General features: G+C 40.0%; 48 protein-coding genes (2 of these 48 running past the window's edge). 28 read left to right on the top strand and 20 right to left on the bottom strand.

Annotation, left to right across the window (positions count from 1 at the left end; translation table 11 throughout):
• From BP74_RS08660 to BP74_RS08615, 10 genes are all read left to right on the top strand, one after another.
• Window positions 1-943, top strand: partial view of a glutamate-1-semialdehyde 2,1-aminomutase gene (locus tag BP74_RS08660; RefSeq protein WP_496373109.1) — the 3' portion only. Its footprint begins 356 nt before the window's first position; only the last 943 of its 1,299 coding nucleotides appear in the window; the start codon falls outside the window, past its left edge; it ends in the stop codon at window positions 941-943.
• A 1-nt stretch (window position 944) separates the two neighbouring features.
• Window positions 945-1,682, top strand: coding sequence for an oxidoreductase (locus BP74_RS08655; RefSeq protein ID WP_496373107.1), 738 nt, complete (start codon window positions 945-947; stop codon window positions 1,680-1,682).
• A gap of 24 nt (window positions 1,683-1,706) precedes the next feature.
• Window positions 1,707-2,432, top strand: coding sequence for a class I SAM-dependent methyltransferase (locus tag BP74_RS08650; protein WP_496373105.1), 726 nt, complete (start codon window positions 1,707-1,709; stop codon window positions 2,430-2,432).
• A gap of 369 nt (window positions 2,433-2,801) precedes the next feature.
• Entirely contained in the window at window positions 2,802-3,626 is an 825-nt protein-coding gene (locus BP74_RS08645) for a hypothetical protein (RefSeq protein ID WP_496373103.1), read from the top strand.
• Between the two features lies 1 nt (window position 3,627).
• The gene (locus BP74_RS08640) at window positions 3,628-4,911 is read left to right on the top strand and encodes a lipopolysaccharide biosynthesis protein (protein ID WP_496373101.1); all 1,284 of its coding nucleotides are present in this window, start codon (window positions 3,628-3,630) and stop codon (window positions 4,909-4,911) included.
• Between the two features lie 138 nt (window positions 4,912-5,049).
• Window positions 5,050-6,204, top strand: coding sequence for a glycosyltransferase (locus tag BP74_RS08635; protein ID WP_496373099.1), 1,155 nt, complete (start codon window positions 5,050-5,052; stop codon window positions 6,202-6,204).
• A gap of 28 nt (window positions 6,205-6,232) precedes the next feature.
• The gene (locus tag BP74_RS08630) at window positions 6,233-7,108 is read left to right on the top strand and encodes an FkbM family methyltransferase (protein WP_496373097.1); all 876 of its coding nucleotides are present in this window, start codon (window positions 6,233-6,235) and stop codon (window positions 7,106-7,108) included.
• 8 nt (window positions 7,109-7,116) lie between these two features.
• A complete protein-coding gene (gene asnB, locus BP74_RS08625) occupies window positions 7,117-9,018 on the top strand; it encodes an asparagine synthase (glutamine-hydrolyzing) (protein WP_496373095.1) in 1,902 nt (633 codons plus the stop codon).
• Window positions 9,009-10,238 (top strand): glycosyltransferase, encoded by a 1,230-nt coding sequence (locus BP74_RS08620; protein ID WP_496373093.1) that lies wholly within the window; start codon window positions 9,009-9,011, stop codon window positions 10,236-10,238. Before asnB ends, BP74_RS08620 begins: the two co-directional genes overlap by 10 nt.
• Window positions 10,235-11,311 carry a glycosyltransferase family 4 protein gene (locus BP74_RS08615; RefSeq protein ID WP_496373091.1) on the top strand — a complete coding sequence of 359 codons (1,077 nt, stop codon included), beginning with the start codon at window positions 10,235-10,237 and terminating at the stop codon, window positions 11,309-11,311. Before BP74_RS08620 ends, BP74_RS08615 begins: the two co-directional genes overlap by 4 nt.
• On the opposite strand, the gene BP74_RS08610 is transcribed toward BP74_RS08615, so the two are convergent.
• Both BP74_RS08610 and BP74_RS08605 read right to left on the bottom strand, forming a co-directional pair.
• Window positions 11,272-12,645 carry a hypothetical protein gene (locus BP74_RS08610; RefSeq protein WP_496373089.1) on the bottom strand — a complete coding sequence of 458 codons (1,374 nt, stop codon included), beginning with the start codon at window positions 12,643-12,645 and terminating at the stop codon, window positions 11,272-11,274. The genes BP74_RS08615 and BP74_RS08610 overlap by 40 nt on opposite strands.
• Before the next feature lie 52 nt (window positions 12,646-12,697).
• Window positions 12,698-13,414: a hypothetical protein gene (locus BP74_RS08605; protein WP_496373087.1), complete on the bottom strand. Its 717-nt coding sequence runs from the start codon at window positions 13,412-13,414 to the stop codon at window positions 12,698-12,700.
• Between the two features lie 315 nt (window positions 13,415-13,729).
• On the opposite strand from BP74_RS08605, the gene BP74_RS08600 reads away from it, so the two are divergent.
• From BP74_RS08600 to BP74_RS08560, 9 genes are all read left to right on the top strand, one after another.
• Window positions 13,730-14,926: a glycosyltransferase gene (locus BP74_RS08600; RefSeq protein ID WP_496373085.1), complete on the top strand. Its 1,197-nt coding sequence runs from the start codon at window positions 13,730-13,732 to the stop codon at window positions 14,924-14,926.
• A 2-nt stretch (window positions 14,927-14,928) separates the two neighbouring features.
• Window positions 14,929-15,663: a tyrosine-protein phosphatase gene (locus BP74_RS08595; RefSeq protein ID WP_496373083.1), complete on the top strand. Its 735-nt coding sequence runs from the start codon at window positions 14,929-14,931 to the stop codon at window positions 15,661-15,663.
• Between the two features lie 103 nt (window positions 15,664-15,766).
• Complete coding sequence (locus BP74_RS08590) at window positions 15,767-16,645, top strand: MerR family transcriptional regulator (protein WP_496373081.1); 879 nt, start codon at window positions 15,767-15,769, stop codon at window positions 16,643-16,645.
• A 75-nt stretch (window positions 16,646-16,720) separates the two neighbouring features.
• The gene (locus tag BP74_RS08585; protein ID WP_496373079.1) at window positions 16,721-17,200 is read left to right on the top strand and encodes an RNA polymerase sigma factor; all 480 of its coding nucleotides are present in this window, start codon (window positions 16,721-16,723) and stop codon (window positions 17,198-17,200) included.
• Window positions 17,197-18,672: a bifunctional phytoene desaturase/3,4-desaturase gene (gene crtID / locus BP74_RS08580; RefSeq protein ID WP_496373077.1), complete on the top strand. Its 1,476-nt coding sequence runs from the start codon at window positions 17,197-17,199 to the stop codon at window positions 18,670-18,672. Before BP74_RS08585 ends, crtID begins: the two co-directional genes overlap by 4 nt.
• A gap of 3 nt (window positions 18,673-18,675) precedes the next feature.
• Window positions 18,676-19,518, top strand: a complete 843-nt coding sequence (locus BP74_RS08575; protein WP_496373075.1) for a phytoene/squalene synthase family protein — start codon at window positions 18,676-18,678, stop codon at window positions 19,516-19,518.
• A complete protein-coding gene (gene idi, locus BP74_RS08570; RefSeq protein ID WP_496373073.1) occupies window positions 19,515-20,069 on the top strand; it encodes an isopentenyl-diphosphate Delta-isomerase in 555 nt (184 codons plus the stop codon). Before BP74_RS08575 ends, idi begins: the two co-directional genes overlap by 4 nt.
• The gene (locus tag BP74_RS08565) at window positions 20,066-20,569 is read left to right on the top strand and encodes a sterol desaturase family protein (protein WP_496373071.1); all 504 of its coding nucleotides are present in this window, start codon (window positions 20,066-20,068) and stop codon (window positions 20,567-20,569) included. The genes idi and BP74_RS08565 overlap by 4 nt, the downstream gene beginning before the upstream one ends.
• A gap of 73 nt (window positions 20,570-20,642) precedes the next feature.
• A complete protein-coding gene (locus BP74_RS08560; protein WP_496373069.1) occupies window positions 20,643-21,773 on the top strand; it encodes a lycopene cyclase family protein in 1,131 nt (376 codons plus the stop codon).
• On the opposite strand, the gene trxA is transcribed toward BP74_RS08560, so the two are convergent.
• Together trxA and ligD are read right to left on the bottom strand one after the other, a co-directional pair.
• Window positions 21,770-22,069 (bottom strand): thioredoxin, encoded by a 300-nt coding sequence (trxA, locus tag BP74_RS08555; protein WP_496373067.1) that lies wholly within the window; start codon window positions 22,067-22,069, stop codon window positions 21,770-21,772. The genes BP74_RS08560 and trxA overlap by 4 nt on opposite strands.
• A 110-nt stretch (window positions 22,070-22,179) precedes the next feature.
• Window positions 22,180-24,282 (bottom strand): DNA ligase D, encoded by a 2,103-nt coding sequence (gene ligD, locus BP74_RS08550; protein WP_496373065.1) that lies wholly within the window; start codon window positions 24,280-24,282, stop codon window positions 22,180-22,182.
• Between the two features lie 679 nt (window positions 24,283-24,961).
• On the opposite strand from ligD, the gene BP74_RS08545 reads away from it, so the two are divergent.
• Window positions 24,962-26,161 (top strand): acyloxyacyl hydrolase, encoded by a 1,200-nt coding sequence (locus BP74_RS08545; protein WP_496373063.1) that lies wholly within the window; start codon window positions 24,962-24,964, stop codon window positions 26,159-26,161.
• A 15-nt stretch (window positions 26,162-26,176) separates the two neighbouring features.
• Here the strand turns inward: BP74_RS08545 and BP74_RS08540 are convergent, their stop codons facing one another.
• Window positions 26,177-27,367: a glycosyltransferase family 2 protein gene (locus tag BP74_RS08540; RefSeq protein WP_496373061.1), complete on the bottom strand. Its 1,191-nt coding sequence runs from the start codon at window positions 27,365-27,367 to the stop codon at window positions 26,177-26,179.
• Between the two features lie 130 nt (window positions 27,368-27,497).
• Here BP74_RS08540 and BP74_RS08535 point away from each other — a divergent pair, with 130 nt between their 5' ends.
• Together BP74_RS08535 and BP74_RS08530 are read left to right on the top strand one after the other, a co-directional pair.
• Complete coding sequence (locus BP74_RS08535) at window positions 27,498-28,451, top strand: polysaccharide biosynthesis protein (RefSeq protein ID WP_496373059.1); 954 nt, start codon at window positions 27,498-27,500, stop codon at window positions 28,449-28,451.
• Entirely contained in the window at window positions 28,448-29,113 is a 666-nt protein-coding gene (locus BP74_RS08530) for a nucleotidyltransferase family protein (protein WP_496373057.1), read from the top strand. The genes BP74_RS08535 and BP74_RS08530 overlap by 4 nt, the downstream gene beginning before the upstream one ends.
• A gap of 20 nt (window positions 29,114-29,133) precedes the next feature.
• Here the strand turns inward: BP74_RS08530 and BP74_RS08525 are convergent, their stop codons facing one another.
• The 10 genes from BP74_RS08525 to BP74_RS08480 all read right to left on the bottom strand — a co-directional run bounded on the left by BP74_RS08525 (window position 29,134) and on the right by BP74_RS08480 (window position 41,401).
• On the bottom strand, window positions 29,134-30,375 hold the full coding sequence (locus tag BP74_RS08525) for a glycosyltransferase family 2 protein (RefSeq protein WP_496373055.1): 1,242 nt from the start codon (window positions 30,373-30,375) through the stop codon (window positions 29,134-29,136).
• Complete coding sequence (locus BP74_RS08520) at window positions 30,365-31,558, bottom strand: glycosyltransferase family 2 protein (RefSeq protein WP_496373053.1); 1,194 nt, start codon at window positions 31,556-31,558, stop codon at window positions 30,365-30,367. Before BP74_RS08520 ends, BP74_RS08525 begins: the two co-directional genes overlap by 11 nt.
• A gap of 29 nt (window positions 31,559-31,587) precedes the next feature.
• Complete coding sequence (locus BP74_RS08515) at window positions 31,588-32,859, bottom strand: ABC transporter ATP-binding protein (RefSeq protein ID WP_496373051.1); 1,272 nt, start codon at window positions 32,857-32,859, stop codon at window positions 31,588-31,590.
• Window positions 32,860-32,865: 6 nt separating this feature from the next.
• Entirely contained in the window at window positions 32,866-33,717 is an 852-nt protein-coding gene (locus BP74_RS08510) for an ABC transporter permease (protein WP_496373049.1), read from the bottom strand.
• Between the two features lie 112 nt (window positions 33,718-33,829).
• Window positions 33,830-35,611, bottom strand: a complete 1,782-nt coding sequence (locus BP74_RS08505; protein ID WP_496373047.1) for an AMP-dependent synthetase/ligase — start codon at window positions 35,609-35,611, stop codon at window positions 33,830-33,832.
• Window positions 35,612-36,140: 529 nt separating this feature from the next.
• On the bottom strand, window positions 36,141-37,145 hold the full coding sequence (locus tag BP74_RS08500; RefSeq protein ID WP_496373045.1) for a tetratricopeptide repeat protein: 1,005 nt from the start codon (window positions 37,143-37,145) through the stop codon (window positions 36,141-36,143).
• 90 nt (window positions 37,146-37,235) lie between these two features.
• Window positions 37,236-38,456: a DUF1015 domain-containing protein gene (locus tag BP74_RS08495; protein WP_496373043.1), complete on the bottom strand. Its 1,221-nt coding sequence runs from the start codon at window positions 38,454-38,456 to the stop codon at window positions 37,236-37,238.
• Between the two features lie 2 nt (window positions 38,457-38,458).
• On the bottom strand, window positions 38,459-39,592 hold the full coding sequence (serC, locus tag BP74_RS08490; protein ID WP_496373041.1) for a 3-phosphoserine/phosphohydroxythreonine transaminase: 1,134 nt from the start codon (window positions 39,590-39,592) through the stop codon (window positions 38,459-38,461).
• Window positions 39,593-39,722: 130 nt separating this feature from the next.
• Window positions 39,723-40,715: a zinc dependent phospholipase C family protein gene (locus BP74_RS08485; RefSeq protein ID WP_496373039.1), complete on the bottom strand. Its 993-nt coding sequence runs from the start codon at window positions 40,713-40,715 to the stop codon at window positions 39,723-39,725.
• A gap of 38 nt (window positions 40,716-40,753) precedes the next feature.
• A complete protein-coding gene (locus tag BP74_RS08480; protein WP_496373037.1) occupies window positions 40,754-41,401 on the bottom strand; it encodes a DUF502 domain-containing protein in 648 nt (215 codons plus the stop codon).
• Between the two features lie 107 nt (window positions 41,402-41,508).
• Between BP74_RS08480 and BP74_RS08475 the strand changes: the two genes are divergently transcribed.
• The 4 genes from BP74_RS08475 to BP74_RS08460 all read left to right on the top strand — a co-directional run bounded on the left by BP74_RS08475 (window position 41,509) and on the right by BP74_RS08460 (window position 48,363).
• Complete coding sequence (locus BP74_RS08475; RefSeq protein ID WP_496373035.1) at window positions 41,509-42,123, top strand: TetR/AcrR family transcriptional regulator; 615 nt, start codon at window positions 41,509-41,511, stop codon at window positions 42,121-42,123.
• A gap of 3 nt (window positions 42,124-42,126) precedes the next feature.
• Window positions 42,127-43,515, top strand: coding sequence for a TolC family protein (locus BP74_RS08470; RefSeq protein ID WP_496373033.1), 1,389 nt, complete (start codon window positions 42,127-42,129; stop codon window positions 43,513-43,515).
• Between the two features lie 32 nt (window positions 43,516-43,547).
• Entirely contained in the window at window positions 43,548-44,726 is a 1,179-nt protein-coding gene (locus BP74_RS08465; RefSeq protein ID WP_496373031.1) for an efflux RND transporter periplasmic adaptor subunit, read from the top strand.
• A 70-nt stretch (window positions 44,727-44,796) separates the two neighbouring features.
• Window positions 44,797-48,363 carry an efflux RND transporter permease subunit gene (locus BP74_RS08460; RefSeq protein ID WP_496373029.1) on the top strand — a complete coding sequence of 1,189 codons (3,567 nt, stop codon included), beginning with the start codon at window positions 44,797-44,799 and terminating at the stop codon, window positions 48,361-48,363.
• Window positions 48,364-48,465: 102 nt separating this feature from the next.
• On the opposite strand, the gene BP74_RS08455 is transcribed toward BP74_RS08460, so the two are convergent.
• A complete protein-coding gene (locus BP74_RS08455) occupies window positions 48,466-49,836 on the bottom strand; it encodes a DUF418 domain-containing protein (RefSeq protein WP_496373027.1) in 1,371 nt (456 codons plus the stop codon).
• A gap of 160 nt (window positions 49,837-49,996) precedes the next feature.
• Entirely contained in the window at window positions 49,997-52,855 is a 2,859-nt protein-coding gene (locus BP74_RS08450; RefSeq protein ID WP_496373026.1) for a M16 family metallopeptidase, read from the bottom strand.
• A 241-nt stretch (window positions 52,856-53,096) separates the two neighbouring features.
• Here BP74_RS08450 and BP74_RS08445 point away from each other — a divergent pair, with 241 nt between their 5' ends.
• Window positions 53,097-53,900, top strand: coding sequence for a TIGR00266 family protein (locus BP74_RS08445; RefSeq protein WP_496373024.1), 804 nt, complete (start codon window positions 53,097-53,099; stop codon window positions 53,898-53,900).
• A gap of 183 nt (window positions 53,901-54,083) precedes the next feature.
• Complete coding sequence (locus BP74_RS08440; protein WP_496373022.1) at window positions 54,084-54,683, top strand: LURP-one-related/scramblase family protein; 600 nt, start codon at window positions 54,084-54,086, stop codon at window positions 54,681-54,683.
• A 30-nt stretch (window positions 54,684-54,713) separates the two neighbouring features.
• Here BP74_RS08440 and BP74_RS08435 read toward each other — a convergent pair whose 3' ends face one another.
• The 3 genes from BP74_RS08435 to BP74_RS08425 form a co-directional block, all read right to left on the bottom strand.
• Entirely contained in the window at window positions 54,714-55,604 is an 891-nt protein-coding gene (locus BP74_RS08435; RefSeq protein ID WP_496373021.1) for a polysaccharide deacetylase family protein, read from the bottom strand.
• 421 nt (window positions 55,605-56,025) lie between these two features.
• On the bottom strand, window positions 56,026-57,105 hold the full coding sequence (locus BP74_RS08430) for a carboxypeptidase-like regulatory domain-containing protein (protein WP_496373019.1): 1,080 nt from the start codon (window positions 57,103-57,105) through the stop codon (window positions 56,026-56,028).
• 21 nt (window positions 57,106-57,126) lie between these two features.
• Window positions 57,127-57,671, bottom strand: the 3' portion of a protein-coding gene (locus tag BP74_RS08425; RefSeq protein ID WP_496373017.1) for an SDR family NAD(P)-dependent oxidoreductase. The gene runs 478 nt beyond the window's last position; only the last 545 of its 1,023 coding nucleotides appear in the window; its start codon lies off the right edge, out of view; its stop codon occupies window positions 57,127-57,129.

Genomic DNA, 57,671 nt, shown 5'->3' with positions numbered 1-57,671 from the left:
TGCGGCTGTAAAATTGGCCAGGGCTTTTACTGGCAGAACATACATTGCAGTGCCCTCAGAACAGCCCTTTTTTTCATTTGATGATTGGTTCATTGGAGCCACCGTCATGAACAAAGGTGTCCCTAAAGAAATAAGCCAGTTTACTGTAAAATTCAATTACAATAGCATAGAATCATTGGAGGAGGTTTTTAATACTCATCCTGGACAAATTGCTGCTGTAATGCTCGAGGCAGCCACAACCATAGGGCCCACTAACAATTTTTTACAACAGGTTAAAGACTTGTGTCATAAGAACGGGGCTGTCTTTATTCTGGATGAAATGATCACGGGATTTAGATGGCATTTGCAGGGAGCACAAACCTATTTTAATATTGAGCCTGATCTATGCACCTTTGGTAAAGCCATGGCAAACGGCTTTGCTGTAGCAGCGCTTTGTGGCAAAAGGGAGATTATGAAACTGGGAAGCATTGAGGAAGAAGGACAAGAAAGAGTTTTTCTGACATCTACAACGCATGGTGCTGAAATGAGTGCATTAGGAGCTTTCATGAAAACAATTGAAATTACTAAACGGGATAATGTTATTAACCATTTCTGGAACTATGGCCAACAATTGATCGATGGATTGAATGGCTTGGCAAAGGATGCAGGTATACTGGAACAGTTTTATGCAGAAGGCTTTGCCTGTTCGCCTAACTATGTTACAAAGGATGCATCAGGCAGATCCTCACTTGCTTTCAGGACACTTTTTTCGCAGGAAATGATCAAAAATGGTGTATTAATGCCTTATATCGCCATTTCGTATGCCCATCAGCAAGCCCAATTAGAAACAACCTTAATTGCCGCCAGGCAGGCTCTGGCCGTGTACAAAAATGCTTTGGAAAATGGTGTTGAAAAATATTTGCAATCTCATATAATCAAGCCTGTATTCAGGCAATACAATTAAGATGTTTTCTCTCATCAATAAGATTATTATAGTAACAGGGGGCAATGGACTATTAGGGCGCCAGATTGTGAACAGGCTAAAAGCTGCAGGGGCTACTGTATTTTCAGGTGACGTACAAATTGATGAAGCCAATGAATTCGAACAGTATTTGGACATTACCAGCGAAGAATCAGTTAAGCAGCTTATTAAAGATATAGTCGGTCGTTATGGAAAGATTGATGGATGGGTGAACAATGCCTATCCACGTACCAAAGATTGGGGGAACAAGGTGGAAGATGTTCCCTTTGAATCATGGCGTGCCAACATAGATATGCATTTGAATGGCTATTTTCTTTGTTCGAAATTAGCCCTTGAGCAAATGAAAACGCAGGGTTTTGGTTGCCTGCTCAATATGTCCTCGATCTATGGCGTGGTGGCGCCTGATTTTACAGTTTACGATCAGACTTCAATGACCATGCCTGTAGCTTATGCTGCAATCAAGGGTGCATTGGTAAACCTTACAAGATATTTTGCAGCATACTATGGTCCGCATAACATTAGAGTCAATTCTATTTCACCAGGTGGCATCTTTGATAATCAGAATGAAATCTTTGTTAGCAATTATAATAAAAAAGTGCCTTTAAGAAAAATGGGTGAACCACATGATATAGCTGCTGCTGTACATTTTTTATTGGCTGAAGATGCTGCTTATATAACCGGGCATAATTTAATGGTTGATGGTGGTTGGAGTATTGTATAAATATAGAATGATTAATTTTCCCTTATGAGTAATAGCTATATTAAAAGCCTCTTAACCAATCCGGAAATTACAAATCAGTATTACAAAAAATCAATAATCAAAACCGAACAACAGAAATATTTGGAAAGCATTTTAAATGTAAGAGCAATTAAACCTACCACCGTTGCTGACATAGCATGCGGTGGTGGTACACTCTCTTATCATTTAAGTCATCTATATCCTGATGCGGATTTTCATTTGACAGATTTAAATCCTGATGGGCTGGAAATAGCTAAAGATTTATGTAGAGGTGATAAGTTTCATTTTTTTGTTGAAGACTTATATGCGATCCAAAATTTACCAGCGAAGAGTTTTGATCTCGTTTTTTGTTGGCAAACATTGTCATGGATTAACGATCCTGAAATTGCATTAAAGCAACTATTAAATTTGTTAAAGTCCGGTGGAAGACTTTATGTAAGTGCATTGTTCAACTTAAATCATGATGTTGACATTTATGCGAGCGTTAAAGACAATACAAGGATGGGTGCTGAACATTATAGCTATAACACTTATTCTAAAAGGTCCGTTGAAAAGTGGATTGGTGACAAGGTGAAGCACATGGCATTTCATTCCTTTGATCCTGAAATAGATTTTGAATATGAAGGATTAGGGTTGGGGACATATACAGTTAAAACCGAAAACAAACGATTACAAATTTCAGGAGGCATTTTATTAAATTGGGCAATCCTGGAAGCTGTGACAACAGCCTGAAATAAAATGAAAAAATATTTGGTTTACTGGGACTATAGAAGGTCTGATCTTTTACTTCCTTTTTATAAACTTTCCGATCAATTTGAATGGCATTTTATTTATTTCAGAAATAGAGAAGCAGATAATGTACAATTAACATATCCCCGTTTTTATTGGGGAGATTTTAAATCTCCTTATAAGTTGATAAGCAAAGTGAAACCTGATGGAATTATTTTTTCCGATCTCAGCAGTTTGTATGCAGTAAGCCTCAACATGGCGGCAAAAAATATAAGTATCCCCTCTTATATACTGGATCATGGGATAAAACTGGACTATGATTATTATATAGACCTTGAAGAAAAGACCCAGTTAAAAAACCAGGCTTTGCAAATGAAAGATGAAGGTCCAATTTTTTCTACTCATAAAGGAAGGATGCATACATTGCTTTTTTATTTATCTGCCCTCAAACTTAAAAATGGTTGGGCGGGGTACAAGGCATTGAAACTATTTTATTCCGTCTTTCGTTTAAAATCAGAAAAAGCTTTTGCCAAAGTTCAATTTGCGTTGCGTTGTCCGGATCAATATCTACTTTTTTCTAAGCAAAATTTGGCATATTACCAGCAGAGGGATGGAATAAGCAGTACCCAAACCATTTACTTTGGTAACCCTCACCAGGATGATTATATACTTCAATGGGGTGAAGCAAGCGAAAATATAAACGATCCTTACTATTTGCTCTTAGATGATGGCCAGATCGAGGGTTTCGGAATTACACTTGCGCAAAAAAATGATTTCATCTGCAAATTGAATGATTTTGCTTTATCTCAAAGAAGTCAACTTATAGTTAAGTTACATCCCTTTGATTATGGTCGAACAGATTTGTATCTGCATGAAAATATTGTGTATAAAATGTCGGCAGATATAAGTGCTTTGATCAACGGTGCAAAAGGTTGTTTTGCCATTTCTTCTACCTTAATGCTACCTTTGATCATCTCTGGTAAACTCATTGCTTTTAAAGTTAAACATTCTAAAATCCAGGAAGTGATTGAAGGTTTTGGTGTGAAATTTTTAGACTACATAAACTTTTCTTCTGAAGATATTGATTTTACAAAATTCATTCTTCACGAGCAAAAATCAGCAACATTCATTGAGCATTTTTTGTACAAAAGGGATGGAAAGGCAACAGAACGTTTAAAGCAAATACTGCTGTCATGATATGAGGTTATTGAAATCGTTTTCGCTTTACACCATTGTCGGATTTTTAGGAGCGGGTATCAATTTTCTTTTGATGCCGCTACTTTCGCATCACCTCACACCGGAAGATTATGGCCTTTCATCTATAATCAATACTTATGTTTCATTACTGTCACCCTTAGTAAGTTTAGTAGCATATGGTATCATTTCTGTTGACTATTATAAGATCACCGATAAAATAGAGTTTGCTTCCCTTTTTTCTTCTGTTCAGATAATTCCTGTTTTACCTACTTTATTTTTATTATTGGCTAGTGTGAGTTTCTACCATCAGTTGGCTCCTTTACTGGAATTGCCTCCTGGTGAAATTTGGGTTGGAGTGGTTATCTTTTTACTTTCACTCTTTATCATTTATATTGAAACAGCCAATGCTTACCTGGTTATTGCAAAAAAAACCAAATGGTATGCTTTGTTCACCATTGCTCGGGTATTATGCGAAGCGGCACTAACTGTATGGTTGGTAGTTTTTTTAAAAAAGGGTTGGCAGGGTCGTATATTGTCCTGGGCCATTACCAGTTTGTTATTTGCCATAGTTTCCTTTGGTATTTTTTATAAAGAAAAATTACTGACCCTCAATATTAAAAAGCAATACATATATGCTGGGCTAGCTTATGGTGCTCCACTGATCTCTCACACAATCGGCAAGTTCATCATCAACCAGTCCGACAGAATATTCATTGCCAAAATGGTATCATTGGGCGAAGCCGGTATTTATAATATAGGCTACACCATAGGCATGGTGTTGATGCTTTTGGTCACAGCCTTTAACAATGTGTTTTTGCCCTATTTAATGGAATGTCTGGTAAATATTAATGAAGAAAAGAAATTGCAGATCGTTAGGCTCAGTTATATTTTTATCCTGGCCATGCTGGGTGCCCTGTTATGTATCAATCTTTTTTCACCCTTTTTATTTTCCATTTTGATTGATAAAAGATATGCCCAAGGGGCTTCCTATGTTTTTTGGGTAAGCCTGGGTTATGTTTTTTGGGGGGGGTATTTATTATTTAGTGGCTACATCTATTTTTATAAGCAAACAAAAATTTTGTTTTGGCTATCCCTGGTTAATATTATTTCCAATCTTGTTTTCAATTATGTTTTTATAAAACATTACGGGGGTATTGGTGCCGCCTATGCTACGGCACTTTCTTTTTTCATAGTGTTTATATCCGTTGTTTATAAATCAGGGCAATTAATAAAACTTCCATGGAGTCGTGGTCTTAAATCATTATTAAGATTTGCAAAACAGTAAATCATAATAATATTTATGATTTTGTATATTTTTTAATATTGGTTAAGAAATGAGTATGCTAAAAATTGTTTATATAACCCAATGCGATTAATATATTTTGTACTGCTTCCTCTACAGCTTTGTTGAAACTTCCTACGCATGACTGACAAACCATCATTAGCAATTCCAACAATCGTTCATGTTATCGATAGTCTTTCGCTGGGCGGTGCGGAAACCTTGCTGAAAAATACCATTGCCTTATTGCCTCAATTCAGGCATACTATTATTTGTCTTGAAAAACGGAACAAAGCTAATAATATTATTATAAACTACGCCGACATCATCAGCCTTGGGTTCAGCGGATGGAAGTCATTACCTGCCTCAGTTATCAAACTTCGGAAGATCATCAATAAAATAAAGCCTTTACTGGTACATTCTCATTTATTTTATGCAACCATCTGTGCGAGGCTAGCAACAGGTTCCGGCGTGCCGTTGGTATCAACCATTCATAGCCTATATAGTAAAGATGCTTTTGAGAAAAATAAAAAAAGTATTTGGGCAGAACGCTTGTTATTTAAAAAAGAGCATTCACTAATAGCGGTATCAAAATATGTTTTGGATGATTATTTGAAATACATTCCATTCAAAGGCAAACAATATGTTTTATATAATTTTTTGCCGGATGAAATGTATCTATCAAACAAAACCTTAATTAAAAAGGATGGAGTCAAGTTCATTGCTTTAGGTAATTTAAAAGAAGCTAAAAATTACAGGTACTTACTAGAAGTTTTTAAATATTTGAAGCCCTTCAATATAAGCCTTGATATCTATGGGAAAGGCCCAGAGCAAAAGCAGCTAGCAAAAATTATTAAAACAAACCATTTAAAAGTAAGGCTTTGCGGGACTGCTGATAATATTCCAAAAATGATGCAGGCTTATGATTATTTTATCCAGTCCTCTTCGCATGAAGGCTTTGGTTTGTCGGTCATAGAGGCTATGGCAGCAGGGGTACCGGTTATATTGTCCGACATTCCTGTGTTCAGGGAAATAACAAATGGACTGGCTAGCTTCTTTCCTTTAAATGATCCTTTGCATGCTGCGCAATTGATTCGACAAAATATTGAAAATGTAATGGATACTATAAAACTTTCGTTAGAAGCAGCTCGGTTTGTGAAAGAGCGATATTCTGCAGAACGATATCGCAATGAATTATTGAGCATCTATTCTGAAATTACAGGTAATACAATTTCCACCTTTGATATGAATAACACAAATAAGCATTCATATTTTTTTCATTCGAATAATAACTTGTAAATATAAATTTATAAAGCACTTTAATCCTATGTCAGAAAATTATCATTATAAAATTCCATTTAAAACCAAGCTGCTTAATATTCCAAGACGAATATTCAAATGGAAGATGTTGGAACATCTTCTTTCAAAACAGATTCAGAATGGAAATATTTTTCTAAAGAAGATTATTCCCCCTGAATATTTGTATGCAAAAGGAAGTTGGCGTATTTGCAAACGCAAAGGACTGAATATGAAACTTGATATTTCAAATGTAGTAGATCATGAAATATATTTTAACCTCTGTGACCGTTCATTTGAACAATATTTGGATGGTCTTAAAGATATAAAAACATTTTTTGACATTGGTGCAAACATTGGATGGACAGCGCTCCAAGTAAAGAAAAAATTTCCCAATGCCAAAATCTTTGCTTTCGAGCCATCTTCAAAAAATCGGAATAGACTCGAAGAAAATATCTCTTTGAATGGAACCAATATACAAATTGTTCCATATGGTTTGGGAAATGAGCTTGCCACATTTAATTTATATTCTGTCCTTGAAAGCAACCCTGGAATGAATAGAATTTTGCAAGTAGAAAAAGACCTACCCTTTGAGGTAATTAATGTCGTTACTGCAGATTCAATTTGGAAGCAAGTGGGTATGCCTATCATCAATGCATTAAAAATTGATGTAGAAGGATTTGAAATGTTTGTTCTGAAAGGTATGAATGAATTATTGACTGTATGGAAACCAGCCATTTTTATGGAAGTTGATGATATCAATCTTTCGGCACATGGATTTAGTGCAAAAATATTATTGACTTGGCTTCATGAAAAAGGTTATTCTGTTATAAATGCGCAATCAAAAACGCAATTGAAGCCCCCTTTCAATAACTTGCCTCCCCATTTTGATATAATTGCTAAATAGAACTATTTATGTGCGGCATAGCAGGATTTATAGATTTTAAAAATCGCAGCACGGAAGATGCGCTTTCAGAAATGGCTGCAGCGCTGTCTCACCGAGGCCCTGATGGACAGGGTACCTATTTTCAACAGCTGCAATATGCACAACTTGGCCTCGGCCACCGCCGCCTTTCTATTATTGACCTGAGTCATGCTGCTGATCAGCCCATGCATTATGATGGCCTTCACATCATTTTTAATGGTGAAATATACAATTACAATGAGATAAGGGATCAGCTTATACTGAAGGGCCACCAGTTTCTAACCCATTCTGATACGGAAGTGATCTTGCACGCATGGAGGGCATGGGGAGAGAAGGCTATCGAGCAATGGCATGGAATGTTTGCCATTGCTTTGTTTGACGAAAGAAGTAACGAGCTGATTTGTATACGGGACAGGGCTGGTGTAAAGCCCTTTTATTACTATTGGAAAGATGATACTTTCTTGTTTGGATCAGAACTGAAATCCCTGATAGCCCATCCTGCTTTTATAAAGCAAATTGACAGGGATGCCGTTGCCTCGTACTTACAGTATGGATATATAGCACACCCGAATTGTATTTACAGTAATACCTATAAACTACCAGCTGGCCATTTATTAAGGCTTGAATTGGATTTAAAACTGGTTAATACTGTTCAGTACTGGAACGTGTATGACCATTATAATAAGCCTAAACTCCAGATAGATCTACCAGAAGCTATTGAAGAGACGGAAAAGATCCTGGAAAAAGCCTTTCAATTTCGTATGGTGGCTGACGTGCCTGTTGGTGTATTTTTAAGCGGTGGTTATGATAGCACCTGTGTTACAGCATTATTGCAAAAGAACAGTACGGAAAGGATCAAAACATTTACCATAGGTACTACAGATAATAAGCTGGATGAAGCACCTTTTGCCAAACAGATAGCGGATCAATTGGGCACTGACCATACTGAATATTACTGCACCCCCAAAGAAGCATTGGATATCATTCCGGGACTTCCTTATTATTATGATGAGCCATTTGCAGATAGCAGCGCCATCCCTACAATGCTGGTCAGCAGGATGGCCAGGCAAAATGTAACGGTTGCTTTATCTGCCGATGCAGGTGATGAAATTTTCGCCGGGTATAATCGGTACGATTATATATACAGGTATGGGCGAAAAATAAATGCACTTCCCAGGCCGGTACGTCAATTAGCGGTTGCTGCTATGTCCGGCATTTCATCTAAACGAATTCCTTATTGGCGGAATCAACCCAATTTTCATAGCCGCTATGATAAATTGAAAAATATCCTGGCCGACCCATCTCCATCAGAATTATTGAAAAACCTCAACCAGGTGTTTAACGATAAGGAAATCGAAGAACTCTTTGCAAATCATGTAATTGAACTGAATACTTCTCATAATAGTTCAGAACTATTGAACATGGACCAGGATCCCCTGGCTTATATGATGGCCATAGATTACCAGACCTATATGGTTGATGATATTCTGCAAAAAGTTGACAGGGCTACTATGGCAGTAAGCCTGGAAGGACGGGAACCTTTTCTTGACCAGGATATTATTGAATGGGCTGCTCAATTGTCCTCCAGCTATAAATATTATGAAGGTCAGAAAAAATATATATTAAAACAGATAGTACACAAGTATATTCCAAAGGAAATAATGGAACGGCCTAAAATGGGATTTGGCATCCCTGTTGACAATTGGCTTTCACATGAATTGAAGGACCTGGTGGAAGAGCATCTAAGTGAAGCAAGCCTAAAACTTCATGGTTTATTCAATGTGCAGGAAGTAAGAAATATCGTTTCAGACTTTTTAAATGGCAGGAAAGAAAAACACCTGAAAGTTTGGTATTTACTGATGTTCCAAATGTGGTATAAACAATGGATGTAAAACGGGTCCTCTACCTATCCTATGACGGCATGACTGACCCTTTGGGTCAATCACAGGTGCTTCCCTATCTTATTGGCCTCGGCAAAAAAGGATACCGGTTCACCCTTATTAGTTTTGAAAAACCAGGAAGGTATGAAATTGCTAAGGATGTTATAGCTACCCTTTGTACCAGTAATGGAATTGAATGGCACCCTTTGATATATACTAAGAGTCCACCTATATTTTCTACTATAAAGGATATAGAATCTTTGAAGTCGAAAATAAGGTCACTACATAAAGTAAATCGTTTTGATATAGTACATTGCCGCAGTTATATTACAGCTATAACCGGCCTGTGGATGAAAAGAAAATGGGGCACCCGGCTTATATTCGATATGCGCGGTTTCTGGGCAGATGAAAGGGTTGATGGTGGACTATGGAATATTAAAAACCCGGTATTTGCTTCCGTTTACAGGTATTTCAAAAGGAAGGAAAGAGAATTTTTAGAAAATGCGGATCACACCATAACTCTTACCAACACGGCAAGGAAGGAAATGGAATCCTGGGATGCCAGTGAAAAATTTGCACCTGTTGAAGTAATTCCCTGTTGCGTGGATCTTAATCTTTTTGATCCTTCCACCATTAATGCATTACAGGCTGGAACACTTAAAAGCCAGCTGCAAGTCGGCGTTGATCAAAAAATAATCAGCTACATTGGTTCAATAGGCACCTGGTATTTGATCGATGAGATGATAGATTTTTTTAGTGTTTTTTTACAGGAAAATCCAGGTGCGGTATTCCTTTTTGTCACCAAAGACAACAAAGAAGAGATCAGGAAAGTATTCGAAAAGAAAAATATACCACAGGCCGCACTTCGTATGGTATCTGCCGAAAGGAACCAGGTGCCAATGTATATTTCCCTATCAGATTACTCCATTTTTTTTATTACACCCGCCTATTCCAAAAAAGCTTCTTCTCCCACCAAGCAAGGTGAAATAATGGCAATGGGTATCCCTGTAATTTGCAATGATCATGTAGGTGATACTTCAATGGTTGTTGAGAAATATGAAGCAGGAATTGTAGTAAAAGAATTTTCCCGGGAGGCCTATAAGGCATATGTCAAAACCCTGGCTGGTAAAACTTTTGATAAGCATGCGATACGGCAGGGTGCTGAAGAGTTTTTTTCCCTGGATGCAGGTATCAGAAAATACAGTGCTGTTTACGAAAAACTAGCCCATTGAATCCTCGGAAAGTATTATTACTGCTGCCATATCCGCTGCATACAGCTCCTTCTCAGCGTTTCAGAATAGAGGCTTTCTTTCCTCTATTGTACCAAAATAAAATAGAAATAAAAACGCAATCTTTTTTGGATGAAAAGGCCTGGTCCAGATTATACAAAAAAGGATCATTGATATCAAAATCTCTTGATGTATGCAAGGGATTTGCCAAACGTTTGTGGGCAGTAATTTTCCTGGTACACAAATATGATTTTGTATTGGTACATAGGGAAGCTTCCCCGATAGGTCCCCCCATTTTCGAATGGATCATTGCCAGGTTCTGGAAGAAAAAACTGGTATTTGACTTTGATGATGCAATCTGGATTCCGGCCATTTCTGAACAAAATAAGTTGGCCCTCTACCTGAAATGTTTTTGGAAAACCAGGTGGATCTGTAAATGGTCTTATAAGATTGCTGCCGGAAATCAATACCTGGCAGGTTTTGCAGGTAAATTCAATAAAAATGTAATCATAGTTCCTACAGTTGTTGACACCACTAATCGTTATCATTTCGCAGTGGATCAGGATGTTTCAAGGCCGTCAATAGGCTGGACAGGCTCGCATTCCACAATGAAATACCTGGATTCGCTAACCCCCGTCTTGCAACAACTCGAAAAGGAAAAGGAATTCGATTTTTATGTAATTAGTAATAAAAGGCCTGAATTTGAGCTTCGCTCTTTAAAATTTATAAAATGGAAGGAAGCCACAGAAATTGAGGATCTGTCAAAAATTAATATTGGAATTATGCCATTGGAGAAAGACAGGTGGAGTGAAGGGAAATGTGGTTTTAAAATAATTCAATACCTCGCCCTGGGAATTCCTGCTGTGGCTAGTCCAGTTGGGGTCAATGCAAAGATCATTGACAACAACCAAAACGGCTATTTGTGCCTAAATGAGAATGAATGGTACAAATACATCTCCTTGTTACTGGATGATAGTAATTTGCGAAAAGAAATGGGAAGGGCAGGAAAAGAAAAGATAATAAAAGAATATAGCATTCAGGCTAACGCTGATTTATTTTTAGAGCTCTTCAAATAGTTTTTTTTATACAAAACGTTTGTAGTTTCAAAATTGTAATATAATATGATGAGCGAGGCGGCGTAGAAAGGCATACAGGGGATCTTATAACGCGACAAGGCGCCGAAATTGTAAGAGGAAATACCCACCGCAAAAGCGAAGATGATAGAAAAAACCAAACAAAATGATAAGTTAGGATCCCTGATAATCATTGAAAAAATCCGGGTTTTTCTTTTTGCTATAACTTTTAAAGTGAAATAAAGAAATAATAAAGCTTCTAATCCAGATAACAGCACAATGATCTTTTTCGACTCCCAAATAAAAGGCCTGAACAGGGTTACCACTACTGCCTGTGGGAATTTCGTTAACATCCCAACAAGGCTGGGGTCAAATTGACCAAGGTCATATGCTGATCCCTCATCTCCTGAAGAATAGGCGATCCATCCCCTGGTTTCTGCAGCTGTACTGGCAACATTTTGCAAGGAGTATTTATCCATCTCTGTAGCAAACCGCTTTGAAAGAAAGAAAAACCCTCCAACAGTTATAGCCACAAATAAAATATTTACCAACCACCGGATACTAACGAGCCTGATCTTATGCGAATAGGATAATAGCAGCCATAAACTAAGCGCGGGTAAAAAAGCAATTAAAATATAAAGCTTGACAACCCCGATTAAATAAAAGCTGATTCCAAGCATCAATAGGTTTCTCACCGAGAGATCCCTGTTCACAAAGATCCGGAAAGTAGTATAGGTCATCCAACCCAACCCAAACATACATACGGTGTCTTTGAACATGGCCGATCCCCACACAAATGTGCTGGGAATAAAAAGGAACGCGATCGCTAATTCCTTGGATAATTTGGGATAGAGATTCACAAAGCTCCTGTACATGGCCCAAACCCCTGTAAATGAAAAATAGGCAAACAATAAAGCAATGGGTATATAGCTGGTCCCATTGAATAATCCAAAAATGGCACCGATAACAGCAACTAAGTAGGAAGACTGGTCATTATACCATTCAAGCTGTGAAGTATATTTATACAGTTGTGGATTTACATCCGGTGATTTTCGGAATAATAAATCCAGCCAGTTGGAAATGGAATCATCAAGGGCCGAATTAATGACCTGGCTATGCCGGTAGAAATTAAATGTATCACCCCCTCCGTAATAAAACTGGTAAATAAGTGCAATAAATATTGCTCCCCCAAATTTTACATACAATCCTGGTAAATAATACTTCCTTAAAGGATGACCCGTAGGATAACGCTTATCTCTTTGATTTTTAGCAATAGCAATCAATATAAAAAGATAAATAGGCGTTAGGACCAGATCCCAAATCGTTAAATACTGCACAGGACGAAAGTAAATGTATTTCCGAATCCATTTAAATTTTCATTTCCTCGCTTCAACTTTTAAACTCCTTAGCGCTTCCTTCCCCAACAGCCACCACCTTCATCCCATAATGTCTGGGATGCACTGCCATTTCATTGCCTTCCATACAACTCACTTTTAATAAGGCCATCCAGGGTATGCTTTCACCTGGTAAGGTCAGGTTGATAACACAATGTTCCTTTGCTTGCCGTTCAAAAGCATATACCTCAGATTCCATTTCTACAACTCTCAAGCCATTTTCATTTCCCGCATCCCCAAATATTAATATCCCTTCAAAATAATAATGAGTAACCAGCTTGTTGTGTCTTTTGATGGTATCCTTTTCAATAGCTATAATTATCGACAGGTGTTCTTTATGTTGTTCTATTGAATAACTTCCGTGAAGTAATTCATCTAAAGGATGGTCTCTTTGTATTTCCAACCCCAATAAAGATGTAAAATCAATTCTCTTATAATCCTTAAGTCCCTTTTTTAAACTATTGATGATGCGCAGGGTTACCCTGCCAGTTGTTATACCATTTAAATAGGGCCGTATCTTTTTTACAACCTGTCTCGCAGCAGGACCAGAAATTTTAGATAAATCCACATTTGTAGCCAAAGAATCATTCAGTTTCCCCTTTCTTCTTTTCTTCCTCCAGTGAATGCCTTCCCTGGTTACCACTAAAACATGTTGATCCGGTTCAGCACAGTACGGGATGTCCTGCCTGCTCCATTTCTTTCTTTTAGGCATAAGGTCAAAACATTTGTATTTCAAGATATATTATTAATATAAAATATCATAGCATTTGAAAGAAACTTTAGGCTAATTCCAGGCAAGTTATAGGCGAATTACTGGCGATTTTGATTAGGCTACTCCATATCAGCTACTGGTTACCTGCATGGGGCGGACCACCCCTGTTTGAAAGCTGCACAATTATGATTCTGGTTTTCCTGGAATAATTATGACCTTACAAAAAGTTTAAAGTGCATGCAGTAAAACTCTTTCATTAATTTTCTCATAACCACCCCTTTGCTTTCCTTCAATTTTTTCCTGCAACTTTGCCCGATGCCCCGTGTACTTCGAATTTTAAACCGCCTGGCAGTGGGTGGTCCTGTGTTGAATGCCACCTATCTTTCCCGCTACCTTTCCCCCGATTTTGAGACCATTTTAGTGGTGGGCGAAAAAGAAGACCATGAGAAAAGTGCAGCCTACCTGGCTGACCAGCTGGGGATCAATTATGTGACCATAAAAGGCATGGGACGGTCAATTAACCCGGCAAGTGATTTCTTTGCCTACCAGGAATTAAAAAGACTAATTAAAAGTTTTAAACCAGATATTGTACACACGCACTCGGCCAAGCCCGGAGCCCTGGGAAGATTAGCCGCTTCTTCTTCTAAAGTACCGGTCATATTGCACACCTTCCATGGACATGTTTTCCATTCTTATTTTAACCCCATCAAGAGTAAAGTATTTATAAATACAGAACGTTACCTGGCCAGGAAGAGCGACGCCATTATTGCCATTAGTGATCAACAGAAAAATGAGCTGGTACAGCAATTTAAAATCGCACCTCATGATAAATTCCATGTAATACCATTGGGGTTTGATTTGGATAGGTTTCATAATGGTACAGATGAAAAGAGGAAGAAATTCCGTGCGGAATTTTCTATTGATGATGATACCATAGCCATAGGAATTATAGGCCGCCTGGTGCCTGTAAAAAATCATTACTTATTTCTTAAGGCAATAAAACAGGTATTGGATAGAAGCAATAAGAAAATAAAAGCACTCATTATTGGAGATGGAGAAACAAGGGCAGACCTGGAAAATGTAGCTAACGAAGCCGGCATTCCCTTCTCCACTGAAAATGACAGGGAACATTTACATCCATTAGTTTTCACATCCTGGAGGAGTGATATTGATGTGATCAACGCAGGTTTAGATATTGTATGCCTCACTTCCTTCAATGAAGGAACACCTGTAAGCCTGATAGAGGCGCAGGCTGCTGATAAAGCGGTGGTGTCAACAAGGGTTGGTGGAATAGCCGATATCGTTGTCGAAGGTGAAACAGCACTGCTGGCGGATGTTAATGATACCCAAAGCTATTGCGATCATCTTTTGCGATTGGTGGAAGATGATGCATTAAGGATGCGTATGGGCAGTAATAGTTCGAAACATGTATTGCAAAAATTTAGTTACCAGCGTTTAATGAATGATATGTCACAACTTTACTACCAACTCCTCGAAAAGAAAAAAAGATAAGAATGTTATTTTTCAGGAAAAAAGAAAATACTTCTGTAGACCTGGGCTGGTTGCAAACCGATATGCATTCTCATCTCATACCAGGTATTGATGATGGATCCCCTGATTTACAAACCTCCCTTGAACTTATAAAAGGGTTTGCCAGTTTGGGTTATAAAAAAATAATCACTACGCCTCACATACTTTGGGATGTATATCCAAACACCCGGGAAATTATCCTGGATAAATATGCCGGATTAAAATCTGCCGTTCTGGAAGCTGGCCTCGATATTCAGATTGATGTAGCAGCAGAATACTTTTTGGATGAACATTTCAACGGGCTATTGAAAAATAAAACGCCCTTGTTAACCCTAAGTGGCAATATGGTCCTGGTGGAGTTTTCAATGCTTTCCGCTCCTTTCGATTTGCAGGAAATGCTCTTTGAAATGCAATTGCAAAATTACCAGCCCGTGATTGCACATCCCGAACGCTATAGTTATTTAAACAGGAAAAGAGAAGTGTTTGATGAACTCAGAAATGCCGGTTGCCTGTTCCAGTTAAACCTCTTGTCACTGCAAGGATATTATGGCAGTTCTGTCCAGGAATTAGCCGAGTACCTATTGAAAAAAGACTATTATGATTTTGCCGGTTCAGACCTTCATCATGAAAGACATATGGCAGGATTGCAAAAACTGAAATCCGCTTCCTGGATGCGGAAGCTGATGGAATCTTCTTCCATCAAAAATCACTTGTTATAGATAGTTGTATGCAGGTTAGATATAAAATATCCGAAAGGATATTGTTTTAAAGGCGGATTCTAACCAAATTTCAACTAATCTTGATTTAGTTTGTACTAAGATCATGTCATTTACCATTAAAGAACTGGAGTCTCTTTCTGGAATAAAAGCCCATACCATTCGGATTTGGGAACAACGTTACCATTTTTTAAAGCCCTCTCGTACCCAGACCAACATTCGCACCTATAATAACGAGGAGTTAAAAACCCTGCTTACCGTCGCCCTCCTGAATAAGTATGGCTACAAGATCTCAAGGATCGACGAGATGCACCCCGACCAACGAGCAAGGGAGGTTCTGCAACTTCCAGGCAAAGAGGCTTACGAAGAAGGCCTGGTGAATGAGTTGATAGGGTATATGATCGATATTAAAAGTATGGAGTTTGAACTGGCTCTGAATAACTACATAGCTGAAAACGGGATTGAAAAAACGATCAGTACTTTGATCCTGGGTTTTTTGGAGAAGGTGGGCATCTTATGGCAAACCAATAAGATCATCCCGGTCCAGGAACATATAGTTTCCAATATTATCCGGCAAAAATTAGTAAGGGCAATTGATGATCTACCTTTCGTTCAGAGAACATCCCCTTTGTTTGTCCTGTTATTGCCAGAGAATGAACACCATGAAATGGGATTATTGTTTGTTTATTATTTATTGCGTAAAAAGAATATATCAGTCATCTACTTAGGGGCCAATGTGCCTTTAAAAGATGTTAGCTATCTTTTTAAACTGGTTGCTCCCCAATACCTATACCTGCATCTAACTTCACTGCCCCTACAGTTAAATCTTCAAAAATACCTTCAGCATCTTAATCTCCAGGCCCCCTCGGCCCAGATCCTTGTCTCAGGTAGCACTGTGCAAAGAATGAAGGCAACTCCCCAGTCTAATGTTACTTATTTTCAATCGATTACATCTGTTTTGAGCTATGTGGAATCCTTAGGCTAATTATTTGTTTAATAAATTATGCTATTGTTTTAAACAAAATATTGTTTAAGTTTGTAGTATAATAAATTAAACAAGATGGGTATTCAGGAATTCAATTCATTGGTTTTGAACAACACTGAAGGTCTTAGACCATTTGCTATCTCACTTACAAAAGACCATGAAACAGCTAAAGATCTTTGCCAGGAAACACTCTACAAAGCTTTTGCTTATAGGGATAAATATCATCCGGGTACCAATATAAAAGCCTGGTTGTTCACCATTATGCGGAATATTTTCATAAACGAGTACAGGAGGGAAGGACGTAAAAAACTGGTTATGGATACTGTTAAATACTCCCAGTCGGCATATGGATTTTCTTCTGAGCTCAATGTCAGGCTAAGGGAAATAAATAACAGTATTCATGAATTACCTGCTATCTTTAAAACAGCCTGCCAACTGTATTTACAGGGCTATAAGTACCATGAAATAGCCGTTGCCCTTAACGAACCTATTGGAACTATCAAAAGCCGTATACACTTCGCGAAAAAGCATTTACAAAAACAAGTTGAACGTTGAGCAAATCTGTTATAATAATAGGAGCAGGATTCTCTGGTCTGTCAGCAGCTGCCTTCATGGCTAAGGCAGGCTGGAATGTCACAGTTATTGAAAAAAATGCTACGGCAGGGGGGAGGGCACGACAACTAAAAGAACAGGGGTTCACCTTTGATATGGGGCCAAGCTGGTATTGGATGCCTGATGTCTTCGAGCGCTTTTTTAGCCAGTTCGGCAAGAACGTTACGGACTATTATTCCTTACAGAGACTGGATCCATCCTATAGGGTCTATTGGCCCGATACACACACCAACATTCCGGCTAACTATGAAGAGTTTCGAAGCTTATTTGAAAGCATGGAAAACGGAAGTGGAGCTATGTTGGATCAATACCTTAAAGAGGCATCATTAAAATATGAAATCGGGATCCAGGACCTGGTCTATAAACCCGGGCAGTCAGTAACAGAATTCCTTGACTGGAAAATAATTAAGAATGCCCTGAAGCTGGATGTATTTACTTCTATCAAATCGCATGTATCTAAATTTTTTAAAAATCCCAGGCTTAGGCAATTGATGGAATTTCCCATTTTATTCCTGGGAGCTTTACCTCAAAATACGCCTGCTCTATATAGTTTGATGAATTATGCCGACATAATTGGGGGAACCTGGTATCCTGATAAAGGAATGTTCTCCATTGTGGAAGGCATGAGGAAACTGGCTGAAGAGCTGGGAGTTGTTTTTAGATATAACGAAAGTGCGGAACAAATCATAATTGAAAAAGGTGCTGCAAAAAAACTGCTAACGGATAAAGGCGAATATGTGGCGGATGCAATCATAAGTGGAGCGGATTACCAGTTCACTGATTCAACTTTACTTCCTGCCGCATACAGAAATTATACAGACCAATATTGGAATAAAAAAGTGCTGGCGCCATCCTGTCTTTTATATTATGTAGGAATTAATAAAAGAATGGATAACGTTTTACATCATTCATTATTTTTTGATGTTGAATTTGATCAGCATGCTACGCAGATTTATGCTGATCCTCAATGGCCAGATGAACCATTGTTTTATCTAAGTGTTTCTTCTAAAACCGATGATACGGTGGCTCCTGAGGGATGTGAAAACCTTGTTCTGCTTATTCCTGTGGCATCGGGTCTTGAAAATGATACGGAAGAATTAAGGGAAATCTATTTTCAGAAAGTATTGAAAAGATTAGAAAAGCATACTGGCCAGTCTATAGCTGATGCAATTATTTATAAAAGATCTTATTCTGTGTCTGACTTTAAGAATGATTATAATTCCTATAAGGGAAATGCTTATGGATTGGCCAATATATTAAGCCAGACAGCCATTTTCAAACCTTCCTGTCAAAGTAAAAAAGTTAAGAATCTTTTCTACACAGGTCAATTCACAGTGCCTGGCCCCGGGGTGCCACCAAGTCTCATCAGTGGGGAAGTTGTTTCTAAACAAGTTATTAAAGCCTTTAAGAACTGATCTATGACTATAGACTTATTTCACAAGGTGAGTTATGATTGCAGTAAAGTTGTGACTGAAAATTACAGCACGTCTTTTTCTTCAGCCATCCAGTTATTGCATAAAGACCTCAGGGTGCCCATATATAATATATATGGATTTGTGCGTTTTGCCGATGAGATAGTTGATACGTTTCATCAACATAACAAAATAGTACTGTTGGATCAGTTCAAAGCTGAAACATTTGATGCCATTGAAAAAGGTATAAGCCTGAATCCCATTTTAAATAGCTTCCAAAAAACGGTGAACCAATATGCTATTGATCAGCAATTGATACATGCCTTCTTTAGAAGTATGGAATCCGATCTTACGCAGAATAACTATGACAGGCAGGGTTATGAGGAATATATTTATGGATCCGCAGAAGTAGTTGGTCTCATGTGCCTGTATGTATTTTGCGAAGGGAATACCAGCCAATATGAAAAATTGAAATTCCACGCTCGGGCATTGGGAGCGGCATTTCAGAAAGTAAACTTTCTCAGGGATATCCAATACGACTTTAATGATCTCTCAAGGCTGTACTTCCCGGGATGCGATTTTCATAATTTTACTGAAAAGGATAAGGTGAAAATAGAAGAAGATATTGCCCTGGATTTTAAAAACGCTTACCAGGGAATACTATTCTTGCCTATAAAAGCAAGGTTTGGTGTATATGTTGCTTACAAATATTATTATTCACTTTTTAAAAAGATCAGGGCCATTCATCATAAGGAAATATTACGGCAACGGATACGTATCCCTAACTACCAAAAAGCATTTATCATATTAAGGGCGAGTGTAAAAAATGGATTACGTTTGATAGAATGATTACCCACGAAGTCATATTAGTAAATGAACTGGATGAAGAAGTAGGCACCATGGAAAAAATGGAAGCACACAGGAAAGGCCTTTTGCACAGGGCTTTCAGTGTTTTCATTTTTGATAAACAGGGTCGCATGCTTTTACAGCAAAGGGCTTTAAATAAATACCATGGCGCCCTTCTATGGACCAATACCTGCTGCAGCCATCCTTATCCAGGTGAAAATGCGCATAATGCAGCTCAAAGAAGACTAAAAGAAGAGCTTGGTTTTGTCACTGGTATCCATGAAATATTTTCTTTTATGTATAAGGCTGAAGTAGAAAATAATTTGATCGAACACGAATACGATCATGTATTTGCGGGTGAATATGTAAATGATATTATTCCCAATGAATCAGAAGTCGCCAATGTGGATTACAGGAAAATGGCGGATATAAAAAAAGATATAGAAACCAATCCTTCAAATTATACTTCATGGTTTAAAATAGCTTTTCCCAGGATTGAAAAATGGTGGAAGGGAAAATATGATAATGTCAATGCAAATATTCCAATAGAATGACGGCGTTTTTATACATATTGGTTGTATTGGGTACTTTTCTTTGTATGGAAGGTATAACCTGGTTAACCCACCGCTACATCATGCATGGGATCCTTTGGGTGCTTCATAAGGACCACCACCAGAAAGAGCCTGGTTTTTTTGAGAAGAATGATTGGTTCTTTGTCATTTTTGCCGTCCCAAGCATCTTATTAATATTGACAGGTACACTCAATTCTGTTTGGTGGTGCCAGGCTATTGGTTTTGGGATCATGGCTTACGGGGCGGCCTATTTTATTGTGCATGATGTCATTATCCACCAGCGGTTTAAATGGTTTTCCAAAAGCCGTAATACATATGTCCGGGCCATAAAATGGGCCCATAAAATGCACCACAAGCATTTGAGTAAAGAGCAGGGGGAAAGTTTTGGTATGTTGCTGGTTCATAAAAAGTATTGGGAAAAGGTTAGGAAAGACAGGCAATTAATGGCGGCAAAAAAGGTGAGCTATGCCCCGGAACAGTAGCACCATTTACTTATTTAGATTCGTATTGACTTATTAGGCTTTAATTTATTTATCTCCAGATCTGAAACCACCCTTGCAATATGATTACATTATTTCCGGTGCAGGATGCGCAGGATTAAGTCTTGCAATGCATATCATTCATTCCGGAAGATTTGCAGACAAAAAAATATTATTGATAGATAAGGATTCTAAAAGGTCCAATGATCGCACCTGGTGTTTTTGGGAAAAAAACAAAGGTCTTTTTGAGTCCATAGTATACAAGGAATGGGAAAAAGTATCATTCATTGGTGAAGGTTTTGATGATGAACTGCATCTAAATCCATACACGTATAAAATGATCCGGGGCATAGACTTCTATAGTTATTGCCTTGAAGAAATTAGCAAACATCCAAATTTTATCATCCGCTTTGAAGGAGTCAATAAGGTGTTTAGTGAAGAAAATACAGGAATAATTGTAAATGGTAATCCGATTTATGCCGGATATGTTTTCAACAGCATCTTGTTTGAAAAACCACAGTTAACAGCCAGGCAATACTGGCTATTGCAACATTTTAAAGGTTGGATCATTGAAACTGAACAGGATGAATTTGATGAAGACAGGGCTACCTTAATGGACTTTAGGCCCCGTCAGCAAAATGGAACTACATTTTGTTATATCCTGCCTCTCAGTTCTAAAAAAGCTGTTGTTGAATATACCCTTTTTAGCAAGTCTCTTTTATCTCAACCGGAGTATGACCAGCAATTGGAAGAATACATTCATAACATTTTGCAAATCAAATCCTATAAAATCAGTGAAGAAGAATTTGGAGTGATCCCCATGACTAATTTCAACTTTCCTTCCCGCCAAAATAATATTATCAATATTGGTACGGCAGGTGGCCGCACCAAGGGATCAAGTGGCTATACTTTTCGATCTATTCAAAAACAAAGTCACGATATTGTACAGCAGTTATTAAAAAATGAGGAGCCGGTTGGCAAAAAAGTACATGCAAGATTTACTTTTTACGATAGTGTACTATTGAATATTTTATTTAATAATACTCTTTCCGGAAAAAAGGTATTTACAGACCTCTTTAAAAAGAATACAACACCTTCTGTATTGAAGTTTCTAGATAACGAGAGTTCTTTAACTGAGGAATTAAAAATAATAGCTACGCTTCCCACCTGGCCATTCCTGAAAGCGGCTGTTAATCAAATCATTTAATTACTATGCTGGTTGATAACCTGTACTAATGTATTGGCAGGCACCACTCCCGATTGCCGCCATTTAACCTGGCCATCTTTAAAAAGTATAAGTGTAGGCACACCTCTTATTTGGAATTGCTCAGCTGCCTGTTGATTTTTATCAATATCAATCTTAATGATTGTGGCCTTATCTCCTAATGCCTCCTTGGTTTGTTTTAGAATGGGAGCCATCATTTTGCAGGGACCACACCATTCGGCAAAGAAATCAACTAAAACCGGCTTACCTGATTGGATCACTTCCTGGAAACTGGACATATAGTTTTTAAGTAGAAATGTATCATATAGTGTACCAAGCCGTAAAAACTTGTCAATAAGTCGCCCAGATTGCTATTCAGTCATAGAGGAACAAAATCTTTGAATATATTCTAGATGAGGTTTGAAAGGCCTTTCAAAATTTTATTGAGATCGATTCCTTTTCCCAAAACCCCTGTAAAAAGATCTCCTTCCGACCTTAATCTTTCAAAAATATTTTTCATCGTAAAATTAGAAGTCTTAAGTCCTTTTCTGACCTCATCCCAATGTAAGGGGGTTGATACTGTAGCTCCGGGCTTGGGTCGGACTGAATAAGGGGAACAGATAGTTTGTATGGGCCTGTTTTGAAGATAGTCTATGTAAATCTTATCGAGGCGTTTTTGTGGGCTGCGTACCAGGCTGGTAAAAGCAGGCAGTTCTTCATGAACCACATTCGCTATCAACTCTGCCAATTGTTTGGACTGCTCATAATTGTATTTACCACCCAAAGGGATATAAATGTGAATTCCGGTAGAGCCTGATGTTTTCGGGTAAGAGGGTATTTGTAAAGAATCCAATACTTTTTTGACAACAATTGCTGTTTCAATTATTTTTTCAAAACTGATATCACCCGGATCCAGGTCGATCACGCACCAATCCGGGTTGTTAGGCTTTTGAATCCTTGAATGCCATGGATTGATTTCTATGCATCCAAGATTAACCATATAAATGAGTGAGGCTATATTGGTGCAGATCAAAAAGTTTTTAGGACCTGAAGAATCACTGATGCGTTCAAAGGTTTTGATCCATTTATCAATATGTTCACCCATGTTTTTATGGTAGAAGCTTTTGCCTTCAATACCATTTGGGTAGCGGTTGAGTGATTGTGGCCGGTCTAACAGGTAGGGCATGATATATTCTTCCATCCTGAAATAGTAATTGATCAGGTCACCCTTTGTGATCTTCTCTTTTGTCCAGAAGATCTTATCGAGGTTGGTCAGTTTCAGATCATGTCCATCAATAATGGCCTTTTTTTCTTTTTCCTCTGGTAAAACCAGTAAACCTCGGAGTTGATCCTCCTCTGGTTTTGAAACTATTTCGCTGGTATTTTGTTCCAGTTCATTATTTAATTCAAAAGCTACCTTATCTTCTCTCAATCCCTGGAAGGAGGCATGGCGCATGATCCCTTCTGGTGTTAGCTCTGTATACTTCACTTCACCCACAAGGAATGGCTTTAACCATACAACTGCATCACTTAATCCAGGTTCCTTGTTAAAAGGGCAATTCCTGGTAATGTGAGGTTTCATCCTTTTCACAAGCTCTTGTTGCCCTTGCTGCGTGAATCCAGTACCAGCCTGTCCAATAAATACCAACTTATCCTTTTCATATACTCCCAGGATTAGTGAACTAAAAAGCCTGTCAGAATCTCTTTTTTTGGTATAACCACAAATGATGGCCTCGTGTCTTTGTTCTGCTTTTATCTTAAGCCATGTTTTGCTTCGTGAATCAGGAATATAACTTGAATCTTTTTTCTTGGCAATGATACCCTCAAGGTTATTTTCCCGGGCAATTTCAAAAAAGTCAATTCCAATTGCATCTATATGATCACTGAAACGAATGATACTATTTTCAGGAATTATCTTTTTTAAAATTTCCTGTCTTAGGTGCAATGGTTCCTCCATTATATTTAAGCCATCGAGCCAGAGCAGGTCAAAAACATAATATACCAGTTGCCCTTCCTTTTTCTTTTCCCATAATTGAATGCCATTGAAATCGGGAACGCCTGACTCATTCAACACAACTACTTCTCCGTCTATTACCGCATTAATTTTCCACTCCGCAAGAGCATTATGAACTGTTTCAAATTTTGTATTGAAAGAATTATTGTTCCGGGACCTGATATCGACATGGCCATCTTTTAAATAACTCAGGCAACGGTAACCATCCAGCTTTAATTCGAATTGCCAGTCTTCATCATTAAACGGTTCATCAACCAGTGTGGCCAGCATTGGCTTTATATCATGGGGCATTTTACTGGCCCTTGAATTGGATAGTTTTCTTTTTTCGATTTCTATAACACTGGCCAGGTTTTTTTTGCCGCCATGAAGATCAATAGAGATTGAAGTATTTTTTTTACCCTTGGGACCCTTCTTTTTAGCAGGTAATTTTTTTAATGGCTTACTTAAAGATTGAGACGATTGCTTGGGAGTGCGCAATTTATTCCTGGGTTGGCTCATATACTATATAGTTACAAAAAACAAATGCCAGTTGCTAGTGCTTACTTTAGTTAAACGTTATAATTGTTTATTTATTAGTGATTTATGAATTATCCACCAGTATCCACATCATTGCACATTTTGTGAGGTAACATTGTGCATAACCATATTATTGTATTGGTTTACAACAGGCAGCATATAAGAATTAATAGAATAATAAAAACGAAACCCCTTTTAAATAAAAGGGGTTTTTTACTTTATGAGAGTTGAAATTTAAACATTTAAATACCAGAGAACACTTAGAAGTGTAATAAGAAAAATTACAGTGTGATACAGCTCTTTGCCGTGATCTTTTTGAATTTGTTTTTGATTCATAGCGGTAGCGTTTAAGAGTGATTAATAGTAATACTCCATAGGAAAATGGACGCTATGATTTTTCTTTTAAGGAATTGGTCTAGTTCAAAAAACAGGAACGATAAATTGTTCTAAGGGAATTTCAGTAGGAGATGGGTACGGTCAGTAGCTGATGTAAACCTAATAGCTGATTTTTATCTATGCAATAGGAAATTTACGATGTGAATAACTTGAACAGCAAATAGTGTTTAAAGTCTATTGAAAAAATCAAAACTATTTTATTGGAACCCCTATCCTAGGTATAAAAAGTGTATAATTGAAGTCTGTAAAAATGATAAACCCTTTCATGAGTCAAAAATTAAATAGTCCAATATTTTGTTTTTTCCTGGCAATAACTTGCTCACTATTTGTAAAAGCACAGGACAAACGAACACAATATCCTTCCTTCTTGTCTAATTCCTATTTTAATGTCAACATAGGATATATTGATTATCCGTTTTCCACTGCTCAATTAGAGCAGGGAAACCAGGTTGAATCTATAGAAGTGCCTCACACTGCGGTAAGAATTGTACTATTGGGTCATCAGTTCAATAAATACCTGTCGGCCCAGGTTAGCTACATGCGTCCCGTAAAATATGTAGCCTACAAAAACATCAATGGGGATAAACAGGATCATCATGTATGGATGCATTTTGGAACATTATCTGCAAAAGGCCAACTGCCATTGGGGAAAAAACTTGCACTGTATGGAGAAGCGGGTCTGGGAATTGTAACAAGGAAAGGCTTTATGATCAATGAGAAGCCTGTAGTTAAAAATGCCAGTTATGGCACTGTCTTTCTTGGCAGTGGTTTGGAATTGCATGCGAATCGCCGTTGGGATTTTTTATTGGGCACATCATATGCGCCTGGTAGTATCAAGGAAAATCAACCACACACCATTTATTATTCTGCAGGCTTCCGTTACAATATGCGTCCACTATCTGATGAACGGGTGCGGCAGGCACAGCAGGAGGGATATATATTCCCGCATAATATGATTCAGCTAGGGATAACAACCAATTCCCTTGGTTATAACATCAATAATTTTACCTCTAAAACAATTCCCATCTTCTGGGGTGGGGGCATTGAAATTGAAAAAGGGATAACCTTTAGGTACCAGCGGAATGTGTATCATACGGGGAAGGTGTTCGCATTAAATATAGGAACGAGTGCCTCGTGGTGGAGAAGTAAATTGAATAAAGATGAATTCTATACACTGGCGCTATCACCGATATTTCAATTCAACGTTGTTCGTACAAAGCCTGTTGACTTCTATGTTTTTTATTCAATGGCAGGGCCCAGTTATATTTCGAAGCTTACTATAGATGGTAGTAAGTCAGGAAGACATTTCACCTTCCAGGATTTTATGGGTATTGGTTTATTCACAGGCAAGAACAGGCATGTCAATGCTGAAGTGAACATCAATCATTATTCTAATGGTAACATATTTACAGAAAATGCTGGTGTGAAGATCCCGCTTACTTTCACGCTGGGATATGCGTTTTAGTGGAGAACTTTAAAATCATTCGCCCACACTTGTTTTTTTATTCCACTTCATGGTTTCGTAATAGGCCATAGGACTTGACAGCATGCCTTTTAATTCCTGCAAACTGTATTTTCTTGGAATTTTATGAGGAGATAGCAAATTCCTGACATTCCATTTATAAAACCATTCTTTAAAAAAGAAATACAATATATCAGGAGCATTTAAAGATGATTTCTTAATGCAATGGATGATGTAGCATCCGAAGCTTCTCCCATTATCATACACTTGCTTTTTTAACTGAGCTTCCGTTTTCCTGTGAAAATGCCATACCATCATGGAAGGCTCATACACAAAAAGATATCCTCTTGATACGATTCTGTGAAACATTTCAATATCTCCTCCACCATGACTCGGAGTTCCCACATCAAGCCCTGTATGAAACATGCCACAGTTTAAAAATGTGTCTTTTCTAAAAGCCATATTGGCGCCTATACCAAAACTACTTGCCCAAAAAAGTTCCTGCCTGGAAATTCTTTCTTTATGAATAAAACGACGCCTGAATCCATGTCCCATTCCGCCATATCCAAATTCAAACAGTTTCTGGGCAGGTGTTTCTAATTCGGCAGGTGCAACATAACCGCTGGCACCCATTACCTCCTTATTGGAGAATATTTTGTTGATAGATTGCAGCCAGTATTTATCAACTTTTACATCATCATCTGTAAAAGCTATGATTTCATTCGATGACTCCTGGATTCCCCGGTTCCGGGCACGGTCCAGACCAGGTTTAATTTCCCTGGTATACTTTACAGGATAGCTCTTACATAAATGAAGTGTTGCATCATTTGAAGGGGCATTGTCAATAACAATTATCTCGTAATTCTCATAATCAGATTCTATCAATGAGGCCAGGCAATTTTTTAGTTGAGCGGTTCTATCCCTTGTGCACACAACAATACTTATTCCCGAGGTGGGTAGTTCGGGTAGTTCAGATGTTCTTATTGTTTTATCTAAAGCCGTATGTATTACTGCTGGAGAAATTTGTTGGATTATAGCTGATTCTATTTCTGCTGCTGTGATTTTTTCTTTTTCTTTTCCTGCAAAACTGATCCATCCAATAGGCTGCCTTTCAGTGCGGATCAATATCCTGTAATGTTCAAATTGATCATCAATGATCAAATCAGTTATACCTTCAGATAAATCAATTTCCAGCAGTTTGGTGGCCATACAATTATACCAGTAAAATTAGAATGCTAATGAAAACAATATAGTTGGTAAATAAAACTAACTTAAACTGGCAAAATCCAATTTTTCAATCTTTATTTACAGGCAGAAATATATAATATTCGAAGAACTAATGAAAGAAACGATTTTAATAACCGGTGGAACAGGATTTTTAGGTAAACGCCTTGCTTTGAAATTGAAAGACAGGTATAGGATCATATTGACAGGAAGGAATAATAAACAAAATCTTTCAGCCAAAAAATTTACCGGTTGTGAAATGGCTCCAATGGACGTTTCTAATATTGAATCCGTTCGTGATGCTTTTCGTGAATTCAAGCCCCAGGTCGTTATCCATGCTGCTGCTACCAAATTCGTTGACCTGGCAGAAAAATTTCCTATGGAATGCGTGGATGTTAATGTGGTCGGATCTCAGAATGTAGCCCGGGTGGCAATGGAACTGGGCGTTCTAAAGGTAATTGGTATCTCTACTGATAAGGCGGCACCCCCCGTTCGCAATACTTATGGATTAAGCAAAGCCTTAATGGAAAGAGTCTATTGCTCTTTAAATGATAAATCTGAAACAAAGTTTACCTGTGTTCGTTATGGAAATGTAGCATGGTCCACAGGCTCGGTTTTCCCAATCTGGAAAAAAATGCTGGAAGAGACAGGGGTTATCGGAACAACGGGCCCTGAAATGCGCAGGTTTTTCTTTACCGTGGATGAAGCTGTAAACCTGGTTATAACTGCCTTGAACCACATGGATCAAGTGCAGGGGAAGGTACTTTCAAGAAAAATGAAAGCTGCCCGTATAGAAGATATTCTAAAGGTCTGGACCCGGGAAAAAGGTGGCCGGTATGAAAAAATTGAAGGCCGGCCTGGCGAAAGGGATGATGAATTTTTAATAGGGGACCTGGAATTGCCTTACACCGAGGAGGTGAATTATGATGGCATTCCCCACTACCTGATCTCCTTCAATGAAAAAGTTGCCAAACCTGTTTCTTTTGGTTTGTCCTCAGCCAATACAGATAAACTATCTGAGGCTGAAATACTGGCCATTATTAATAATCCGCCAATGGAAGAAGTATGAACCCGATGATCAATTATGCAATTATTATGGCTGCAGGCAGGGGCATGCGACTGATGCCCCTGACGGACATTGTTCCTAAGGCTATGGTGCCATACAATGGAAGCACTTTGATCGCAATAGGTATTGATAAAATAAGGCAACATATCCCCAATATTTATATTACTGTAGGCTATAAAGGGGCTATGCTGGCTAAGCATGTAATAGAGCATAATGTAACAGGTATATTAAATACTGAAGGTCACGATAATGCCTGGTGGATATTTAATACGCTTTTAAAGCATCTTGATGAGCCCATCTTTGTATTGACCTGTGATAATGTCACTGACCTTGATTTTGAAACTTTATCTAAAGAATATTTTTCTTTTGATAGCCCTGCATGTATGGTGGTTCCTGTAAAGCCTGTGGAAGGGCTTGAAGGTGATTATATTTTCCATGAGCATAATGTGGTAAAAAAAATATCAAGGCATGAAACATCTGAAACTTACTGCTCCGGTATACAGGTGTTAAATCCTGGTAAAATAAACCGCCTGGTCCCACCGGTTGAAAACTTTTATGAACTGTGGAGTAGCCTTATTGCAAAGAATGAATTGTACTGTAGTTACACCCTTCCTTCAAAATGGTTTGCAGTAGATACCGTAGAACAATTACAACGGTTGAAATAATAACCAGGGAATACTAATCACTATAACTTATTTTCTTTTAATTGTTCCAACGACAAAGCTTTTAATAAGGGCTTTGATAATTGTTTGGCCAGCATTCTTCTCAAGTGAATACCTTGTATAGGTTCAGATCCACCTTTAAATGGTATTTCTCCAATAACCTGGTTATTAAATTTTATCAGGAGGCTGGAAGGCTTCCTGTCATCAAGTATTCTTTCTGCTTCACAAAGGCCCATATGCAGATCAATTTCCAGCGGCTCGCCTTTGCTCTCCTCAGGAAAATGATTCAGATAAGTTTTTAAGTTTTCTTTTGTGCCTAATTCATCAAGCAGGCCCCGGTAATACCAATAGGTATGTATTTTATAACTCAGCTTTTCCCACCGATACCGCATTTTTACTTGTTCAAGGATAGGAAGTAATTTTTCAAGCCCCCAAATTATTCTTTCCATGATCGTTGGCCAATGTATAAGCAGGAATGCTGTTTTGGATTGAAGGAAATCGTATCCTTTTGACGTATATTCTTTTTGCAATTCATTTTGAATGCCCGGATGTAACCTCCATAATTTTACATCGGTGCGTCCTTCCTCTCTCTTCCTTCTTAAAGAGTGATATAAATTAGTTACCTCGTCACAATGGTAGCCCCAGGCATCTTTAGAAAACCTGAATTGTGCACCCAATTGCAATAACCTCATACCCAACTCATAATCATCGCGACAAGTGAATGTAGTAATGAACCCTCCTGCTTGCCTGAATAATGTAGCAGAAACAGAGAAATTACCACTCAACAGATCTTCATAACAAAACCTGTATCCCCTGACCCGCATTTGATAGAATTTCTTTTCCCACCAGGCTCTTAGATTCAAACGGAAGAAATCGGGTTTCAGGGGCATGGTCAACGGAAGATATCCCATAACTACTATCAATGGATCAGTGTGTGCAGATACATGTGCCTGCACTAATGAAGGGGAGGGGTCTATATCATCATCTAAAAAAATTAAAATCGATCCCGATGCAAGAGAAGCGCCTTTATTCCTTGGCACTGCTGGTCCTGGACCATTTGTTTCGGCATATTGAAATGTATAGGGTGCTTCGTATTGTTTCAAAACTTCTATCGTCGTATCACTGCAACTATTGGCCACTACTATCACTTCCATTTGTGACAATGGAAAGGTCTGCTTACCTAATTTATCGAGCAATCTTTTAATAGACCCTGCACGATTATGGGTAGGAATAATAACGCTTACCTGTAGGGTATCATTTATCATTTCTTACAGCCTGTTTTTTTTGTTTGTCCGATTTGATAAATTTCCATGGTCCTAATACACATCCTTCGATTTCTGCAAGTAACAGTGGCAGGGGATATCTCCCCGGTCTTCTTAAAATAGATTTCCAAAGATTGGGTAACTGTGTATGCAAGAACCAGGCATATGGCATTTTTAATATGCCCCATTCTTTTTCCTTTACCAGTAATCTTGTCCAGAAAGCATATACTCCAATTCCATAGCCCCTGATGGCTTTATAGGTTTCTTTCATGGTGCGCCTATGCCTGTGCCAGCTAATGGCTTCCGGCTCATAAATGATCTGGTAGCCCTTTATAAGTATCCTCGCAAAAAATTCATGATCTCCACCCGATTCTGTAGGAGTTCCTGCATCCAAAGCTTCATCAAAATAGCCTACCGCCTGCATCACGGATTTTCGAAAAGCCATATTAGCTCCCGCACCTACCTCCCCTGTTTGTAATGGATTGTTGGAATTATGGGTATATTTTTTTCTTTTAAATCCCTTGCCAAAGGGCGAATACCTTTCAAAAAGCTCCTGTGCTTCTGTTTCCAGTTCCAATGGCATGGTCATGCCCGTCACACACATGACAAGAGGCGTATTAAAATTTTTAACCAGCGCTCGTAACCACATAGGGTCGGGCACGGCATCATCATCTGTAAATGCTACGATCTCATTGGTAGCTTCCTTAAGAGCCCTGTTCCTGGCAATATCCAAACCTGTCCTCGGCTCAAGTACATAGCGTACAGAAGGGTAGGACTGTACTAATATTTTAGTATCCTCAGTTGAAGGGGCGTTATCAATAACGAGGATCTCTTGCCCATCATCCGGCAGTAGCATTAAAGCTTCCAGGCATCGTTTCAGATCTTCAGTTCTGTTCCTTGTACAAATGGCTACAGTAGCTTTGTGCGGTACAAAGTCTACCAGGTCTGTCTTATCCCATTGAAGGTAATTATGTAAAAAAGTTTTTTTCACCATTGCTTCAGCACTGGTCAACATTTGCTCAGTATATTCTTCTGTTTTCAGGCATCCCCCGGTAACAGGTAATGTGATCTTTCCTACCGGCTTTCCTTTATAGCGCATTAATATAAATGCATGGGTATAATGCTCTTGTACAGTAATTACCGGAGGCAGTTTAGTAAGTTCCAGGTCTAGTACAGCAGTTGGCATTGAAAAGGGTGATTAAAAAACAGGGTTTTTTATAAGCTTTCTTTTTTAAAGAATGAAGTATCTATTCGTGGACGTATAATGCCAGGCCATAAACCAAAATAACTCATTCCTTCCCTCATGTCCTCCACATCGAAACTGATGCAATTGGTAAAAGCATACAAATGCGTTGTATGATTTTTAACCACAGTAAGTCCAATGATGTAATTGTTATTATTGAGCAGGTTCCCGGGTATCACGCTTTTTAAGCCAACTACGGCCTTCTCTGCTTTTACAGATGGTGAGCCCAAATCAAAAATGCATTCACCGGCATTGGTCAACAACCGCACATTCACATTCATATCAAATCCCTCCTGCAAACACCAGAATTCCACATCTAACTGAATTGGCGTTTCCACGGTGATCATCTCATTCTTTTCATTGCCTATCGGTTTCACTTCTATGCTTTTCATGCGAATGAAATGGTTTCCCGGTGCAGTTTCAGGCTCATCCCAGGTTTGACCTGTTCTGAATTGTTTGGAGTTGCCGATATAGGACGCGACAACATCTCTTGCATTCCCCATATTTTTCATCCTTCCGGCATTCAACCACAGTGCTTTTGTGCAAAGATTTGTCACTGCCTGCATATTGTGACTTACAAAAAGAATAGTTCTGCCCCTGGTATGTGACACCTCCTGCATCTTACCCATGCATTTTTTCTGAAAATCTGCATCGCCTACAGCCAGCACTTCATCTACGATCAAAATGTCTGGTTCCAGGTGCGCGGCCACGGCAAAGGCTAACCGCACATACATTCCTGAAGAATATCTTTTCACAGGTGTATCAATGAATTTCTCAATGCCAGAGAAAGCTACAATCTCATCAAACTTACTACGGATCTCTTCTTTATTCATTCCAAGTATATACCCGCTGTTATAGATGTTTTCCCGGCCGGATAGTTCACTATGAAAACCTGTGCCTACTTCCAGGATAGAGTTTACCTTTCCCTTCCCCCTCACCACACCCTTAGTAGGTTGAACAATACGGGATATGATCTTTAACAAGGTGGACTTACCCGACCCGTTGCTGCCAATGATCCCTAATGCCTCTCCCTGGTTCACTTTGAAGCTGATATCTCTGAGTGCCCATATCAGTTCATTATTCAATTCTGCTTCTTCATCCTTTTGCTGAAAAAACGGGTCTTCCTTTTTTAAGATGGTCTTATTCCACCAGTATTGCAGGTCCTGGCGCAGTGATCCGGTTCCTATGGCTCCGAGCCTGTATATCTTGGCTAAATGCTCAACTTCTAATACTACTTCGGCCATAATTTATTAAACGACATCAATAAGTTTACTTCCCTGCCTGGTAAATAGATACAACGATCCGACTAATGTCACAATAGAGAACAATATACAATATAATAACTGCAGGGGTTCTACTGTGCCCTGGCCATATAGTCCCAACCTGAATAATTCAAATAGAGGTGTTAATGGGTTGATCGTAACGATCCAGCGTAGATTCTCCTGCACCGCAGATAGTGGGTAGATTACCGGCGTTACAAACATTAAGAGTCTGATTCCCACATACACAAGGTTGGATATATCCCTGTATTTGGCAGTAAGAACTGAAAAAAATAATCCCAGGGTAAAACTGATCACGCCAGTTAAAATAATAGCCAGCGGAATTAATAATAGATTTAGACTGAGAGGAACATGAAAACCCCTGAAAGTGATATAGTAAATGATCATCAATAGCAGCAATATCAATTGAACCAGCAACCGGAAAAAATGAGTGAACAGTACTGACAGTGGCATGATGATCCGTGGGAAATAAACTTTGCTGAAGATGTGGATATTATCCCTGAAAGTATTAGATGTGCCAACAAAACTATCATTGAAAAAGTTCCAGAGCACGATACCGGAAAAGTAAAACAATACAGGTGGCAGGTTTTCTCCTGTAGGTATCCCTATGAGTTTTCCAAATACCAGTACATAGGTAACTAATGTCAGCAGGGGTTGAAATAATATCCAGACTGGTCCTAATATGGTTTGTTGATAGTTTAGCAGGAATTCTCTTCTTACCAGGCTGCCCAGTAAGTGCCTGTAGGACAAAATGTCCCGGACACCCCATTTAAATTTAGGCTGAGATTGGATCTCCCAATCCCATTTTTGCTCCTGCAGCATGATTGAACAATTATTATTATCTATCTGAAAAACACTAAAGATAGAACTAGCACGGGAATGGTACATCGGAACCTAATGTACCATTGAAAGCAGGAGTTGAACTCCATTCTGGTTACCTATAAATCCTGTCCACAGCTTCATAATATTTTTCCATAACCACTTTTCTTTTCAGGGAGAGCTTTGGCGTCATTTCGCCCGATTCAATAGTCCACTCATTGGCCAACAGTTCAAATTTCTTCACCTGCTCCACATGGTTAAAATATTTATTGAAACTTTCTATCAGGTCCTTATACAACTCATTGACCTTTGGATGCCTGATCAACTCCTCGTTAGAAAGACCGTGGATCTGTTGTTTATCGCACCATTCACGCAGATTGCTGAAGGCGGGAACGATCAATGCCCCAACAAACTTTTTTTCTGAACCGACCAGCATCACCTGCTCAATAAAAGGCGATTCCTTCAATTTGTTTTCTATAGGCAAGGGTGCCACATACTTACCACCACTGGTTTTAAATAACTCCTTTTTGCGATCGGTGATCTTCAGGAATTTATTATCAACCATAGCACCAATATCGCCAGTGGCATACCAGCCATCTTTGATCGCATCCGCCGTGAGGTCGGGGCGATTATAATAACCCATCATGATGTTGGGACCCTTGCAAAGGATCTCTCCATCTTCAGCAATTTTCACTTCCACATTATTGATCAAAGGTCCAACAGTTCCAAACATCCTGTCTTCTTCATTGTAACGGTTCACTGCAATCACAGGGGAGGTCTCTGTTAGCCCATATCCTTCCATGATAATGATCTTGCCTGCGGTGAATATCCGTATCAGTCGCACCTGGCAGGCTGCCCCACCGGTGACTATGCATTTGATATTGCCCCCCAGGCCCTCCCTCCATTTACTGAAGATTAGTTTATTGGCAAGGGCCAACTGGATATCATACCATAGTCCCCGAGACTGGTTGATCTCGAATTTTTCAGCTAAGCTATGTGCCCAGTAAAAGAGCTTTCTTTTAGTTCCTGTAAGTTCTGCACCCTTGGCCATGATGCGGTCATACACTTTTTCCAGCAACCTTGGCACCGTGGTAAACATAGTGGGCTGAACCTCCTTCAGGTTATCTCCAATAGTATCCAGGCTTTCCGCATAATAAATGGAAGTATTATTGAATAGATACAGGTAGGTAACCATCCTCTCGAATATATGGTTAAGCGGTAAAAAACTTAGCGCTCTCATATTATCTCCGGGCGGAAAGCAAGGCATAGAGGCCATAACATTGGATAAAAGATTCCGGTGCGATAGCATGACACCCTTTGGAGTACCCGTTGTTCCGGATGTATAAATGATGGTAAAAAGATCTTCTATATTGATCTTCTCGGAAATACTGCTTAACTGCAGATAGTGAGGTTGTTTCCCTATTGTGAGCAGTTCTTTCCAGTGCCGGGCACCACTTACATGTTCAAAGCTGTATATCTCTTTGATGCTCTTGATCTTACCTCTTACATTTTGAACCTTATGAAAAAGATCTTCATCATTCACAAAAACAGCCTTTACCTGCGAATCATTTAATATGAACTCCAGGTCGTTAATATGTATGGTTGGATATAACGGCACCAGAACAGCTCCCATTTGTTGCACCGCCAGGTCCAGGAACATCCATTCCGGCCTGTTCTTTCCAAGTATGGCTATTTTATCCCTGCCTTCAATGGACATATCTCCCGCGCTATAGCCTTCTGCCAATAAGCCTGTACTCAACTGGTCTACAATATCTTTTACTTCGGCAGTGGGATATTTCCGCCATGCGCCTCCTTCTTTGGCGGCAAAACAAGCTTCATTTCCTCCATTAGCAAGCTGGATTTCCAGGCAATCGAATAACCGGTGTGGATGATTCATTAATAAAACAAGGTTTTCAACAGAACAAATTAACTAATTAAGCATAGATAAGAAAATCAGTAACAATAAAAAATGCCGGTTTTTAGAAAGCGCTGAAGACAACTGTATTCTGAATAATGAAATTGGGGAAAATAGAATGAAACAAGGCATAACTAACATCAGCCCTGTCTTCCTCCATACTTCCCCCTACCCGAAGGCTACCTGCTACCTATCTGTCCCCTATCAACTCCCTATCTGAAGTATAGATACTGCGTGGTGATCACGCAGTATCTATACCGTTGGTATACCGTTCATAGGGGGCAGGTAGGGAGTAAGTAGGGAGTAGACAGGGTATAGGCATAAAGGAACTATACCTGGAATAGTTATTCAAAGGCCTAAACCTGGAATCAAGCTATATACATTAAAAAAATATGAGTTAAGCCATGATTCTTCTGAGATCTTTAATTTTTTAAGAATTCTAGATCCAATGTTGAATAAAAAAAGGTGTCCCGGGGAGGAGACACCTTTTTTTAAAAAAAATGATTATGCTTTATAGTTCATTATAATGTTGACCGGCTGGCATTTTAAATATCCTACCTTTTTGAAACTCTGTAAATTTCGCATAGGTATCGGCATTGGTCTTGGTCCATTGATCAAAGGCTGAAAGATTTTCAACTGCTCCAAATAACCATTGGTTATAGGCTTCAAATAAGCCTGCCTTGATCAATTGCTGCTGGTAATCAAACAGACGGAAAGGGAATTTCGTAGCATAGGATTTATACCAATCCAGGATGAAGCGGGTCCTGACCATATTTAAAGTCTCCGTATTGATACCCTTATTTACCAGGGATCCCTGTTTGTTAAAGGTTTGAAGTACGGCATTGGCAAACTCGGAATTCTTACCCTTGTTTTTAGTATCCAGGTCATTATAGAGTTTCTCCTTGTAGGTCGTTAATAGCAGTTTCTTCATTTCTGTGGCCCTGTCTGTGAGGTATTCCATATTTACGAATATCTCGCCATACAACAGGGTCCATACCTTATCCTTGGTGTAATAATAGAATAGGGCTGCATTGTAGTAATTGCCTGGAAAGCTTGGCGCGGCCTCTATTCCTTTCTCCCAGATCTTAATAGCTTCAAAATCTTTCTTCTCCCAAAGTAATTCTCCATATTCACTGTATAAAGGACCGCTTTTTGGAAATTTCTTCAGGGCTTTCTTATACATTTTATCAGCCTCTTTTACTTCTTCCAGGGCCTTGTACACATTCCCTCCCAACTGGTACACAACTTCATCGGCATTATTATCCTCCAACATGGGTTGTAACTTTTCCATAGCCCTTGTATAATCTCTTTTATAGTAATAAGACATAACAAGGTCTTTCTGCAAATCCAGGTTTTTAGGATCCTGCTGCAATGCCCTGTTCAATACCAGGATAGCATTATCCCAGTCGGCGGCACGCATATAGGTACGTGCAGTTTCCTGTGCACTGGCTTCCTGCTGGGCAAATGATACAGTTATACAACTAACAGAAAATAATAAGAGAAAGATTTTTTTCATGATCCAAATTAAAAATTAAAAAGGGCTGTATCCTAACATCCCTTTAGAAAATAACAAATTCTTCTGAGCCTTGATGAGCGCCCGGTTCAATTAAAAACAATGGGTTAAAAGGCCATCACGAAGCTTAGGTTCAAACCAGGTGCTTTTGGGAGGCATCACATTTCCACTGTCAGCAATATCAAACAGTTGCTGAATGCTCACAGGGTGCAAACTGAATGCCACTTTCATTTCACCTGAGCTCACTCTTTTTTCCAATTCGCCAAGTCCCCTGATGCCACCAACAAAATCAACCCGTGTATCTGTTCGCGGATCACTGATTCCCAGTACCTTATCAAGTATATTATCCTGGAGTATGGTAACATCTAGCACACCTATCGGGTCGTTTTTATAACTACCTTCCCTGGCCGTGAGCTGGTACCATTGATTATTCAGAAACATCCCAAACTGGTGAAGATTAGAGGGGGAAAGAGCAGAATCCTTTTTTTCTACTTCAAACGCCTCGTTTAATTTATCCAGAAAAGCTTCATCACTCAATCCATTCAGATCTTTCACCACGCGGTTGTAATCCAGTATGGCTAGTTGATTGGCTGGGAATATGGTGGTCAGGAAATATTGAGCCTCCTCGTTGTCTGGGAACTGCTGGCTGATCTTTGCTGCCGATGCTGCCCGGTGATGCCCGTCGGCTATATAAGTGAACGGAATTTTTTCTTTAAAAATATTTGTAAGAATATCAATAGTGGGGATAGAGTTAACCACCCAAACCGAATGCGTCACTCCATCATCAGCACTAAAGAAATACGTTGCATTGTTATCCTTTTTCCATTGTTGAAAAACTTCATTCAATTCCCTGGTATCCTTGCAGGCCATGAATACATTACCTGTTTGAGCCCTAATGGCAGCCATATGGCTGATACGGTCCTGCTCTTTTTCTGGTCTTGTGAATTCATGTTTTTTAATGGTGTCGTTAAAATAATCCGCAACCGAAGAAACACAAACCAGCCCGGTTTGAGAACGGCCTTTCCATGCCAGTTCATAGATATAGTAGCAGGGGTAATCTTCAAAAAACAAAACCTTGCGGTCAATCAGGTGTTGCAGGTTTTCATTTGCTTTTTGATACACCTGCTCACTGTGAACATCAATAGAAGGGTCAAGGTCAATTTCTGCCTTTGTTACATGCAGGAAAGATAAAAGATTGGTTCCTGCTTCCTTCCTTGCTTCTTCAGAGTTCAATACATCATAGGGACGGGAGGCTACCTGTGCCGCATACTCGTTATGAGGACGTAAAGCCTTGAAGGGTCTTATTACTGCCATATCTAATATTTGTGGTTGGCAAAGTAAAGCATTAAATCGGTCAAAGCTTTTACACTTTCATAGGGTAATGCATTGTACATGGATACCCTGAACCCTCCTGTTGTGCGATGCCCCTTGATGCCTATCATACCTTCTTTCTCACAAAGGCCCAGGAATTCTTTTTCCACTTCTGCATTTTCAGCGACAAAGACAGCATTCATTCTGCTGCGGTCTTCCCTTGCTACTGTGCCCCTGAAAGCGGGAATGGAATCAAGGGTTTGATAAAACAGGTCAGACTTTTCTATATTTCTTTTTTCTGCCACACTTACACCTCCATTGTTCTTGAGCCACCTGAGCGTGAGCATGCAGACATAAATAGCAAAAACTGGTGGCGTATTCAGTAATGATCCTGCTTCAATATGATTGCGGTAATCCAGCATGGTAGGTAACTTTCGGTTGACCTTTCCCAGGCAGCGCTTGTTCACTATAACTACGTTTACGCCGGCGGCTCCAATATTTTTCTGGGCACCTGCATAGATCAGGTCAAATTGGTTAAAATCCATCTCCCGGCTAAGAATATCACTACTCATATCCGCAACAAGAGGCACATTTTTATCATAAAAAAGTGAAAGGTCCTGCCACTGTGTTCCGTACACGGTATTATTGGTGGTCAGGTGCAAATAGACAGAGGAAGGATCTACCTTGAAATCTTTTGGCAGGTAGGTGTAGTTATCAGGCCTGGAACTGCAAACCACATCCACATTGCCAAACAATTTGGCTTCTTTAATAGCCTTGGTTCCCCAAATACCTGTATCAGTATAAGCGGCCGTGGCTTTTTCATCCAGCAGGTTCATTGGCACCTGGAAGAATTGAGTGGATGCACCTCCATGCATAAATAATACCTCATGATCAGCATCCAGGTTCATTAATTCTTTTAAAGTATGAATTGCTTCATCTATTACAGCCTGGAAGGTCTTTGTCCGGTGACCGATCTCCAGGATGGATAATCCTGAATGATTAAAATCAATAATTCCTTTGCTGGCTTCTTCAAATACTTCTTTCGGAAGGATGGATGGACCGGCTCCAAAATTGTGGATCATGGCAGTTTGACTTCCATTACCCGGCAAATGTGTAAGCGCTTCTTTATTGGCATTCATACTGTATCGTTGAACTACAAATTTAAGTTCTAAATCAGCATGGACCTTTATGGAACAATAAATGGCCCTATCCGGTACCAATAACTTTGTTTAAAAATTTTTTTGTTTTGGACCTTTAAACGGGTAACACTTAGTCTTCTTCTCTTCCCTGCATTTTACCATTTCTCCAGGCCTGGTTCAGCCTTTCAAATTCTGCCTGGTCCTGCGGTGTGAAAATGGCGGCATCTAATGGGGCTAACTCCGGTTGGCCTGCATTGACCCATGCTGTGTACCAAAAAGAGGCTATGGAGTAAATGGATAGCCGCATACGCCTTTGTATCATTCCTTTTAATTTTTCATCGTAGGCTTTACTAAAGGCCGAAGAATATTGACGTATGATCAATCCATTTCTTTCTTCAAATGAAAATTTTTGTGAGGACGGAAACTGTTTTGATAATTCTTTTTCCATCAGCAACACCGTATCTGCTGCAACCCCACTTTCTGCGATCCTTTTCCATATATAGGCAGATGGATTAGGGATATATTCTGCTTTCCCAATAAAGAAATCCCAACCATTATCCGCCAGCAATTCCGGGATTCGGCTTTCCCAGAAAGCATGTATGCCTTTCTGGTCGGTATATTGTCCGTTGTGATTGCTATTGGCGTGTAATGGCACATGGGCATCGGCAATGTAATGCCCTATTTCTGCAGATAGCTTCAGTATTTTCCTGGAGTCCTTTTCCTTAAATGCTGTTGTCAAACGCTTTTGCATTACATCCACCCACCATGGGACTATGCCATATTTTTTGAGGGAATCTTCTGAATATTTAGTTACTGCATCTTCCCATTTGTGGGGTATGGAATCATAAGGGTAATGGCCATACTTGTCCATATCCATAAAATGCCTTGGCCCTTCTTCCGGTAGTATGTACCTTCTTTTATCCGGGTCTACCGCATGCTCAGAAATAAATTCGATCTGGGGCTTATAAAAGCGCACGAGGTCCGGTGGTAAAAGAAAAACAGCATAATAGTTGATCTTCCTGTGACCGAAAAATCCCCATGAATTAGAATGGAAATGAAATACAAGTGATAATACACAAACTAAAAGGCATTTCCTGCCAATAATGATTATTAAAGGCCTCACAAACAATAGATTGGTTTAAACTTGCTTTGAAAATAATATTATTCCTGCAGTTTTACGGGTACCTTATCTTCTTCTACGCTGGTCACCCCTCCGCTAATAGCAAACTTCATAGCCTCCGAAGCGCCAATATTTACTACAGCCTTGATCCTGGCGCGGGGCAATAAGTAGACATTTCCTGCAATAGAATACGACATGGGAATGTAAACAGCTACATAATCTTTTAAACCAAAATCGGATGCATCCTCATGGGTTAAAAATCCAATGCGCCAGACATCCTGGTCATCAATATTGGCCAGCACAGGTTTATTAAATTTTTTCTTCTCACCGGCAAAGGCCTCAAAGAAATCTTTCACGGATGAATAAATGAACCGGATGCCCGGTGTTTTCATCAATATGCTGTCAAATAAATGGAACAGCCTGTTTTTTATAAAAAAGGAACTGAGATAGCCGATCAGGCAAATTGCAGCTATAACGATCAGGAAACCAAGGCCATAGTTCTGAATATAGATCCTTCCTGTTTCATCTTTTGCTGTGAATAGAGGTATAAGGCTGTCAATGGAAGAAACGATCCAATACACAGCATAGGCAGTAATGGCCACCGGTGCCATGACCAGTAAACCCTGTAAAAAGTACTGGAATAATTTTCCTGCCTGGAATCCTTCCTCTTTTATCGGCGCGTCATTCATCAGGCAAAGGTAATTCTACAATTCATCCTTTAAAATCTACCGTTCACAAATAATTAATACCGGAAACTTTGGTTACGTAAAAAGTTTCCATAGTTTTGCCCGCCAATATGGAACCTAAAGATCGCATATTAGAAAAGTCAGATGAGTTGTTCAATCGTTATGGTATTCGTTCTGTTTCCATGGATGACATTGCCTCACAGTTAGGCATGTCAAAAAAGACGCTGTACCAGTATTATGCCGATAAGGATGAACTGGTAACAGATGTTTTTACTGCCATTATGGAATCCAACAAGCACCGTTGTATTGAAGGACATGAACTTTCAGAAAATGCATTGCACGAAGTGTTTTTATCCTTTGACTGGGTACAGGAAATGTTTGCCGAAATGAATCCTGCGGTATTGTTTGACATGGAAAAATATCACCCCGGATGCTTTAAAAAGTTTAAGGAACACCAGAATGGCTTTATCTATCAGATGCTGAAAAGCAATATTGAAAGAGGAATAAAAGAAGGTTTATACCGCGAAGACCTGGATGTGGATATTCTGACCAGGTACCGTATTCACAGCATACTACTTGCATTTGACCCGGAGGTATTCCCTGGCAACCGTTCCAATGTTATTCACATAGAAAGACAGTTACTGGAAGTGTTCTTAAACGGCATTGCCACACCAAAAGGACATAAACTGATACAGAAATATTTAAACCAACGCACCAAAAAATAAGTAATGAACAGAAAGGCTTTAATGGGATTCTATTTCCTGCTATTGGCATTAGTGTCGCAGGCCCAACAGAAATACGAATTGACAGTGAGGGAGGCAGTAGACCTCGCCTACAAGAATGTAGTTGATCTGAAAAATGCACAGATAGACTACCAGATACAAGTAGCCAAGAACAGGGAGATCCTCGGGCAGGCATTTCCACAATTAGTGGGTAATGCCGGAGCTAACCGTTATTTGAAAGTTCCAGCTCTTTTATTTCCTGATGCTACTTCTACAGCGGTGTATTCCATATTGAAAGATGAAGGCGTAAATGGAAATAATGGTCCAATAACTACTGTGCCATCACCCACTCTAAGACAGGTAAGCTTTCAGCAACCATGGAATCTCAGTGTTGGTGCTACGCTTTCCCAGTTATTGTTCCAGCCTGATGTATTCGTAGGCTTGCAGGCGCGTCAGACTGCGCTGGATTACTCGCAGGCATTGGTGGAGCAGGCAAAGGAAAAGATCAAAGACTCTGCTTATAAAAGATATTACGCAATCCTTATAGCAGAAAAACAGCTGCACTTTATTGATGAAGGTGTTCAAAGATTACAAAAGTTGTATCATGACGACTCTATCATGTACAAGAATGGTTTTGCTGAAAAGCTTGATCTGGATAAAGTGCAGGTACAGTTGAATAACCTGACTACCACACGCAGTGCTGTCGAAAATGCAGTGGAAATAGGTTATGCAGCTATGAAATTTGCTATAGGATTAACACAACAGGATACTGTTGTTCTGAAAGATGACCTGAACTCGGCTTCTGTTAAGGAAAATATTCTTGCGGAAGGTTTTAAATACGAAGACAGGACAGAGATAAGAACTTTGGCACAACTGGAAAAATTGCAAAATCTTGATGTGAAGAGAAATCAATTGGGTTACCTGCCTACAGTAGCATTAGCAGGCAACTATACATTGAATGGTATGGGGCCAAAATTCTTTACCTCGGGTGATGATTTCTGGTTTAGCAGTTCTTATATCGGTATCAATATAAACATTCCTTTGTTCGATGGATTTCAACGCAGGTATAAGATTCAGCAATCCAAATTGAATGTGCAGAAATTGCAAAATACTATTGTCAATGTAAAACAGGCTATCGACCTGGAACAGAAAATTACAAGTGGCAGTTTACGTTCTGCACTCTTCAACCTTGACGTGCAGGAAAGAAATATGGAGCTGGCTCAAAGAGTTTACAATGGTACCAAATTAAAATTTGAGCAGGGCCTGGGTAGCAGCTTCGAAGTATTGCAGGCAGATGCTGATATGCAAACAGCACAGTCCAATTATTTCAATGCATTATACAACGCTATTGTAACCAAGATCAGTTACCAGTCATCACTTGGAAAACTTCAATAATGAACCACTACACTAACCATAAAATTTATTTCATGAAATCGAAATTGATAGGATTTATCATTGTAGCAAGCCTGGCTACTGCCTGTGGCAACACCAAAAAGGATAGTGAAGGCTCACTGAATGATAAAAAGGCCCAATTGGAAAAGCTTAAATCAGAACAGAAAAAGATCAATGAAGGCATAGCCCAACTGGAGTCTGATATAAAAAAGGCAGATCCTACTGCTATAGTGACCAATGCAAAACTGGTTTCAGTATTACCACTGGCTACCCGTGATTTTTCACATTATATTGAACTTCAGGGAAGGGTGGATGCTCAGAATATTTCTTACGTAGCACCTCCAAATGGCCAGGGTGGTATCGTTAAGGCTTTATATGTTACACAGGGCCAGTCAGTAAGGAAGGGACAGGTGCTTGCACGCCTCGACGACCAGTTGATCAGGCAACAGATTGAGCCATTGCGCGTGCAGCTGGCCAGCGCAGAGGATACGTACCGCCGCACAAAAAGTTTATGGGACCAGGGCATTGGCACCTACCAGCAGGTCTTGTCCGCCAAAACTCAAATGGAAAGCCTTAGCAAGCAAATAGGCGTCATTCAAAAGCAGGCATCTTTAATGACTGTTACCGCTCCAAGTTCGGGCATAGCAGACCAGGTAAATGTCCGGGTGGGAGAAATGTTTGTAGGTGCTACCCAGGCAGGCCCGCAGATAAGGATCGTCAATACCAGCAATTTGAAAGTTGTGGCCAGCGTGCCTGAGAATTACCTGGGTCGTGTACAGGTGGGCAGCAAGATCCAGATCGTGCTTCCTGAGCAAAACAACCGTGTTATTGATGCGGTGGTAAACGTGGTACAAAAAGTTATTGACCCCAACACCCGTTCCTTCAATATAGAAGCAAAGATCCCTTCGGATGCCAGCTTAAAACCCAACCAAATTGCACAGATGCGTATACTTGATTATAGCGCTAAAGAAGTTATTGCCATACCATTGAATGTTGTGCAAAGCGATGAGAATGGGAAGTATGTCTATGTTATGGAAAAAAGCGGCGATAAAATGGTAGCTAAAAAGAAAGCGGTAACTGTAGGAGAATCATATGCTTACCTGATTGAGATCAAATCCGGTCTTACACAAGGCGAGCAGTTGATAACAGAAGGGTACCAGAACCTTTACGAAGGACAGGTGATTGCAACAGTAGGTGCTGGCTCAGCCCAATAATTTATAGCACTGGACCAACTAACTAATTAACATGCCTTTCCTCTAAAGGAAAAGGACAAAAAATAATATAATGAAACTTATAGAAGGGATAAAAGATAAGTTCAAGGAATTTGGCCCAACCAGTTGGGCCGTGAACAACCAAACGGTGATCTATATCCTGGCCATCCTTATATCATTGTATGGCCTGAATAAATTCACTACCATGCCGAAGGAACAGTTTCCTGACATCGTAGTCCCTACTATTTCTGTTGTGACAGTATATGTAGGTAATTCTCCCAAGGATATTGAGAACCTGGTTACCAGGCCAATTGAAAAGCAGATCAAATCAATCAGCGGTGCGAAAGTGAACAAGGTTAATTCAGTTTCACAACAGGATTTCTCGCTGATCACGGTGGAATTTGAAACGGATGTCAAAACTGATATCGCCAAACAAAAAGTGAAGGACGCGGTTGACAAAGCGAAGACCGACCTCCCGACTGATCTTACTTCCCAGCCTGATGTGCAGGAATTCAATTTCAGTGAATTTCCCATCATGTATGTGAATATCAGTGGCGATTATGATCCTGTGAAGTTGAAGCAGTTTGCTGATAAAATGCAGGACCGTTTTGAAGAGCTCAAGCAAATTACAAGGGCTGATATAGTTGGTGCGCCTGAAAGAGAGATACAGGTGAACGTCGACCCTTATAAAATGCAGGTGGCTAAACTATCATTCACAGATATAGAAAATGCCATTAACAGGGAGAACAGGGATATCAGTGGTGGACAGGTAGAAGTTGGTAATATGAAACGCACATTGCGCGTGAAGGGACAGTTTGTTACAGCGCAGGATATGCAGAACATTGTTGTAAAAAATATCCAGGGCGCGCCCATTTACCTTCGCGATGTAGCTCAATTGATCGATACGGTCAAGGAAAAGGAAAGCTATGCCAGGTTAGATGGAAAGAATGTAATTACTATTAATATTGTTAAACGTTCAGGAGAGAACCTGATAGATGCTGCAGACAATATCAAGGCTACTGTAGCCGATATGAAAGAAAAGCAGGAACTCCCTCCCAACCTGCGCGTGGAGTTTACTGGTGATCAGAGCAAGCAAACCAAAACTTCCTTTAATGAGCTGGTGAACACCATCATCATTGGTTTTATACTGGTGCTGTTGATCCTGATGTTCTTTATGGGTGTTACCAATGCCTTCTTCGTGGCATTGAGTGTGCCTCTGAGTGTGTTTGTGGCGTTCATGTTCCTTCCGCTTGGCGACCTGCTGGTAGGTGGTACAATGACCCTCAACTTTATTGTGCTCTTTGCCTTATTGTTTGGCCTCGGTATCATTGTGGATGATGCCATTGTGGTCATCGAAAACACACACCGGATCTATCATAATGGAAAAGTTCCCATTGTCAAATCTGCCAAACAAGCAGCGGGTGAGGTATGGATACCTGTGCTCGCAGGTACATTGACTACACTGGCGCCATTCTTCCCCTTATTATTATGGAAAGGATTAATCGGGAAGTTCATGATCTACCTGCCAACCATGCTGATCCTGACGCTGGCAGCTTCACTGGTTGTGGCCTTTATATTCAACCCGGTTTTTGCGGTTACGTTTATGAAGCCGGAAGGTAGGGAACATGAAATGCCTAAGCGGAACCTTTTCCGTAAATGGTGGTTCTGGTCAGCCCTGGCATTTGGTGTTTTATTCCATCTTGCCGGATGGCATGGCTTTGCTAATTTCCTGTTGTTCATGGCAGTGGTATCTATCATTAATGTTTTTGTGCTGCGTGATGTGATACATTATTTTCAAAATCACGTTCTTCCCTGGTTAATGTCTCATTATGAAAATCTTTTGAGATGGGCATTGCTCCGCAAAAGGCCGGCAAGGTTACTGGTGGCTTTGTTTATTTTATTCCCTGTAGCGGCAGCCTTATTCGTTTGGCGCACACAGGGCAAGCAAACATTCTTCCCCAGCGGCGATCCGCATTTTATTTATGTCTATTTAAAAATGCCGGTGGGAACAGACATTAAATACACAGACTCTATAACACATGTGCTGGAAAACAGGGTGCACAAGGTTTTGGAAAAAGAAAAGCCTGGCACAGAAGGGTCTATTGTTGAAAGCATCATTTCCAATGTGGCTGTCAGTGCCAATAATCCTCGTGATAATAACCGGAGCGTACAGCCGAATCTCGGAAGGGTGCAGATATCCTTTGTGGAATTTGAAAAGCGGCATGGTAAAAGCACCAAGCCTTACCTGGATGCTATCAGGAAGGCAACACAAGGTATTCCAGGAGCTGAGATCACCGTAAACCAGGAAGATGCCGGCCCTCCAACAGATCCCCCGGTAAATGTGGAAGTCATTGGTGATAATTTTGAATCCATCGCTAAGGTTGCCTATGATCTGAAAAACTATCTCGATACAAACAGGGTAGAAGGAATAGAGCACCTCAATATGGATGTTGATGTTAATAATCCGGAGATATCTATAACGGTGGATCGTGAAAAAGCAATGATAGAAGGTATCAGTACCGGGCAAGTAGGCATGGAAGTGCGTACTGCGGTATTTGGAAAGGAAGTGAGCAAGTTGAAAGAAGGTGAAGATGAATACAAAATACAGTTGCGTTATAATGATCTAATTCGTAATAATGTAACAGACCTCATGAGCAGGCCTATTACCTTCCGGGACTTCAATACCATGGCCATTAAGCAGATTCCATTGAATGCTATTGCCAAGGTAGATTATACCAACACTTCTGGCGGTATCAGGCGAAAAAATTTGAAACGCACTATTCAATTGCAATCCAATGTGCTGGACGAAACCCAGACTCAAAGGATCAATGCAGACCTGGCAGTTAAGATCGATGAGTTCAAATCAAAATATAAGATACCTGCAGATGTAACAGTTCGCCAAAGTGGAGTGAGTGAGCAGCAACAGGAAACCATGTCCTTCCTTGGCAAATCGTTGATCTATGCCTTAATGCTCATCTTCCTCATATTGGTGATGCAATTCAATTCAATGAGTAAGCCATTCATTGTATTGACAGAGATCTTCTTTTCCATTATTGGTGTCATGATCGGTTATGCCATAACTGGTATGACGATCGCCACCATTATGCTGGGTGTTGGTATCGTAGGTTTAGCCGGTATAGTTGTGAAAAATGGAATTCTGTTGATCGAGTTTACTGACGAATTGCGAAGCAGGGGCATGAGAACCAGGGAGGCTGCCATCCAGGCAGGGAAGATCCGTATCATCCCTGTATTGTTAACGGCACTTGCCACCATGCTTGGATTGTTTCCTTTAGCTGTAGGCTTGAATATAGATTTTGAATCCTTCTTTAAGTATGGCAATCCACACCTGTTCTTTGGTGGAGATAGCGTAGTATTTTGGGGCCCTCTTAGCTGGACTATTATTTTCGGCCTTATCTTCGCCTTCTTTTTAACACTGGTGATGGTACCTAGTATGTATTTGATTGCTGAACGCCTACGCAGGCCGATGAGCAAATTTTATGGTACTAAGTTTATTGCCTTGTTAGGATTCCTTGGTCCATTTTTCTTTATTTTCGTTGGAATAATGTTCGCCGTAAGAAAGATACAAGGTAAACCGGTTTGGATGGGTCAATTAAGACCAGCACCAGGCCGACATACATAAAATAGCTGGGCGATATATCAGGAAGGTTTTTAAACTTAGTTAGGTAGCGGTCTTTATAAGACCGCTTTTTTTATTCCTGTTTATTGCCATTACTTAATGCTTTTATGCCAGTGCCGGGGCAATGCCTTCGGTTTCTTCACCTCTTTCAGTGATGGCCTTTGATCTTTTCATTGGTTGTCGTGCCCAGTAAGTCAGGCTTCGCCATGCCCATTCAAAAGGACCAAAACGGAAATAGTACAGCCAGGTAGTACTAAAGATGATTTGAAATATCCAAATACAGAACACCACATAATACTCCTGGTAACGCTCCAGTTTTCCATATAAGCCAAAACCATATCCATAAAATACCAGGGAACAAATGATAGATTGCATCAGGTAATTGGTAAATGCCATTTGGCCAACTTTCGATAGCCAATTCCTGGCCGTAATAGCCATATTGTATTTATACAGTAGCATGACCAGGCTTAAGTGGCCCAAGGCCATTATTATTCTTCGTTCCTGGTATATATCAATGATGGAGCGTTTGAAAAATAATGAATTGTCAAAGCGTATAGCAACAAGACTATAATGTTCATAATAACTTAGAGGTAATCCAATAGTGTAACAAACAATAAGTAGTGTCCAGTAGAATTTTTTTGATCGCTGGCCGGTCAGGATATTCCATTTAAAAAATGCCATTCCCAGGAAAAGAAGGCAGATTATATCCAGGAAATAGTATTGATAAAAGATCTTGCTCTGGATCATAGCATTAATAGAACTCATATACGCCAATGTGCCGAAATATCCTTTCTTTCCGATTCCATTGATATCCTTCTGTGCTTCTTTTTTAAGATTTTCCACCTTATGCTTGTCCTGGAAAGCCATCCATTTTTCTTTTGCTTCTTTTTGATCCTGCGTGAGCATGGTTTTTTGCTTTCCCAGTGCAAGAGCGTTTTCCCCATTAATTCTAAGCTTATGCTGCTGGTACATTTCATAACTTCTTTTACCTGTAGCACAAAGCATAAAGACTATCCCTATCAGGAAAAGATGGCGGGCTTTTAAATTTCTGAAGGGAAATAAAATGAGTCCACAAATCGCATAGGAATATAAAATATCACCGGGCCATAAAAATATAAACGCATTGATCATCCCAAAAAGGAACAGCCATAATAATCGCCTGTAATAAATATCGGCAGGGTTGATATTGGTTTGTTTCTTTTCTAACCTTGATAAAAGTAGTAAGCATCCTGCCCCAAAAAGCATGGAAAAAAGGGCCCTCATGGTTCCCTCAAATAGCCCATTTACAGTCCACCAGGTGTAATAATTTAAACCACTGTATTCATTCTTGAGGTTTAGATTGAAAGCCTGGACCTCTGGATTGGAGAAAAACGGGATATTCATCATCAGGATTCCCAGGAGTGCAATTCCCCGTACAGTGTCAATGATCTGGATGCGTTCTTTTTGTGCCACAGGGGCTGAGGCTGCAGGTATCATTTTGGTTGGTTTTGTCAGTTAAAATGATACGGCGTTTTTAAGGGGAGATTTTACAATCAATTTATGAAATATCCGTAAAGAAAACAATGGCAAAAAAAAGCTGCCCCCGTTTTATAAAACATCGGGGCAGCTTTTTATAAAAAATTAGAACCAGGCAGTTTTAAAAGACTTTTTTACTATCTACTTTATTGCCATCGCTATCCAGTTCAACAATTTCATATCCGAGCTTTTTCACTCCATCCAATACTTTGGCTTTGTCACCTACCAGCAAGATGTTGATCTTTTCCGGGTGCAGGTATTTTTTTGCAAATGCCTGCATTTCAGATTTTGTCATTCCATTAAGGATTTTTGTTTGCATGGCTGTATAATTGGCTGGTAAATTATAATCCAGTATCCGCCTGATGAACATGGCCTTTTGGGGACCGGTCTCATAACGCAAGGCATCACTCTGGCCTATGGCACCTTTCATAAAAGCTACTTCTTCATCTGATGGACCTTTCTGAACATAGTCATTCATCTCCCTCATTACTTCTGCCAGCGCACTGTCAGTAGCATCGGCCCTGATGCCTGAGGAAAAACGGAACTCTCCAGTATTATCATCACCAATGAAACGACTGCTGGCGCCATATGTCCAACCCTTTTCCTCGCGCAGGTTCATATTCAGCCGGCTGTTGAAACCACCACCTAAAGGGAAGTTGGCAAGGAAGGATTTGTAATAATCACCCGTCGCATCGTACTTTAAGCCTGTAGCATAACCAACCCTGAATTCAGTTTGGGCACCTTTAGGGACATCTACCAGGTAAACCTTTGTTTTATCTACATTGGTTGCCACATTAGAAGGCTTCACCAGGTTTACTTTTTTATTAGGCAATTGTTTCAGAAAATCCAGTTGAGGCAATACTTCATCCTGCCTGATATCACCCACCACCACAACTTTGGCCCCCTGGGAGGTCATGTAGTTCTTATAATAGTTCTCTATATCCTGCAGTGTGATATTTTTTACTGTTTCCTCCGTACCGTCTTCGCTAATGCCCAGGATATTGTTAGCGCCATAATTCAATTTGGCAAAAACGCTGTTGGCAATGGTTGCTGGCTGGCCTTTGGCAGCTTTCAAAGATTGTAAGGCTTGCTGTTTCAACCGGTCAAATGCATCCTGTTTGAAAACTGGCTGATACAAACGCTCTTTTAAAATAGCCAGGCTCTTACTAAAATTCTTTTTCAGAGATTGAACTGTATAGGTCACATCATCTGTATTGCTTACAATGCTGATGGTACTTCCTAATGATTGCAGGGCTGCGGTAAGTTGTTCCGCTGTATGCTCCCTTGTATCTTCCATCATCATATCCGTGAAAAAGCTGGCCAGGCCTGCCTTACTTAGGTCACTGGATGATGCCAGGTGTCCACCTGGGATGCTTAAAGAAAAAGTTACTGTTGGCACTTCGGTGTTTTGCGCACCGATCACCTTTATACCATTTGGCAGGTCTTTTTTCCAGAACTGCGGCACTTTTACAACAGGGTTGGCACCCGTGGCCGGTATTTTTTTACGATCGAAATTGTCCTTTGCTTTTACATATTGCAAACCGGAATAGCCATAGTCAGGTGCGATATATTTTGTCGAATCTATTTTGAAATTATCTGCTCCAGCTATAAGTGCATCCTGCCCTTTTGGTGTCACACTTAATACCACAGCACCTTTTCCTTTCAGGTAAGAATTATATACTCTTAACACATCTTCTTTTGTCAGGCTGGAATACATCTTCAACAGGTCAGCGATCTTGTTAGGGTTTCCTGTGAAGGTTTGAAAATTAGCCAGCTGGCTCACTTTACCCTGCACGCTCTGCAACCCATTGATCAATTGGGCTTCCCTGGATCCTTTGAACTTGGCGATATCTTCCTCAGTCACTCCTTTGGCTTCAAAGCTGTCAAGCGCAGCACGGAAATTCTTTTCCAGGTCGGCAAGAGACTTTCCTGCCATTGGAGTCAATTGGAAAATAAACTCTCCTGCCAATTCATCAAAACGACTGAATGCACTTGTCTGCAAAGCCTTTTGCTTCTTGGTCAATTGTTGGTATAATACTGATGTCCTTCCCTGTCCAAGCAATTGGGCCAGGCACTGAAGGGCCGCCATGTCTTTATTGTAATTGGGAACCGTTGGATATACCACAGCCAGCAAAGGAAGCTTTGCATAATTATCCGTGTAAGAAGCATAGCGGTTACCCTCAACCTGCACTGGAGGTAAAACAACTGGCTTTACTTCCGGGCATTTTGGGATAGAGCCAAAATATTTCTCGACCATCTTAACTAAACTGGCAGTCTGCACATCTCCTCCAATTGTCAGCGTTGCATTGTTAGGTCCATACCAACGCAGGAAAAAATTCTTTAGGTCATTCACATCTCCGCGGTTCAGATCTTCAATGTATCCGATCACTTCCCATGAATAGGGATGGCCATAGGGATAGAGGTTTTTACTGAAGGTTTGCGATACAAGACCATAAGGTACATTGTCTACCCTCTGGCCTCTTTCATTTTTCACAGTGGCTCTTTGTACTTCAAAACGTGCCTGGGTAACTTGTCCTAGCAGGAACCCCATGCGGTCAGCTTCCAGCCAAATGGCTTTTTCCACCAGGTTGCTTGGAATGGTTTCGTAATAGTTGGTGCGGTCACGGTTGGTAGAGCCGTTAAGGGATCCCCCACCGCCTGTGATGATCTTATCATGCTGTCCTTTTAAAGCATTATCCGAACCTTCGAACATCATGTGCTCAAAGAAGTGGGCAAACCCTGATTTGCCTATCTGTTCCCTGGCCGAGCCTACATGGTAGGTAACATCCACGTGCACTACGGGATCGCTATGATCTTCATGCACGATCAGGGTTAGTCCATTGGGTAAAACATACTTTTCATAAGGGATGACGATCTCATTGCCTGTTTTGGTAATTTTTTCTACCAGCTTTGCCTGCCCGAATAGGACGGAACTACCCATGAACACCAGGGAGGTAAGCAGCAGTAATTTTTGTTTCATGTTTATGTTTGTTTATTAAAAGCGAAGCGACAAAATAGATTAAAAAAAGATGCTGTAGATTACCATTTATAAAAAAAGGCGCATCATTCGTTCAGTGCCAAAAAAGCGGCGCTAAACGATGTAAAATAAGTAATTAGAAATTTTATCATTTTTGTTTCCACCATAGGTTGATCCCATTTCCGGCCATCCATTTCCCTAAATGCGTTTTCAACTTTCTCTTACCTTAGAAAAAAATTCCACTATGAATGGATTTAGCCAAAAGGCTCATGAAATAGATTACCGGATTATTGGTGAAGAAATGCAATGCGTGGAGATCGAGCTCGATCCTGAAGAAACAGCCATTGCCGAAAGCGGCGCGTTTATGATGATGGATGATGGCATCCAGATGCAAACCATTTTTGGGGATGGAACAGGGCAGCGCCAGGGCCTGTTGGGAAAGCTGATGTCAGCAGGAAAAAGAGTGCTGACGGGTGAAAGTTTATTTATGACCACTTATACCAACATAGGTCATGGCAAGAAGAAAGTATATTTTGCTTCTCCCTATCCAGGCAAGGTTATTCCCCTTGACCTGATCAGGCTGGGTGGCAAAATGATCTGCCAGAAAGATGCGTTTTTATGTGCTGCCAAAGGAGTAATGGTAGGAATAGAATTTCAAAGAAAGCTGGGTACCGGTTTATTTGGTGGTGAAGGATTCATCATGCAAAAGCTGGAAGGGGATGGGATGGCATTTGTTCATGCAGGCGGTCATATTATGGAAAGAGAACTGCAACCCGGCGAAATACTTAAGATCGATACGGGTTGCATAGTAGCTTTTACACCAAGCTGTGATTATGATATCCAGTTTGTAGGTGGCATCAAAAACACCATCTTCGGGGGTGAAGGACTTTTTTATGCTACACTCAGGGGCCCAGGAAAAGTGTGGGTGCAAACCCTCCCTGTCAGCAGGTTAGCGAGCCGAATCCTTCAATATGGTACGGTAAGCCGTAAGGATGAAGGGGGCATACTTGGGGGGTTGGGTAATATGATAGATGGCGACGGATGGTAAATGATCCTTTCGAAAATATGGTAAAGCCTCTTTACAGGGGCTTTTTTTATGGGTGTCGCCTTAATAAACCTTATTCAATATAAAATGTAATAGGGCAGGTGGTCAACTGCATTATTTTTCTAAGGCAATTTTTACTTTTCTCTCAAATCTGCTTTCTTTGGCCTCTTTAAAACCAAACTAACTATGTCCGTTTTTTATCCGGCCTTTTTTGAAAGCAACGCCTATTTTATAGATGAAAAAGTCTCCTTTCTTAAATTTCACAATGAATACAAAGTGTATGATCCCATGGGCTTACAGGTGGGAAGTGTGCGCCAGCATGTTCCGGGATGGCATAAATTCCTGCGCCTGTTCCTGAAAAAGGCTTTTTTCCCATTCACGCTGCACGTTACAGATACTAACGAAGTTTTACTGGCCAGCATTCAAAGGGGATGGACCTTCTGGATGTCCAAAATTTTGATCACAGGCCCCAATGGGGAAATTACAGGTTCTATCAGGCAAAAGTTCCGTTTTTTAAAGCCCCGCTTTGTCATCTTTGACGCCCATGAAGAACAAATAGCGGAGATCAATGGAGACTGGAAAGCCTGGAATTTCCGTATTTCAGATGCCAGTGGAAATGAAATTGGATTGATCAATAAAAAATGGGCAGGGGTAGCCAAAGAACTCTTTACTTCAGCAGATAAGTATCATGTCAGTATTGTTCCGCAGTATGCTGAAGATCAGAATAAGATGAATATTGTAATTACTGCCATTACCATAGATATGGTGCTTAAGGAAAGCAAATAGTTTCGAGCCCCGGTCTTCGGGGCTTTATTTTTATTTTACAGCTACAGTGTCTTTTTTCTGTGGGGTAGTACCCGGGTAAGCACTCGCCAGGGACAACTCATATTCATCTTTTTCCTTTAAGATTTTAATAAGCTGTCTAAGCTGGAAGGAGTCTGCCGATTTAGCGTACACCTGGTCGTGGGCCAGCAATACCAGGTGATCAGGGTGTTTTGTATTTCCTTTCCGGAATACACTGTCAATTTCATCGGACATTTTCTCCGCGCTTGTCATCACACTCATAGTCTTGTGATCAAACTGCCATTCCAGGTCCCAGCCCATAACAATAAATCCTGCCTTTTGAAGCGAATCAGCGGCTGCAGCGCTTTTTTTGATGTCTGTAAACTGGATGCTGTCTGTGCGCCATATATTCCTTCCGGGCGTTCGCACGATATCATTTTTTAAATGAAGGCTATCCTGGCTTCTCTCAAAATCATGTACCACTGAGTCAGGATATTGGTAAAATTTCTCATAATGGTTGTGGGCATGAGAATAACTATGGTTACACAATTCTATCTCCCTGGCCATTTGCAGGCTGTCCCACATTCTTCCCTGGCTGCTGCTGGCAAATACATGCTCGCCCACGATAAAGAAAGTTACCGGCACCTTTTCATCCTGCATGATATGCAGTACGTTTTTGGTGCCCCTGTTGGGTCCATCATCAAAGGTGAGATAGAGCTTTTTCTTTTTCTTCCTGGGTTTCAAAGGTTTTGTTTCATTGGCGTCAATTATTTTACTGATAACAACGGGTTGCTGTAAAACTGCAACAGGTGGAGTAAAAATTACTCTTGAAGGTTTGTGACAGGAGAACAAAAAAATAAATGCTAAGAGGCTGGTTTTGGCTATTGTGGTATAAGGATCACCACCATCATCTGAGGATTCCATCCGGAATAAATATTTACTATGAATGTATTACCGCAAACAGCCATTCTGCAAATTTCTTTGGTTAAAGAATATGTAAATGCGGCAAACTTATAGCTGCTATCCGCTTTGGATACATATTACCCATCCATCTTCATTGTCACATGCAATTGCAGATCATGCAGTAATTAAGATGTACCATCTGCATGCACCATTATCCTTTGTCGATGAAATAAAAGCTTCGGTCTAAAATATTTGTTATACCAGCAGTGAAGAATAAGATTTGCACCGACAAACCATCATCCAATGTTTAACCTGTTTGATATTCAATCCATGAGAGCAACCATCAAAGTGATCGCGGTAGTGATCATGCTCCTGGTGATCGTAAACCTTTTTGCCTGAGTAGAAATTTTTATCCAGGTAGTTTAAAATTATCTGCTTATCGTTAGTTCCCTGGTTCATAATCATAGGGGAGCAGGTCTGCCAGGTTTTTCCAGCTCCAGTAACCCTGGTTGATCCAGCTTCTCTGGTCAACAAAATACCCGTTTGGCTTTATCAGTATCGCATCCAGCAGGTCCACATAGGAGATCTGGGTTCTGACATCCAGTGGCAAACCATACTGCTCCAGGTATTGTTTTTCAGGAGCCTTTTTGGTATAGGTAATACTAACCTTTCCTGGAAACCATAGTTCGGCGTCGGCCGTAGTGTCATTAAAGTAATAATAGCTGGAATCATAAGGATTGGCCAGCCGGTCAAATTTTGTTGTGTTATTTTTCGAAAGCAGATCCACGGTAAACCCATTTTGTTTAAGCGTACTATCGTAATAAGACCTGATAAAATGCAGCCTTGACCCGTAATAGGCTTTTTCTCTTGCCTGTTTCCATGCTGCCTGTTGTTCCGGACTTCCTTCCATATCAGTATATAAGCAATAGCCCCTGTAGGAGTTGATCTCGGTCTTGTAAGAATGAACAAAGGAATCCAGCTCATACCGCATGGTATAGCCCAGTGCATTATTCCGGAGCTGTAAAGGCTCTGTAGCCAATACTTTCAACCGGTCATTTTTTTTATAGTAAAAGAATTTCAAAACCTCGGGATTTGCCAAAGTACAACTGTCGGCAAATGGAGTGCGACCAATAAAATGATCAGTAAAGAACTTGCCATACTTCTCCCATCCATCAGTCACTTCATTGCTGCTCTTGATCACGATCTCACTCATGCTGTTGTCAGCCTTCTGCAGTTCCAGGTTGAATTCCCTGTCTGCCACAGCTTCAAAGTTGATGGTTCGGCTCACATACCCGGTAAAAGATACTATGAGTTCATAACCACCCTTAGTAAGATAAAGCCGGTAGTTGCCTTCCTTGTCGGTAACTGTTCCCCTGGTAGTGTTCTGGGCAAATACTGAAGCACCTTCCAGTGGAAGCTTGGTCTCTGCATCGGTAATTTTACCTGTTACTGTACTTTGAGAAAAAACAATGGCTGATATGAATAAGGAAATAGTGGCCAGGAGGAGGTGTGGACTTTTCATAGTGATACTAAAATAGAAAAATTAAAGCGTTATTTCACCTCTTCCCAGGGCTGCCTTATATTTTTCACATGAATTTGCAATAACGGTTTCAAGTGGAGTAAAGTTGAACCCCGGAAGGGCTGCCAATAGCGCCGAATTATCAAAGCTTGTCTGGCTCTGGGCTACCTTAGCGGTTTCCCGGGTTAATAGAGGTTTACTTCCTGTAACCATAGCCTTTACGCCTTCAAGTCTCCATGCCAGTTCGCCCATGGCCCTGGAAGCTTCACGTGTAGGTCTTTGTTTGCCGAAATTGTCAGCTATTGTGTTGAATAGTTTTTGAAATGGCCAGTTATCAGCATTGATAATAAATCTTTGCTGATTCAGGCCCGAATCAAGTAACTGTACTGTTGCTTCTGCCACTTCTTCCACACCCACAAACCCATTAATTCCTTTGGTATACCAGGCAAAACCTTTGTAAGCGTTTTTAAATATGGCGCAACTGGATTGGTTCCAGTCGCCATAACCCAAAATAGTACTTGGATTGACCATCACACCTTCAAGTCCTTCCGCGAAACCACGATAGACAT

It is taken from the genome of Flavisolibacter ginsengiterrae DSM 18136, assembly GCF_059568575.1.
This window is presented reverse-complemented; position numbering and strand designations above follow the sequence as displayed.

What these genes read in the sequence shown, in the direction of transcription:
- BP74_RS08500 (WP_496373045.1), bottom strand. Translation starts at nt 37,145, where the DNA reads ATGAAAAAAATCTTTCTCTTATTATTTTCTGTTAGTTGTATAACTGTA.
- BP74_RS08460 (WP_496373029.1), top strand. Translation starts at nt 44,797, where the DNA reads ATGAAACTTATAGAAGGGATAAAAGATAAGTTCAAGGAATTTGGCCCA.
- BP74_RS08495 (WP_496373043.1), bottom strand. Translation starts at nt 38,456, where the DNA reads ATGGCAGTAATAAGACCCTTCAAGGCTTTACGTCCTCATAACGAGTAT.
- serC (WP_496373041.1), bottom strand. Translation starts at nt 39,592, where the DNA reads ATGAATGCCAATAAAGAAGCGCTTACACATTTGCCGGGTAATGGAAGT.
- BP74_RS08480 (WP_496373037.1), bottom strand. Translation starts at nt 41,401, where the DNA reads ATGAATGACGCGCCGATAAAAGAGGAAGGATTCCAGGCAGGAAAATTA.
- BP74_RS08540 (WP_496373061.1), bottom strand. Translation starts at nt 27,367, where the DNA reads ATGGCCACCAAACTGCTGGAAATTGATTTATCTGAAGGTATAACTGAT.
- BP74_RS08515 (WP_496373051.1), bottom strand. Translation starts at nt 32,859, where the DNA reads ATGGCCGAAGTAGTATTAGAAGTTGAGCATTTAGCCAAGATATACAGG.
- BP74_RS08445 (WP_496373024.1), top strand. Translation starts at nt 53,097, where the DNA reads ATGAATGGATTTAGCCAAAAGGCTCATGAAATAGATTACCGGATTATT.
- BP74_RS08640 (WP_496373101.1), top strand. Translation starts at nt 3,628, where the DNA reads ATGAGGTTATTGAAATCGTTTTCGCTTTACACCATTGTCGGATTTTTA.
- BP74_RS08565 (WP_496373071.1), top strand. Translation starts at nt 20,066, where the DNA reads ATGACGGCGTTTTTATACATATTGGTTGTATTGGGTACTTTTCTTTGT.
- BP74_RS08450 (WP_496373026.1), bottom strand. Translation starts at nt 52,855, where the DNA reads ATGAAACAAAAATTACTGCTGCTTACCTCCCTGGTGTTCATGGGTAGT.
- asnB (WP_496373095.1), top strand. Translation starts at nt 7,117, where the DNA reads ATGTGCGGCATAGCAGGATTTATAGATTTTAAAAATCGCAGCACGGAA.
- BP74_RS08525 (WP_496373055.1), bottom strand. Translation starts at nt 30,375, where the DNA reads ATGATAAATGATACCCTACAGGTAAGCGTTATTATTCCTACCCATAAT.
- BP74_RS08590 (WP_496373081.1), top strand. Translation starts at nt 15,767, where the DNA reads ATGTCATTTACCATTAAAGAACTGGAGTCTCTTTCTGGAATAAAAGCC.
- BP74_RS08635 (WP_496373099.1), top strand. Translation starts at nt 5,050, where the DNA reads ATGACTGACAAACCATCATTAGCAATTCCAACAATCGTTCATGTTATC.
- trxA (WP_496373067.1), bottom strand. Translation starts at nt 22,069, where the DNA reads ATGTCCAGTTTCCAGGAAGTGATCCAATCAGGTAAGCCGGTTTTAGTT.
- BP74_RS08545 (WP_496373063.1), top strand. Translation starts at nt 24,962, where the DNA reads ATGAGTCAAAAATTAAATAGTCCAATATTTTGTTTTTTCCTGGCAATA.
- BP74_RS08475 (WP_496373035.1), top strand. Translation starts at nt 41,509, where the DNA reads ATGGAACCTAAAGATCGCATATTAGAAAAGTCAGATGAGTTGTTCAAT.
- BP74_RS08430 (WP_496373019.1), bottom strand. Translation starts at nt 57,105, where the DNA reads ATGAAAAGTCCACACCTCCTCCTGGCCACTATTTCCTTATTCATATCA.
- BP74_RS08465 (WP_496373031.1), top strand. Translation starts at nt 43,548, where the DNA reads ATGAAATCGAAATTGATAGGATTTATCATTGTAGCAAGCCTGGCTACT.
- BP74_RS08655 (WP_496373107.1), top strand. Translation starts at nt 945, where the DNA reads ATGTTTTCTCTCATCAATAAGATTATTATAGTAACAGGGGGCAATGGA.
- BP74_RS08455 (WP_496373027.1), bottom strand. Translation starts at nt 49,836, where the DNA reads ATGATACCTGCAGCCTCAGCCCCTGTGGCACAAAAAGAACGCATCCAG.
- BP74_RS08520 (WP_496373053.1), bottom strand. Translation starts at nt 31,558, where the DNA reads ATGCCAACTGCTGTACTAGACCTGGAACTTACTAAACTGCCTCCGGTA.
- BP74_RS08585 (WP_496373079.1), top strand. Translation starts at nt 16,721, where the DNA reads ATGGGTATTCAGGAATTCAATTCATTGGTTTTGAACAACACTGAAGGT.
- BP74_RS08435 (WP_496373021.1), bottom strand. Translation starts at nt 55,604, where the DNA reads ATGGAATCCTCAGATGATGGTGGTGATCCTTATACCACAATAGCCAAA.
- BP74_RS08630 (WP_496373097.1), top strand. Translation starts at nt 6,233, where the DNA reads ATGTCAGAAAATTATCATTATAAAATTCCATTTAAAACCAAGCTGCTT.
- BP74_RS08650 (WP_496373105.1), top strand. Translation starts at nt 1,707, where the DNA reads ATGAGTAATAGCTATATTAAAAGCCTCTTAACCAATCCGGAAATTACA.
- BP74_RS08600 (WP_496373085.1), top strand. Translation starts at nt 13,730, where the DNA reads ATGCCCCGTGTACTTCGAATTTTAAACCGCCTGGCAGTGGGTGGTCCT.
- BP74_RS08510 (WP_496373049.1), bottom strand. Translation starts at nt 33,717, where the DNA reads ATGCTGCAGGAGCAAAAATGGGATTGGGAGATCCAATCTCAGCCTAAA.
- BP74_RS08605 (WP_496373087.1), bottom strand. Translation starts at nt 13,414, where the DNA reads ATGCCTAAAAGAAAGAAATGGAGCAGGCAGGACATCCCGTACTGTGCT.
- BP74_RS08505 (WP_496373047.1), bottom strand. Translation starts at nt 35,611, where the DNA reads ATGAATCATCCACACCGGTTATTCGATTGCCTGGAAATCCAGCTTGCT.
- BP74_RS08440 (WP_496373022.1), top strand. Translation starts at nt 54,084, where the DNA reads ATGTCCGTTTTTTATCCGGCCTTTTTTGAAAGCAACGCCTATTTTATA.
- BP74_RS08620 (WP_496373093.1), top strand. Translation starts at nt 9,009, where the DNA reads ATGGATGTAAAACGGGTCCTCTACCTATCCTATGACGGCATGACTGAC.
- ligD (WP_496373065.1), bottom strand. Translation starts at nt 24,282, where the DNA reads ATGAGCCAACCCAGGAATAAATTGCGCACTCCCAAGCAATCGTCTCAA.
- idi (WP_496373073.1), top strand. Translation starts at nt 19,515, where the DNA reads ATGATTACCCACGAAGTCATATTAGTAAATGAACTGGATGAAGAAGTA.
- BP74_RS08645 (WP_496373103.1), top strand. Translation starts at nt 2,802, where the DNA reads ATGAAAGATGAAGGTCCAATTTTTTCTACTCATAAAGGAAGGATGCAT.
- BP74_RS08535 (WP_496373059.1), top strand. Translation starts at nt 27,498, where the DNA reads ATGAAAGAAACGATTTTAATAACCGGTGGAACAGGATTTTTAGGTAAA.
- BP74_RS08470 (WP_496373033.1), top strand. Translation starts at nt 42,127, where the DNA reads ATGAACAGAAAGGCTTTAATGGGATTCTATTTCCTGCTATTGGCATTA.
- BP74_RS08530 (WP_496373057.1), top strand. Translation starts at nt 28,448, where the DNA reads ATGAACCCGATGATCAATTATGCAATTATTATGGCTGCAGGCAGGGGC.
- BP74_RS08595 (WP_496373083.1), top strand. Translation starts at nt 14,929, where the DNA reads ATGTTATTTTTCAGGAAAAAAGAAAATACTTCTGTAGACCTGGGCTGG.
- BP74_RS08575 (WP_496373075.1), top strand. Translation starts at nt 18,676, where the DNA reads ATGACTATAGACTTATTTCACAAGGTGAGTTATGATTGCAGTAAAGTT.